This window comes from Streptomyces sp. NPDC028907 (genome assembly GCF_055564995.1).
The window spans coordinates 172,657-215,260 of record NZ_JBVHVE010000017.1 but is presented as its reverse complement, the minus strand read 5'-3'; the positions used below and the strand labels follow the sequence as shown (position 1 = coordinate 215,260).

Annotated in this window: 32 protein-coding genes and 4 pseudogenes (1 of these 36 cut by a window edge); 11 read left to right on the top strand and 25 right to left on the bottom strand. The window is 68.9% G+C overall.

The window, feature by feature from the left end; all coding sequences use genetic code 11:
* The 11 genes from ACZ4UU_RS38450 to ACZ4UU_RS38400 all read right to left on the bottom strand — a co-directional run.
* On the bottom strand, window positions 1-429 hold a 429-nt coding region (locus ACZ4UU_RS38450; RefSeq protein ID WP_471908064.1), incomplete at its 3' end, for a glycoside hydrolase family 1 protein.
* A 360-nt stretch (window positions 430-789) separates the two neighbouring features.
* Window positions 790-2,091 (bottom strand): alpha/beta hydrolase, encoded by a 1,302-nt coding sequence (locus tag ACZ4UU_RS38445; protein ID WP_471908063.1) that lies wholly within the window; start codon window positions 2,089-2,091, stop codon window positions 790-792.
* 147 nt (window positions 2,092-2,238) lie between these two features.
* Window positions 2,239-3,120, bottom strand: a complete 882-nt coding sequence (locus ACZ4UU_RS38440) for a LuxR C-terminal-related transcriptional regulator (protein ID WP_471908062.1) — start codon at window positions 3,118-3,120, stop codon at window positions 2,239-2,241.
* Between the two features lie 288 nt (window positions 3,121-3,408).
* Window positions 3,409-5,139: a CocE/NonD family hydrolase gene (locus tag ACZ4UU_RS38435; RefSeq protein WP_471908061.1), complete on the bottom strand. Its 1,731-nt coding sequence runs from the start codon at window positions 5,137-5,139 to the stop codon at window positions 3,409-3,411.
* Window positions 5,140-5,197: 58 nt separating this feature from the next.
* Window positions 5,198-6,343, bottom strand: a complete 1,146-nt coding sequence (locus ACZ4UU_RS38430) for a serine hydrolase domain-containing protein (RefSeq protein WP_471908060.1) — start codon at window positions 6,341-6,343, stop codon at window positions 5,198-5,200.
* Window positions 6,344-6,460: 117 nt separating this feature from the next.
* The gene (locus ACZ4UU_RS38425; RefSeq protein ID WP_471908059.1) at window positions 6,461-7,543 is read right to left on the bottom strand and encodes an alpha/beta hydrolase; all 1,083 of its coding nucleotides are present in this window, start codon (window positions 7,541-7,543) and stop codon (window positions 6,461-6,463) included.
* A 1-nt stretch (window position 7,544) separates the two neighbouring features.
* Entirely contained in the window at window positions 7,545-8,372 is an 828-nt protein-coding gene (locus ACZ4UU_RS38420; protein WP_471908058.1) for an alpha/beta fold hydrolase, read from the bottom strand.
* Between the two features lie 135 nt (window positions 8,373-8,507).
* The gene (locus ACZ4UU_RS38415; protein WP_471908057.1) at window positions 8,508-9,587 is read right to left on the bottom strand and encodes an ABC transporter ATP-binding protein; all 1,080 of its coding nucleotides are present in this window, start codon (window positions 9,585-9,587) and stop codon (window positions 8,508-8,510) included.
* Window positions 9,584-11,530: a dipeptide/oligopeptide/nickel ABC transporter permease/ATP-binding protein gene (locus tag ACZ4UU_RS38410; RefSeq protein WP_471908056.1), complete on the bottom strand. Its 1,947-nt coding sequence runs from the start codon at window positions 11,528-11,530 to the stop codon at window positions 9,584-9,586. Before ACZ4UU_RS38410 ends, ACZ4UU_RS38415 begins: the two co-directional genes overlap by 4 nt.
* Window positions 11,527-12,561 (bottom strand): ABC transporter permease, encoded by a 1,035-nt coding sequence (locus ACZ4UU_RS38405; protein WP_471908055.1) that lies wholly within the window; start codon window positions 12,559-12,561, stop codon window positions 11,527-11,529. The genes ACZ4UU_RS38410 and ACZ4UU_RS38405 overlap by 4 nt, the downstream gene beginning before the upstream one ends.
* 2 nt (window positions 12,562-12,563) lie before the next feature.
* The gene (locus tag ACZ4UU_RS38400; RefSeq protein ID WP_471908054.1) at window positions 12,564-14,099 is read right to left on the bottom strand and encodes an ABC transporter substrate-binding protein; all 1,536 of its coding nucleotides are present in this window, start codon (window positions 14,097-14,099) and stop codon (window positions 12,564-12,566) included.
* Window positions 14,100-14,608: 509 nt separating this feature from the next.
* Between ACZ4UU_RS38400 and ACZ4UU_RS38395 the strand changes: the two genes are divergently transcribed.
* Window positions 14,609-15,580, top strand: a complete 972-nt coding sequence (locus ACZ4UU_RS38395) for a LacI family DNA-binding transcriptional regulator (protein ID WP_471908053.1) — start codon at window positions 14,609-14,611, stop codon at window positions 15,578-15,580.
* A gap of 100 nt (window positions 15,581-15,680) precedes the next feature.
* Here the strand turns inward: ACZ4UU_RS38395 and ACZ4UU_RS38390 are convergent, their stop codons facing one another.
* The gene (locus ACZ4UU_RS38390) at window positions 15,681-16,847 is read right to left on the bottom strand and encodes a PucR family transcriptional regulator (RefSeq protein ID WP_471908052.1); all 1,167 of its coding nucleotides are present in this window, start codon (window positions 16,845-16,847) and stop codon (window positions 15,681-15,683) included.
* Window positions 16,848-17,006: 159 nt separating this feature from the next.
* Between ACZ4UU_RS38390 and ACZ4UU_RS38385 the strand changes: the two genes are divergently transcribed.
* The gene (locus tag ACZ4UU_RS38385) at window positions 17,007-18,500 is read left to right on the top strand and encodes a long-chain-fatty-acid--CoA ligase (RefSeq protein ID WP_471908051.1); all 1,494 of its coding nucleotides are present in this window, start codon (window positions 17,007-17,009) and stop codon (window positions 18,498-18,500) included.
* 1,139 nt (window positions 18,501-19,639) lie between these two features.
* Here the strand turns inward: ACZ4UU_RS38385 and ACZ4UU_RS38380 are convergent.
* From ACZ4UU_RS38380 to ACZ4UU_RS38365, 4 genes and pseudogenes are all read right to left on the bottom strand, one after another.
* Window positions 19,640-19,756 (bottom strand): annotated as a pseudogene (locus ACZ4UU_RS38380) (copper resistance protein CopC); the annotation flags it as partial.
* A gap of 470 nt (window positions 19,757-20,226) precedes the next feature.
* Window positions 20,227-21,453 (bottom strand): sensor histidine kinase, encoded by a 1,227-nt coding sequence (locus ACZ4UU_RS38375; RefSeq protein ID WP_471908050.1) that lies wholly within the window; start codon window positions 21,451-21,453, stop codon window positions 20,227-20,229.
* 205 nt (window positions 21,454-21,658) lie between these two features.
* A pseudogene (locus ACZ4UU_RS38370) lies at window positions 21,659-21,856 on the bottom strand (hypothetical protein); the annotation flags it as partial.
* Window positions 21,857-21,861: 5 nt separating this feature from the next.
* Window positions 21,862-22,074 carry a hypothetical protein gene (locus ACZ4UU_RS38365; RefSeq protein WP_471908049.1) on the bottom strand — a complete coding sequence of 71 codons (213 nt, stop codon included), beginning with the start codon at window positions 22,072-22,074 and terminating at the stop codon, window positions 21,862-21,864.
* A 334-nt stretch (window positions 22,075-22,408) separates the two neighbouring features.
* Between ACZ4UU_RS38365 and ACZ4UU_RS38360 the strand changes: the two genes are divergently transcribed.
* The 3 genes from ACZ4UU_RS38360 (at window position 22,409) to ACZ4UU_RS38350 (ending at window position 24,693) form a co-directional block, all read left to right on the top strand.
* Complete coding sequence (locus ACZ4UU_RS38360) at window positions 22,409-23,050, top strand: tyrosine-type recombinase/integrase (protein ID WP_471908048.1); 642 nt, start codon at window positions 22,409-22,411, stop codon at window positions 23,048-23,050.
* Window positions 23,051-23,337: 287 nt separating this feature from the next.
* Complete coding sequence (locus tag ACZ4UU_RS38355; protein ID WP_471908047.1) at window positions 23,338-23,544, top strand: helix-turn-helix domain-containing protein; 207 nt, start codon at window positions 23,338-23,340, stop codon at window positions 23,542-23,544.
* A gap of 60 nt (window positions 23,545-23,604) precedes the next feature.
* On the top strand, window positions 23,605-24,693 hold the full coding sequence (locus ACZ4UU_RS38350; RefSeq protein ID WP_471908046.1) for a tyrosine-type recombinase/integrase: 1,089 nt from the start codon (window positions 23,605-23,607) through the stop codon (window positions 24,691-24,693).
* Between the two features lie 63 nt (window positions 24,694-24,756).
* On the opposite strand, the gene ACZ4UU_RS38345 is transcribed toward ACZ4UU_RS38350, so the two are convergent.
* A complete protein-coding gene (locus tag ACZ4UU_RS38345; RefSeq protein WP_471908045.1) occupies window positions 24,757-26,175 on the bottom strand; it encodes a hypothetical protein in 1,419 nt (472 codons plus the stop codon).
* Window positions 26,176-26,399: 224 nt separating this feature from the next.
* A complete protein-coding gene (locus ACZ4UU_RS38340; RefSeq protein WP_471908044.1) occupies window positions 26,400-26,879 on the bottom strand; it encodes a hypothetical protein in 480 nt (159 codons plus the stop codon).
* Between the two features lie 208 nt (window positions 26,880-27,087).
* On the opposite strand from ACZ4UU_RS38340, the gene ACZ4UU_RS38335 reads away from it, so the two are divergent.
* Window positions 27,088-29,313 carry a hypothetical protein gene (locus tag ACZ4UU_RS38335; protein WP_471908043.1) on the top strand — a complete coding sequence of 742 codons (2,226 nt, stop codon included), beginning with the start codon at window positions 27,088-27,090 and terminating at the stop codon, window positions 29,311-29,313.
* A gap of 94 nt (window positions 29,314-29,407) precedes the next feature.
* On the opposite strand, the gene ACZ4UU_RS38330 is transcribed toward ACZ4UU_RS38335, so the two are convergent.
* The 4 genes and pseudogenes from ACZ4UU_RS38330 to ACZ4UU_RS38315 all read right to left on the bottom strand — a co-directional run.
* Window positions 29,408-30,145, bottom strand: coding sequence for a nucleotidyl transferase AbiEii/AbiGii toxin family protein (locus ACZ4UU_RS38330; protein ID WP_471908042.1), 738 nt, complete (start codon window positions 30,143-30,145; stop codon window positions 29,408-29,410).
* 11 nt (window positions 30,146-30,156) lie between these two features.
* Complete coding sequence (locus ACZ4UU_RS38325) at window positions 30,157-30,525, bottom strand: hypothetical protein (protein ID WP_471908041.1); 369 nt, start codon at window positions 30,523-30,525, stop codon at window positions 30,157-30,159.
* A 1,033-nt stretch (window positions 30,526-31,558) separates the two neighbouring features.
* A complete protein-coding gene (locus ACZ4UU_RS38320; RefSeq protein WP_471908068.1) occupies window positions 31,559-32,374 on the bottom strand; it encodes a substrate-binding domain-containing protein in 816 nt (271 codons plus the stop codon).
* 66 nt (window positions 32,375-32,440) lie between these two features.
* A pseudogene (locus ACZ4UU_RS38315) lies at window positions 32,441-32,557 on the bottom strand (LacI family DNA-binding transcriptional regulator); the annotation flags it as partial.
* A 529-nt stretch (window positions 32,558-33,086) separates the two neighbouring features.
* Between ACZ4UU_RS38315 and ACZ4UU_RS38310 the strand changes: the two are divergent.
* The 5 genes from ACZ4UU_RS38310 to ACZ4UU_RS38290 all read left to right on the top strand — a co-directional run bounded on the left by ACZ4UU_RS38310 (window position 33,087) and on the right by ACZ4UU_RS38290 (window position 41,265).
* On the top strand, window positions 33,087-34,424 hold the full coding sequence (locus ACZ4UU_RS38310; RefSeq protein ID WP_471908040.1) for an ABC transporter substrate-binding protein: 1,338 nt from the start codon (window positions 33,087-33,089) through the stop codon (window positions 34,422-34,424).
* Window positions 34,424-35,395, top strand: a complete 972-nt coding sequence (locus ACZ4UU_RS38305) for a carbohydrate ABC transporter permease (protein ID WP_471908039.1) — start codon at window positions 34,424-34,426, stop codon at window positions 35,393-35,395. The genes ACZ4UU_RS38310 and ACZ4UU_RS38305 overlap by 1 nt, the downstream gene beginning before the upstream one ends.
* Entirely contained in the window at window positions 35,392-36,279 is an 888-nt protein-coding gene (locus ACZ4UU_RS38300; protein ID WP_471908038.1) for a carbohydrate ABC transporter permease, read from the top strand. The genes ACZ4UU_RS38305 and ACZ4UU_RS38300 overlap by 4 nt, the downstream gene beginning before the upstream one ends.
* A gap of 106 nt (window positions 36,280-36,385) precedes the next feature.
* Window positions 36,386-38,686 (top strand): glycosyl hydrolase family 65 domain-containing protein, encoded by a 2,301-nt coding sequence (locus ACZ4UU_RS38295; RefSeq protein ID WP_471908037.1) that lies wholly within the window; start codon window positions 36,386-36,388, stop codon window positions 38,684-38,686.
* Between the two features lie 287 nt (window positions 38,687-38,973).
* A complete protein-coding gene (locus tag ACZ4UU_RS38290) occupies window positions 38,974-41,265 on the top strand; it encodes an exo-beta-d-1,3/1,6-glucosidase (RefSeq protein WP_471908036.1) in 2,292 nt (763 codons plus the stop codon).
* A 193-nt stretch (window positions 41,266-41,458) separates the two neighbouring features.
* Here the strand turns inward: ACZ4UU_RS38290 and ACZ4UU_RS38285 are convergent, their stop codons facing one another.
* The 3 genes and pseudogenes from ACZ4UU_RS38285 to ACZ4UU_RS38275 all read right to left on the bottom strand — a co-directional run.
* On the bottom strand, window positions 41,459-41,953 hold the full coding sequence (locus tag ACZ4UU_RS38285; RefSeq protein ID WP_471908035.1) for an NUDIX hydrolase: 495 nt from the start codon (window positions 41,951-41,953) through the stop codon (window positions 41,459-41,461).
* A 9-nt stretch (window positions 41,954-41,962) separates the two neighbouring features.
* Window positions 41,963-42,379: pseudogene (locus ACZ4UU_RS38280) on the bottom strand (zinc ribbon domain-containing protein); the annotation flags it as partial.
* A gap of 51 nt (window positions 42,380-42,430) precedes the next feature.
* Window positions 42,431-42,604, bottom strand: the end of a protein-coding gene (locus ACZ4UU_RS38275) for an aminoglycoside phosphotransferase family protein (RefSeq protein ID WP_471908034.1). Its footprint extends 759 nt past the window's final position; the window shows 174 of its 933 coding nt (coding positions 760-933); its start codon lies beyond the right edge, outside the window; its stop codon occupies window positions 42,431-42,433.

Below are 42,604 nucleotides of genomic sequence, written 5' to 3'. Positions count from 1 at the left end.
CCGCCAGCCGCCGTAGCGGTCCTCCAGTGCCTGGGGGAGATCCCAGTGGTTGAGCGTCACGATCGGTGTGATGCCGCGGGTGAGCAGGCCGTCGATGAGCCGCGAGTAGAACGCCAGGCCCTCTGGATTGACTTCGCCCTCGCCCGTGGGCATCACACGCGGCCAGGAGATGGAGAACCGGTAGGCGCCGAGGTTGAGCGAGGCCATGAGGTCGAGATCGGTCTCGACCTGGTGATAGTGGTTGGTGGCGACGTCACCGGTTGCGCCGTGGGCGGTCTTTCCCGGCGTGTGGCTGAAGGTGTCCCAGATGGACGGGCCCCGTCCGCCCTCGCTCGCGCCGCCCTCGATCTGATAGGCGGCAGTGGCGGCGCCGAGGACGAAGTCGGGCGGGAACGTCAGATGCCCGCGGGTGATCGAGTCGCTGTACATGAATCAGCCTCTCTGGCAATGGCGCCAAAACCTAACATCTGAACTGTAATCAGCACGGGGGCTGAACGAACTCTGGTGTCTCGTTCCCGGAGGGGTGCAGCTCGTGGGACAGACGTCGCGCGGCAGCGGGACCGCCACGGTGCTGACGGTCTCGAAGACCTCCAGGAACAGCTCGTCCGGACCTGGACGTCGTCGCCGAACCGCGCCCGGCTCTCTTCAGATCGTCACGTACGGATGTGTGAGTAGCCGAGGGGTGAGACTTCCCTCGGCGCTCGGCGCTCGGCGCTCGGCGCACCAGACGGACGGCGCCGGCCGCGGACCAGGTGGGGTGTCCGGCCTCCGGGCCGCCGCCTCCCGCAGTCAGTCGCCGAGGTGGTCCCGCAGCCAGGGCAGGGCCAGGGCACGGGTGGCCTGCGTGCCGATGTTGGCGGCGGAGCCGTCGTAGCCGTGCTCCATGAAGGGGAGCTGGATGTACCGGTGGGTGATGCCGGCGGCGGCGAGCTTGTCCGCGAACGCTTTCGTGTGCTCTGCGAAGACGAGGTGGTCGGCGCCGCCCTGGAGGATCAGCGTGGGCGGGGCCTTCTCGGTGATGTGGGTCGCGGAGTCGATGGCCTGGTAGCGGGCTGGATACTGGGCGGGAGTGCCGCCTGTGTACCACTGGATGAGCTGTTGCCCCAGCGCGCTGTCGGACTCGCTGGCCGTGAGGTCGACGGCAGGGAACGAGGCGATGACGGCTTTCACGCGGGGCAGTTCGGCGGCGGTGCCGCAGGAGGGCTTCATGGTGCCCGCGTTGATCTTGTAGGCGACGTTGATGGCCAGGTTGCCGCCGGCCGAGCCGCCGAGGGTGGCGACCCGGTTCAGGTCCCAGTGGTATTCGTCGGCGTGCGCGGTGGCCCAGGTCATGGCGCAGGCGGCGTCGGCGTCCTCGGTGTTCCATCGGTGTTCGGTCGCGCTGGACAGGCGGTAGTCGACGTCCAGTACCGCGTACCCGTGGTCGGCCAGCCAGCTCGTGTAGGGGGTGCGGCCGCGGCTGCCCAGTACGAAGCCGCCGCCGTGGATGCTGACGACCAGAGGGGCGGCCGAAGCGGCGGCAGCGTTGTCGGGCAGGTACAGGTCCGCCTTCATCTTCTCGCCGCCGAGCGTGGCGTAGGTGACGGTCTTGTCGGGGCCCCGCCCGAGCGCGGAGGCGAAAGTGGGCGGCGCGAAGGGGAACCACTTGCCGGTGGCTCCGTGTACGGAAAGGACCTGGACCGTGCTGGTGAGCAGGGCCAGCGCCAAGCCCACGCCGCCCACGGCCACGAAGGTGCGAGCCGTACGCCTGCGGGCGCCGCTCTTGCGTAGGGCGTACACGGCCGCAGCCAGGGCGAGGGCCGCGAGGACGAGGTTCCAGACGCCGGCCCCGTCGCGCATGCCGCCGATGACGAGCGCAACCGCCTGCAGCGGCGTGACATGCAGCACCGGGGAGAGCCAGCCGACGGGCAGTACGGCCAGCAGTTGGCCCAGCAGGACGAACAGGCCGAGGAGAAAGGCCACCGCCAGGAAGACGATGCGCACGAGGCGTGAGCCGGGGCCCGCGCCATCCGACGGGTCGGGTGGCGGGGCGGGGATGTCGGGGGATGCGGCGGGCATTCCGGAGCCTGGTTCTTCGAGGTCGTTGCGCATGGCCGGCGGGTCCTGTCAGACGTGCGGGGCGGGGGAAATGGCGCGCGCCATCGGATTGTCAGTATGGGTGAGGCGCGGTGCGACCTCTTCTCGGCAAGACATAAGCCCCCCGTTCGGGGGGTGCAGGAGCCCTGTGCCGTCATCTCCTCAGTGCAGGCAACCTTGCGCACGTGCCGCGGCCACGAGAGCGACACGGTTGCGCACGCCGAGCTTGCGCATACTGGAAGTGAGGCTCGACTTCACGGTCTCGGCACTGATACACAGCGCGGCAGCGACCTCGCGGTTCGTCGCACCGGTGGCGACCTCGGTCAGGATCTCCCGTTCACGCTCCGTGAGGGCTGTACGGGTCGCCTTTTCCGCCTCGGGGCGTTCTGCCGTCTGCCCGGCCAGACGGCGTACGAGAGCCGTTATCTGTCGGCGCTGCAAGCCGTCGGGCATATCTGATGCTATGTGCACGAGTTCGGAGCAGACGTCGACGAGCCTACGGCGCTCGGCCACGCTCATCTCCGTGCTCGCGGCCGAGACACTGCCCCCGGCTGTCACCCGCAGGCGTTCCAATCGGCGGTTCAGTTCCAGATCCTCGGCAAGCTCCCGCTCCAGGGCGCGCACCAGTACCACGACGTCACCGAAGACGCGGTCGCCGAAGACGTACTCGTGGCGCCGTGCTCCGTAGAGCACGCCCCGGGGACCGCCGGGGACCGGAACCCGGATCGGGACGGCGAACGCGGCACGGATCTGCTCCCGGCGCACAGCCGGATCGTACTCGTGGCTGATACCGCCCGCCCGGCAGTAGTCCGGTACCTGCATCGGCCTGTTCAGGGCCATCGCTTTGCCGCCCAGTCCCGTACCGACGGCGACGCGTAGGTTGTGCAGACCTTCGGTGGTGACGCCGACCAGCTGGTCGATGACGAAGTGGTCTGAATCGGCCGCCACCAGGGAGCCCATGACCGCGTCCACGCCTGTGACGCGCCGCATGTCGTGCAGGAGCGTGGTGAACCGTGCTGCTCGCGCCGCTGTCAGGACAGTCATGTGATGGGCCCAGGGTCCAGGAGTGAGAAGGCAATCAATGGATCTTGACTGCGAGTTAGGGGCGGTTCGGTCTGTCGAGAGCGAGGCTCGTCTCGGCGAGGAATCCGCTGAGAATGCTGTGCCGGTACTACAGCGCCCTTGAGCCGCCTGCGGAACAGGGTCTCCAGCTCGCTGAGTGCGCGGGCCGCCAGGTTGGCCAGGCTTCGCTTGGTGCGCATTGCTCGGCATGCGGCTGATGGTGGGCTTGGCAATGCCCGCACCCCGGCGCGCAGGTGTGCTGCTTGGCGTCTACGACCCCATCGAATCGGCGAGCCCGGACCGGACACGTCCATTGGGGGGCGTTGGCAGGAGCACGCGGGAGACCGCGCCGGTTTCGTGGTGGACGGTGTGTGTGCACGGCCGCAACTCGTTCCCGGTGCCGGGCACCGCACCTGTGCCCTCGTTACGTGCGTACTGCGGATGGGAGCCGCCGGCTATCAGCAGGCGTATCCGGTGTCCGGGCCTGACCTCGTGCGCGCAGGCGTCGAGGCGCACCCGCACGTGCTGCACCTGGTCGATGGGCGAGGTGGGATCGAGGCGCAGGAGTCCTTCGGCGAAGTTGCGGGACACGCCCTTCGGGTCGACGTCGCAGAGCCGCACGAACACGTCGGCGTGCGGGTTGCTCCTGGTGTGCGCCAGTTCGACGACGGGTGTTCCGATGATCTCCAGTGGGACGGTCAGCGGGGGCGTGGTGAAGGTGAGCACATCGGGGCGGTTCTGCAGGTCGGCGTTGTCCTTGACGCCGCTGTCGCGGGTGAGCAGTGGGCCACCGATGGTCGGTGTGGGGTTGGCCGGGTCGTAGACGTAGGTGGACGGCGCGCCGCCACTGGGCTCATCGGCCAGGAGCTTCCGGTCCGGCTGCAGGTAGCGCACGGTCTCGTCGGCCGCCGGGGGCCATTCCGCGAGCCGTCGCCATGCGCCCCGGCCGGTGACGTACACCTCGACGGGGAGTTTGGGCGGTGGGGGTGTCGGCGTCTCGCCGTCGGCGAGGTGGGTCTGGAGCCATTCGAGGTTGCTGAGGAGCAGGCGCCCCATACCTTTTTGGCCCTGTTCCTGGTGGGTCCAGGGGCCGACGGTGAGCGAGACGTCGACTCCACGGGTACGCAATGTCTGGTACTGGTGGAGGGTCTGTTCGAGGAAGAGGTCCTGCCAGCCGGCGGTGAGCCGCACCGGTACGTTCGCCCGCTGAAGGGCGTCGTCGAGTTTGAGACGATCCCACAGGGGATCGTCGGGGTCAGGTGTCGTCAGCCATTCCCGGAACCACGGCGTGCGGTGCTCTGTCGCCGCGTCGGCCGCGTCGGCCAGCGGGAGGGCGGCGTAGACCGGGGTCAGGCGCCGGTTCATCGTCAGCAGGCGGGCCATACCGCGTAGCCCGGTGAATCGCTCCGGGCCGGCCATCGTCGCCGCCCAGGACAGGAAGTCGCCGAGGCGGAATGCTCCGGCTCCGTACACCGTGTCGTGCATGTTGTGCGGGGCGACGGCGATCAGGCAGGTGCGCAGCTCGGGGGGCGGGTCCATCAGCAGCGCCCACTGGGTCCAGCCCACGTAGGAGCCCCCGGCGGTGGCGAGGCGCCCGTCGAACCACGGCTGGGTGCGCAGCCAGGCCACCGCGTCCTGGGCGTCGTCGGCCTCGTTCGCCATCGGGTAGAAGGTCCCGGTGGAGCCGAACGTGCCGCGGCAGCTCTGCACCGCGACGTGATACCCATGGCCCGCGTAGACCCGCGCCTCCAGATCACCCGGGAAGCCGCGCCCGTACGGTGTGCGCAGCAGGACGGTGCCCTTCGGCCGGTCGGTGACGGGGGCGTAGTGGTCCGTGACCAGAACGGCGCCGTCGCGCGCGGGTGTTGGGAGGTTCCGCTCGACTCGGTAGTCGTATCGCGTGCCCGGCAGCCGCATCAGGCGGGTCAGGATCCGGTCCGTGGTGCGGGCGGCCAGGCCCGGAGGGGCCGGGGCGGTGTGATGTGGAAGTGCGGTGGTCATGGCGTGCTTTCCGGTTGTTTCGGTGGACAGGGTCGGGACTTGACGTGCCGGAGTCGGTTCACAGGCAGGCGCGCAGAGCGCGGCAGAGGGCGTTGGATCGATCGTCGGGAAGACCACCGGGCTGTGCGGTCTGGTAGGCGAAGGCGATCTCCGATTCCGGGTGGGCGAAACCGAGGCTGCCGCCGAAGCCGTCGTGGCCGAAGCTGCCCGGTCCGGCCATCGGCCGGTGGGCCGAGCTGATCATGAATCCGGTGCCCCAGCGGTTGCCCTCGTCGGGCCCCACGAACGGCCGGCCCTCGGAGCGCACCACGCGGGCATCACGGACGGTGTCCGGGCCCAGCAGCCTGACCCCGTCGACCTCGCCCACCGTGGCCGCGTACAGCCGGGCCAGGCTGCGGGCGCTGGTCACGAGATTGCCCGCCGCGATCTCGACCGACAGCCACGCCTCCCCGTTGACGGTCTGGATGATGTCGGCGGTGTCGAAGACGCCACCGAGGCTCATCGAGCGTTCGACCATCGGTGAGGCGAAAGCGGTGGCCATCAATGCGGCGGCGTCGGGGTCGGTGTGGGGCAGCGGGTCTGCCAGGGGGTGGAAATCGGCGGCCGTGGGGTCGGCGCCGTACGTCATCGTCAGGTTCAGGGGAGCCGCCATGTGCTCGCGCAGCCACTGGCCGGGCCGCAGTCCCGTGGCCCGGCGCAGCACCTCGCCGGCCAGCCAGCCGAACGTGACCGCGTGATAGGCGTAGGCGGTTCCCGGGGGCCAGGCCGGTGCCTGCCGGGCCAGCGCGTCCGCCACGGACTCCCAGGCGCGCAGGTTCTCCAGCGTCACCTCCGCCTCGGGCGCCATCAAACCGGCCTGGTGCGTCAGGAGTTGCCGTACCGTCGTCGTCTCCTTGCCGTTCTCGGCGAACTCCGGCCAGTACTTCGCCACCGGGGCGTCGAGTTCGATCAGTCCGCGCTCGGCGGCCATCAGAAGGCAGACGGTGGTGACCCCCTTGCTCACCGAGAACACGACGGTGCGGGCGTTGGGCGTCCAGGTGCCCCGGATGGTCTGACCAGCCCAGATGTCGACGACCGGGGCTCCCTGGGCGTACACCACGCAGGAGGCGGCTGTCTCGCCGCGCTGGCGGAAGTTGTCGGCGAAGGCGTCCGCGATCGGTTCGAATCCGTTGTCGACGCGGCCTTTCACCTGTACTGCTGTCATTTTCACGCACTTTCTCGTGTGGTGTTGTCCCGCGTCGCATCCGGGATCAGCTCGTGCCTGGCCTCGGCCCGCCGGTCCCTGGTATTGCTCCGCGTCGGTCTCGCCTTCTCACACCGGCTACTTGCGGTTGAGGGCGCTCATCGCCTGGGGCAGAAAGCGGCGCAGATCGTCGTAGTCGTAGAACCGCGTCGTCCCGCCCGGATGAGTGCCGTTGCCGTAGAACCAGGCGGTGACGGGCACCTCGGCCCGGTCGAGTGCGGCGACGAAGTTCTCGGCCATCTGGCGCACGAGGATCTCCAAGGGCGCTCCCGTGACGGCGCTTACGGCGTCGTCATAGCGGCCGGGCAGCCCGTTGCCGCTGGCGACGAACAGCGACACTCCGCGCAGCTGGGCAGTCAGGTCGACCGGATTGTGCGCTTTCCAGTTGTCGGCCTGCAGGGTTCGGTCGCCGAAGATGCACGGGTCGTATCCCGCGGAGATCACGACGGGAGTGATCGGGTACAACGCGTCGAGGTCCACAGCGCCGGAGAAGGAGCCGGCGGCGACGAAGACTCCCGGGTTGCGGGCCGGGTACGCCATCGCCCCAAAGCCCCCCATGGAGCTGCCGATGACCGCGCGTCGGCCTGTCGTACGGAAGGTCTCGTCCAACCACGGGAGCAACTCGCGGACGTGGAACGTCTCCCACGCCGGGGGCGGGAACGGCACCGGACCGTTCAACAGATCGAGGCCGGTGACGGGTGTGCCGTACCAGTCCGCGTAGAAGCCGGCAGGGCCTCCGTCGGGCTGGACGAAGATCACGTCGTTGTCGCCCAGCACCTGCTGCACCTCGCCGGCGGGCCAGGTGGTGGGCGAGTTGTTGGTGCCGTGCAGGTGCATCATGACCGGGTAGCGCTTCCCGGGCGAGCGGTCGTAGTCGGCGGGCAGGATGACCCGCACCCGGACGAGCCCGTCAGGCATGGCGTCCCCGACCGCCTTCGAGCGGAACGCGTACATCCGTGTGCGGGCGTCGATGCGCTCGACCGAAACCAGGGTCAGCCCCACCGCGGGCTGGGTCGTCCGGACCACGCAGGCCGGACTGTCAACCGCGAAGGCCGGGCTCGGGGCTGCTACGCCGACGAGCAGGATGAGTGCTGAGGCGAGCATCAGCGCTACCCGCTCGGCTGCGGGCCGTGTCCGGGATATGACTGTTTCCCGGGCCATGTCACGCCCTCCCTCGTGCGGTGTTGTCCCGGATCTGGGTGACGATCTGCGGCCAGAGCGGGCGGGGAAGCTCGTGGCCCATCCCGTGGTGGATGGTCAGCGTCGAATCCGGGATCAGCTCGTGCATGGCCTGGGACGTGCCGGAATCGATCAGCTGGTCGCCGTCGCCGTGCATGATCGTGGTGGGGACCGTGATGCGGTGCAGGTGGGGCGCACGGTCGGGAGAGTTGTCGTGCGCCTCCACCTGCCGGACGACTCCATCGGGGTCGTAGTCCCGGCGGTACATCTGGCCGCCGAGTTCGCGCAGCCAGTCGATGTCCTGGGGGTATCCCGGTGAGGCGCACGCCGCTTCGTTGTCGAGGTACAGCGCGATCGCCTCGTCTTCATCGCGGGCCCGGGGGCGCTGGGTGCACTCGTCGACCAGGTCGCGGCCGGCGAGGAAGCCCGCGTTGGGCGCCGTGTAGATCAGGGCGAGGCTCAGCACCCGCGTGGGATGGTCGAGGGCGAGTTGCTGGGCGACCATGCCGCCCATCGACTGGCCCACGATGTGCGCTGCGGGGATGTCGAGCGCGGTGAGGAGACCCGCGGCATCGTTCGCCATGTCGGCCAGGGTGTAGCCGCCCTGCGGGAACTTCTGCGAGAGGCCGACGTCCCGGTTGTCGAAGCGCAGGACGTGGAAGCCCGCGTCGGCGAGTTGCCGGCACAGATCGGCGCGCCAGCCGAGCATGTGGGCCCCGAGGCCCTGGATCAGCAGCAGCGGGGGGTGGCCGGGATCGCCGAAGGTGTCGTAGCAGAGCGACACCCGGGTGGGCGTGGTGATCATGGTCATGGACGGTTCCGTTCGGTTATGGGATCGAGCGGATGCACACGGCCATCGCGCCGGCGACCAGGGCGCACGCGGGACGATGAACAGTGAGCCATAGCCGCCGAGGCTGATGAGTGAGCAGGCGATGTGAGGAGTGGCTCAATTGGCACGACTTGGTCTCTTCCGGGAATCGTGCTGGAGCGCTCCAGATCGCGTGGTCGCAGACGCGACGGACACGGGAAGACCGGCCGCCACCTCCGTCGGCGCAGTGCTGAGTTCCTGCCACCGGTGACAGGCGACGGTCGTGCCTGCCGGGGTCTGTTCGAGCGGTGGCCGTTCGGCGTGGCACAGCGGGGCCGCGTGTGGACAGCGGGTGGCGAAGGGACATCCCTCGGCGGAGACGGGGCCGGAGTTGTCACCCGTGCGCACGCGGCGCAGGCGGCGTTCTGCTTGGCGCACCGGGTCCGGGACGGGCGCTGCTTCGAGCAGGGTCCTGGTGTAGGGGTGCGCCGGGGTGGCGTAGACCGTGTCGGCGGGGCCCTGCTCCATGATCTGTCCGCGGTACAGGACCATGATGCGGTGCGAGAGGTGCCTGACGACGTCCAGGTCATGGGCCACGAACAGGTAGCCGAGTGCGAACTCGTCCTGTAGCTCCCGGAGCAGGTTGAGCACCTGGGCCTGGACCGAGAGGTCCAGCGCGCTGACCGGCTCGTCGCAGATCACCAGCCGTGGGCGTGCGACGAGGGCCCGGGCGATGGCGATGCGTTGCCGCTGGCCGCCGGAGAAACTCGACGGGTGACGGTCCGCGGCGGTCGCGGGAAGTCCGACGCGCTCGAGCATGGCGACGACCCGGTTACGGACCTCGTCGGCGGCCAGTTTCTCCGCCCGCAGCGACTCGCCCAGCGTCTGGGCGACGGTTCGGGTTGGGTTCAGCGAGCTGTACGGATCCTGGAAGATCACTTGCAGGTCGCGGCTGAGCGCACGGCGCCGTTTGTGGCCGGCTCGGGTGATGTCCTCGCCCGCGAATTCGATCCGGCCGTCGGTCGGCGACGCCAGGCCGAGCACGGCCCGGCCGATGGTGGTCTTGCCGGAGCCTGATTCACCCACGACGCCCAGCGTCTCGCGTTCGGCCACAGAGAAGTTCACCCGGTCGACAGCCCGCATGGGGGGCGAGCCGTGACCGCGTCGGAAGTGCACCGACAGATCGCGGACTTCGAGGAGGTTTGTCTCGTCGTTCACGACACACCTTCGATCTGGTGGGCGTAGAGGCAGCGGGCCTCGTGGGAGACACCGATCTCGAGGAGGGGGATTTCGCCGCTGCCGCATTGGTCGGTGGCGCGCGCACATCTCGGCCGGAAGTGGCAGCCCTGCGGCCACGAGCCCGGCATCGGGACCGCACCCGGGATGGTGGGCAGCACCGCCGAGCCGTGCTGGTTGTGCGGATTCGAGGCGAGCAGTGCCCGGGTGTAGGGGTGGTGCGGGTTACCGAACAGCTCCTTCACGCCCGCGCGTTCGGCGATCTGGCCGGCGTACATCACCACGACCCGGTCGCACATGTCGGCGACCACGCCCAGGTCATGGGTGACGAGCATGATCGCCATGCCCCGGTCGCGCTGCAGCGTGCGCAGCAGATCGAGGATCTCCACCTGGATGGTGACGTCGAGGGCGGTGGTCGGCTCGTCGGCGATCAGGAGCTTCGGTTCGCCGGCCAGGGCACGCGCGACGACGACGCGCTGGGCCATGCCGCCCGACAGCTCGTGCGGGTAGCGGCGAGCCACGAGATGGGGCTCGGGGAGCTGCACCTGTTCCAGCAGCTCGACGGCGCGTCTCCTGGCCTTGGCACGGCTCATTCCGGTGTTGATCCGGACGGCTTCGGCGAGTTGCCAGCCGATCCGGAAGGCGGGATCGAGCGCGACCATCGGTTCCTGGGAGACGTAGCCGATCTCGGTACCGCGGACAGCCTGGAGTTCGGACTCCGGCAGGGCCGCAAGGTCCCTGCCGTCGAAAAGGACGTGTCCGGACTCGATCCGTCCGCCGCCGCCGAGCAGCGCGATGATGGCGAGGGCTGTCGTCGTCTTACCGCAACCGGACTCTCCGACGACTCCGACGGTCTCGCCACGGGCGATGTCGAAGGTCACCCCGTCGACCGCACGGATGGGGCCGGTGGGCGTGGCGTAGGACACCGTGAGGTCACGGACCGAGAGCAGGCTGTCGTTCGTGCTCGCGGGCACGACAGCCGCTGCGGCAGCGGCTCGCGTGGGCGTGCGTCGGTGCTTGTCGCCCAGCGGGAGGGCGGACTTCGGGGACCAGCCCTCTGTGCTCGCGTCTCTGACCGCGTCGCCCAGAAGTCCGAACGCCAGAATCGTCAGCGCGATCGCCAGGCCGGGCGGCCAGATCAACCAGGGCTGCTGGAAGAGGGCGGCGACCCCGTCGGAGACCATGCCTCCCCAACTGGGCTCCGGAGGAGCGGCAATGAGGGCGAGGAAGGCCAGCCCGGTCTGCACCAGCAAGGCAGTTGCTGCCAGCAGGGACGTCTGCACGATGATGGGTCCCATGACCCGCGGCAGTATGTGCCGGGCGACGATGTAGGTCCGCGACATGCCGGACACCCGTGCGGCGGCGACGTAGAGCTGTTCGCGCACCGGCAGTGTCGCGGCTCGTACGACGCGCACGAGACCCGGGGCGGCCAGGACACCGAGAGTCGCCATCGCGGCCGGCACGCTCTGGGGGAAGACCGAGAGTACGACGATGACCAGGATGATCGCCGGCAGCGACAACACGAGATCCGCCAGCCAGATGATCGTCCGGTCGGTCTTGCCGCCGACGTAGCCGGCCACGAGCCCGATGGGGACGCCCAGCGCCAGGACGACCGCCATCGCCTCGACGACGCCCACCAAAGTGCCCCGGGTTCCCACCAGCAGTCGCTGCAGGACATCGCGGCCCAGGCTGTCGACGCCAAGGGGGTGGGCGGCGCTCGGGCCGTGCAGGGCGGTTGCGAGATCGCCGGCCCTTTCGGTCCCCACGTGTGGCATCAGCATCGGGGCGCCGATGGCGATCACGACGAGGATCGCCAGGTAGGCCAGGCACACGACGGCCAGCGGGCGTCGCAGCAGACGGCGCACGAAGCGGGGGGTCACGGAGGGTGATGCCGACGGTTCGGCACCGGCCACGGTCACAGTCATGCTGTGCTCACTCTCGGGTTGAGCAGCCCATAGGCGAGATCGACCGACAGGTTGACGACGATGACCACCACGGTGAAGATCACCGCGACCGCCTGGACCGTCGGGATGTCGTGGGCCAGGGCCGAACCGACGACGAGCGAACCAAGGCCCGGTACGGAGAAGACGTTCTCGATGAGAACGGCGCCGCCCAGCAGGCCGACGGTCTGGATACCCAGGACGGTGACGACCGGGATGGCGGCGTTCTTGAGGGCATGCCGATAGATCAGTGAAGTCCGGGAGACCCCGTTGGCGGCGGCCATCCTGATGTACTCGCTTCCGAGCACGTCGAGCATGGATTCCCGGGTCTGCTTCATGACGGCGGCAACGGAGCCGAGGGAGAGTGCGGTCACCGGCAGCACCAGCGATCGGGCCCAGTCCTGGGGCGATTCGGTGAACGGCACGTACCCGAGCGCGGGGAACCACTCGAGCTTGATGGCGAAGACGACGACCAGCACGGAGCCGACCCAGAAGACGGGCAGTGCCCAGCTGAGGAGAGCGAGCGCGTCGACCGCCCTGCCGATCGCTCCACCACGGACGGCACTGAACACGCCGAGGCTGACGCCGGCCACGACGCTCACGAGCAGTGAGCCGGCGATGAGGGACATGGTGACGGGCACTCGACTCGTGATCGATTCCACGACCGGGCTGCCGTTGATGATCGAATCGCCGAAGTCACCCGAGACCGCCTGGGTCAGCCAGTGCCAGTACTGCTCGTAGACCGGGAGGTCGAGCCCGAGTTGCCGGCGCAGCGCTTCGTACTGTTCCGGTGTGCCATTGACTCCGAGGATCTGGCGTGCGGCATCTCCCGGGGTGAGCGACAGCAACAGGAAGTTGAAGCTCGACACGACCAGCAGCAAGGGGACTGCCGTCAACATCCGGCGGGCCAGCAGCGAGGTCAGCCTGCCGCCTCCGGCGCCGCGTCTGCGGAGGGCGCGCCCGCGACGGGAGCGCGTGAGCGGCGCTCCCATCGCGTCAACCGACGGGTTGGCCATCGTCAGCCCTTCCAGCCGAGGTCGGCGCCAAAGACCATCCAGGGGCCCTTCTTGACTCCTGTGATGTGCTCGTTCATGCCCCACGGGATGTGGTACTCGTAGATCGGCACATGGATGGCCTGCTCGGTGACCATGCTGTTGAGCTTTCTGAACGTCTTCGCCGTCTGGTCGCCCTGCTCTGTCTGACCCTGGCGGTAGAGCGCGTCGATCTTGGCGTTCGAAGAGCCGAAGGGGTTGGTCGAGCCCTTGGGGGCATACAGCGTCGAGTACGCGCCCGCCGTCGGGGTGATGTCCGGAGTCCACTCGATCGCAGGGAACTTCTTCGAGAGCGCCTGCTGGACGAAGTCGGTGGTTGCCTGGGTGACCTTGACCTTGACGCCGACCTTTTCCCAGTCCTGCGCGACCGACTGCATCGTCGGGTCGCCCCAGTTGCCGACCATGCCCCCCGGGTCGAGGACGTCCATGCTGAACCCGTGCGGGTAGCCGGCCTGGGCGAGCAGCGCCTTCGCCTTCTTCGGGTCGTAGGGGTAGCGATCTTCCAGGGCCGGGTCGGAGTACTCGGTCTGGTACTGGGATGTCGGCCGTCCGTACTCGCCGACCAGCGCCTTGGTGATCGACTCACGGTCGACGGCGTAGTTCAGCGCCTGCCGGACCCGGACGTCGGCGAGCGGCTTGGCGATTGTCCCGTTGCGGTCGAAGAGGGTCACCAACACGGTGCCGCTGCGCCAGTGCATCACCTTCACGCCCGCCTTCTTCGCCGCGGGCGCGGTGGATGGGTCCAGGTTGCCGAAGTCGATCTGCCCGGACTGGAACGCGCGCAGCATCGAGGACTGGTTGGGGATGATCCGAACGGTCACCTTCTTGAAACGGACCTTTGTCGGACCGTGGTAGTACTTGCTGGGCACCAGGGTGTAGTGGTCGCCGGTCACGGATTGGGCGGCATCCAGGACGTAGGGGCCGACGCCGTACGTGCCCTTCGCCAGGCTGCCGGAGTCGGCGACGGACTTGGGGCTCGAGAGGGCGCCCCGGTTTGCGTACTGGGACAGGAGCAAGGGCACGATCGCGCTGGGCGAGGCGAGATTGAGCCGGACCGTGTACTCGCCCTTGGTCTCGATGGAGCCGATCGAGAGCGACGAGGTGAACGGCCCGGGCTGCTTCGCGAAATAGTCCAGCCAGGTCTTGACCGCCGCCGCGTTCAGCGGACTTCCGTCGGTGAAGCGGATCCCCTTCTTGAGGGTGAACTCGAAGACCTTGTTTCCGTCTCCGACGTACTTGTAGTCGCTCACCAGAACGGGGCTGGCGGTGTAGTCGGCGTTCATGTGGAACAGGGACTCATTGGTCAGCGAACGCATCACGTTCTGCAGTCCGGCGCCGTCCTTGGCCGGGTCGAGCGTGGCCGGCCCGGCCGAGAGGCCGATGCGCAACTCATTCGCGCTGGTGCGCCCCGATCCGTCCCCCTGGCTGCCGGCGCCGCATGCTGTTGTGCTGAGCGCCAGCGCCGATGCGGCGAGCAGCGCGATCAAGGGTTTGCGGTTCATGCGTGTTCTCCTGGAAGTCTCAACTGGGCCACAAGTCGCGTGTTGACACGCGTGGGTCACTTGTGTGGGGACTACGGGCAGGCGTCGGTAGGTCTGCTCGACCTAGTAGTCACGGCGAGTGCCTGGCAGCCGCATCAGGGCCGGTCCGTCGCGCGAGCAGGCAGGCTCGGGGCGTCGACGTGGCGTGACGCGGAAGTGTTGTGGTCACGAGACCGGATTGGCGGCTGACACGACGGGGCCGGGTGTCGTGTCGGTGCCGACGGGGATCGTGTCGTCCATGACAGATCTCTCTTTGTGTGATTCCACCAGGTCGGCGCGTATGGGGACGGTGTTCGACCGGGGTGGGCGGCTCGGGCAAAACGGATGCGGGGCGTCCCCCTACAGGCCATTGCGGCTACCGAAACAGCGATGTAATACGTATTAACTCGCTGATCGCCGTACCGTAGCCTGTGTCGGAAGGTGTGGCAAGAGTTCGGGGAGGGGCATTGCCGAGGATCACCAGCAAGGACGTGGCGCGCGAGGCCGGGGTCTCACAGACCACCGTGAGCTTCGTACTCAACGGGAAGACCGAGCACAGCCTCTCTGCGGAGACCCGCCGTCGCGTACTGGAGACGGCGGAGCGTCTCGGCTACGTACCGTCGGGAGCCGGCCGTGCGCTGCGCAAGGGCCGGAGCAACGTCGTGCTCTGCGTCGTGCCGGATCTCCCCGTCGCCGATGCCATGGAGCAGTTCAAACTGGCCCTCGGCCGGTCGCTGGGCGAGGCCGGCTACACCTGCGTGTACCTGCACCACGCTGGCACGACCACGCCGCTGGCCGAGCTGTGGCAGCACGTCCAGCCGGCGGTGGTCGTCGCGTTCGGTGGCCTGACGCCCGCCGATGCGCGGTCACTGCTTCGAGCTGAAATCCCTCTGATCGACGGCGTGATCACGCCGGGCGGTGCCAGCCTGACCGGACTGAGCCAGGAAGATGTCGGACGCATGCAGATCGAGCACCTCGCGGCACGCGGGCACCGGCACATCGGTTACGCCGCGCTGGACGATCCCCGAGAGCGCCCTTTCTGCCTACCCCGCGTGGAGGGGGCCACCCGGGCCTGCGCCGACCTGGGTCTGCCCTCGCCGCAGGTGGTCAGCATGCGCTATTCGCGGGCCAGTGCCCGGGCCGCCGTCACGGAGTGGACGCAGGGCGCCACGCCGGTCACGGCGGTCGCCGCCTTCAACGATCTGATCGCCCTCGCCGTCCTGGCGAGCTGCCGCACGCAGCACATCGCCGTCCCGGACGACCTGGCGCTCATCGGCGTCGACGACCTCCCGGTGAGCTCGCTCGCCGTACCGGCCCTGACCACCATCGGGATGGACCTCACCGTGGCAGCCAGAAATCTCACCGCACGCATCCTCTCGATGGCCGGCGCTGCGGCCCCGGCGGCGCCGAGTGCGCCCGGCGCGGGCGACATCCTCGCTGTCGTCCAGCGCGAAACGACGTAGCCGACTGATCAAGGCCAGGCGATGGCCGGGTGCTTGTGGTCGAGGTCGCCCCTCCCGTACGGGGACGTGCGGGAGCCTGACGGCGCGGTCGGTCGCCGACTCACCGTGGCAGGAGCCGCAGCGCGTGCAGAGCGGCCCCCAGGTCGGCGAGGGTCCTGGGTTCGGAGAGCGAGCGGCCCGTCAGCTTCTCGACGCGGCGCAGCCGGTAGCGCACGGTGTTGGGGTGGACGAAGAGCAGGTCGGCCGCCTCGGCGGCGACGCCCCCCGCGGCGAACCAGTGCCCAAGGGTCTCCAGTAGCCGCGCCCGCTCAGCTGCCGGCAGGTCCAGGACCGGCCTGAGAACGACCTCTACCAGGCGGGTCGCCTCCGCGGGCGCCGCGGCGACCAGCATGGCGAGGGGGCTGTCGTCGAAGCGGGCCACCCCGGGCCCGTCACCCGGCAGCCCGGCCAGCGCCAGCCGGGCGAACCGCAGTGCCTGCGGAGTGTCCCGCAGCGAGTCGAAGCGTGGACTGACCCCCACCCGGGCGCGGCTGCGGCGCAGCGTCGGCAGGCTCACCGTCTCCGCGTCCCGGTGCATGAGAGAGACCAGCCCGATCTGCTGGTCGGGCAGCAGCCGCCAGGCCGAGGGCACATGGGCCTGGCGCAGCGCCGCCTCGATGCCGGGCAGCGGCTCCTGGCCCGGGTCCGGCACGGACGCGGCAATGACCGCGTACGGGCCCCGCTCGGGCAGGCCGAGCTGCCGGGCCGCCTCCCGCAGCGTTGTACGGTCCGCGAGCGCGCCCGTGAACAGCGCCTCGACCAGCGCCGAACGGCGCGCCTCGCGGCGCAGCGCCAACTCCGCACTGGCCTCCCGGTAGGCGGCCGCGACCGCCTCGGCGTAGCGGCCGAACAGCGCCCAGATCCGCGACGACCCGGCCACCAGATCCGCGTCCGTGACCTCCGGATGCCTGCGAGCCTCCTCGACCATCTGCGACCAGAGGTACTCGAAGCCGACCCGGTAGGCGTGCAGCATGTCGGCCAGGGGCACGCCCTGCTCGGCGCGCAGGCGCCCGGTCTCCTGCGCGGGCCGCACATCGGGCTCCGCACCGGAGGCGAGCTGTCTGAGCAGCAGGTCGGCGTTGCTCGCGCAGGAATCCCGCAGCGAGGCAAACGGCGTGAGCGAGTCGTCCGTGTAGGACTCGACCTCCGCGCGGATGCGCTGAGCCATCCGCTCACCCAGTTCGGGAAGGCGCTCGCGCAGGGCGGCACCCACACCTGACAGATCCATCCTCGCAGCGTACGGCCTCCTGCTTGTGCTCCGGAACAATCCCGGCATGCGCCGGCTGTCCGCGCCGCCATGGACGGCCGACATCGCGGACGTCACCATTCCGTGAGCGTCGGAGGCGAACGTGGCCGACGCCACGGAGCATGTGTGCAAGGAGGCATTATGTCCAATCTGGCGGAATTCCTGGCGGAGACGGCACGTCGGCAGCCCGAGAGCCCGGCGTTGCGGCTGGGCACGGCGACCATCACCTACGCCGAACTGGACCGGCTGAGCGCACAGGCCGCCGCCCTGCTGTGTGCCGAGGGCCTGCGCGCCGGCGACCGTGTCGCGCTGATGCTGCCGAACGTGCCCGAGTTCGTCGTCCTGTACTACGGCATCCTGCGCGCCGGCGGGATCGTGGTGCCGATGAATCCGCTGCTCAAGGCCCGGGAGACCGACTACCATCTGCGAGACTCCGGTGCCGTGCTGCTCGTCGAGTGGCACGCGGCGCCGGGCGAGGGCGCCGAGGGAGCGGCCGCCGCCGGGGTGCGGTACAAGGCGGTCGAGCCGACGGCCTTCGCCGACCAGCTCGCGCGGCAGGAGCCGCGGTACGAGGTCGCCGCCGCGGCCGGCGACGACATCGCTGTGCTGCTCTACACCTCCGGCACCACCGGCCGCCCCAAGGGCGCCGCGCTCACTCACGGCGGGCTGCGCCACAACATCGAGGTCAGCGCCGTACACGTGCAGCAGCTCACCGCCGAGGACGTCATCGTCGGCTGCCTGCCGCTGTTCCACATCTTCGGGCAGACTTGCACGATGAACACCGCCGTGTTCAGCGGCGCCTCGCTCACCCTCGTTCCCCGCTTCGATCCGCAGACGGTGCTCGACGCCATCGCCCGCGACCGGGCCACCGTCTTCGAGGGCGTGCCCACCATGTACGCGGCGCTGCTTCATCACCCGGGTGTCGCAGAGGCCGACGTGTCCACCCTGCGCATGTGCATCTCGGGCGGCGCGTCCCTGCCGGTGGAGGTCCTGCACGGCATCGAACGGCGCTTCGGCTGCATGGTGCTGGAGGGCTTCGGCATGTCCGAGACCAGCCCGGTCGTCTCGTTCAACCACCCCGACCGCCCGCGCAAGGCCGGATCCATCGGCACTCCCGTCCGTGACGTCGAGGTGCGACTGCTCGACGACACCGGTCTGGACGTGGCGCCGGGCGAGGTCGGCGAACTGGCGGTGCGCGGACCGAATCTGATGAAGGGCTACTGGAACCGCCCGGAGGAGACCGCCGCCGCCATCCCCGACGGCTGGCTGCGCACCGGCGACCTGGCCCGGCAGGACGAGGACGGCTACCTCTACATCGTCGACCGCAAGAAGGACCTCATCATCCGCGGTGGCTACAACGTCTACCCGCGTGAGATCGAGGAAGTTTTGCACGAGCACCCTGCCGTCGCCCTCGCCGCCGTCGTCGGCCTGCCTGACGAGCGCCTCGGCGAGGAGGTGGCGGCAGCGGTCGTTTTGCGCCCGGGAACCGAGGCGACGGTCGAGGAACTCCAGGAGTTCGTCCGCGAGCGGGTGGCCGCCTACAAGTACCCGCGCCGCGTGTGGCTGGCGGATGCCCTGCCGATGGGCCCGAGCGGCAAGATCCTGAAGCGCGAGATCACGGCGCCGGTGTGCTGAGCTGAGAAGCCGTCGCGTCTGCCGCCGCCTCGCTCAGCGGGCGGATCCAGGCCGTCGTACTGGTCAATGCGATCCGCTCCTTCTCGGATACCGCGGCGCTCAGGCCGCGTGGGCCTGCTGCCCGGAGGGACTGACGGCAGCCACGCCAAGCTGGCTCTTCCAGGATTTTCGTGAAGTCGGTCCGTGCTTCCGTGCGTTGGTGACGCTCCGTCAATCACCGGTGGATGCTCGACACGTGCACGGAGTGTTGAAGATGCTCTTGCCGCACCTCAACGGGGTGTTGGTGGAACACGTGGAGTTGAGGGCGATGTGCTGAGTGTCGCGACGAAAGGCCGCGATGATCTCCCAGTCCCTTGCCCTGGGTGTCGGACGGTTAAGGAGGTTCGCCATATCCCGCGTACGACTCGCCCCGGCCTTGGGCATCGGTGGCGACGAAGTCCGCGACGACGGCGGGCGAGAGGACACCGCCCAACGGCTGGCCGAACAGGTCGGATAGGGTGAACACCAGCGTGGCCGCCGCCGCGACCGCCCAGACCGCCGCCGAGGCACCCGCCCAGGTGAGGTAGCGGCGCTGCGCCGCAGTGAGCTTTCGACCGCCCGACAGCAGAACGGCGACGAGTAGCAGGGCCCCAGGGCGGCCACGGCGAAGGCGTCGGCGAGAGCACTGGCCACCGGCAGGCCGCAGGCGGTCACCGCCCCCGCATCCTCGATCCCCGGGACGAGCACGGTCGTGCCACTGCCCGCCCATACGGCCCCGACGGCCACGGCGATCGCGGCGGCCACTCGCCGAGGAGGAGCAGGGGCAGCCGTGGGAGGCGAACGGCCCTGGTCGCTTCGGCCTTGGGCATCGCTTCGACCTCAGTCGTCATTTCGGCCCCCGCCGCCTTTTGGGCCTCAGCCGACATGGCGGGTCTTCCCCCGCCTGCGGGCGAAGACTCCGGTGACGATCCCGGTGAAGGGCCACCGCACCCGCCACGGTGAGGAGGGGCGCCGGGGAATCGGCTGGTTCGGCACCGGTCTTCTCCTTCTGGGGCACCAGCGACTGAGTGGAAGCGGTGGCATTTCCCGCGCGGTGCGGCCGGAGAACCGGAAGCGTCCTGTGCCGCCTGGTCCGGCGCCTTCGCCTTCACCTTGAAGGTGTACGAGCCCGAGACGGGATGCCCGTCCTCGGCCGCGACCCGGTAGCCGACCGTGTAAAGGCCCGCCGGGGAGGCGGTGTCGAGCGGGAGGGTGACGGAGCAGCTGTGCGGTGGCACCCAGCAGTCGGGTCGTCAGCGGCAGGGCCAGCAGGACACCCGGCGGCGGTCCGGCGATCGCGTCGTGCTCGATCAGCCAGGACAGCCCGCCGGGACCGTCACCGGGAGCCGTCGTCCTGCCTAGGGACAAGAACGCGCCGCTCGTCCGCAGACTGAGGGGCCCGTGATGGCGTTCACCGCACTGGCAGGGCGTCGTACCGCGACGGCTGCGCGGAGGAGGACGCTTCCGGTGTGCACACGTACGCCAGCTCTGATGAACTGTGGGACACGCTCGGAGAGTCCGTCGAGTACAAGCGCATCATGTGCCTGCTCGGCCGATGGTCCCGTGCCCGCGTGGAACACCTGTTCTGTGCGGGCACGGGATGCTGTCGTCAGGACGGAGGCAGGGCCAGCCGTGGCCATCCGGCGTCTTGCCGATCGTGCGGCAATCCCGATCGACGCACCGGAGGGATCGACCGCCCGCCCGCGGGTCAATCCGCTCGTGTCGCGGCGGGGAGGAGGGCCACGACCTCCCAGCCGTGGTCCTTGCGCGGGCCTGTGTGCAGTGTGCCGTCGAGGGCGGTGACGCGTTCGGTGAGCCCGACGAAGCCGAAGCCTCCGCCGCGGGCGGCGTACGGCAGCGGGGCGCCCCCGCGGCCGTTGTCGCGCACCGTCACGCGCAGGGTGTCGTCGGCGTGCGCGAGGGCGACGGTGACTTCGGTTGCATCGGCGGCGTGGCGGCGTACGTTCGTGAGGGCCTCCTGGACGACGCGGTAGGCGGCAGCCTGCACTTCGTGGGGCAGGTCTCGGGGCACTGAGGCGTCGCCGTGCAGTTCGGCCTTCAGGCCGGTCGGACCGCCGAACCCGTCGACCAGTTCCGCAAGGGTTGTCGGGTCGCCCGGGCGGTTCTCGCCCGGCTCGAGGCGGGCTGTCTCCTGTGGGCCACTGCGCAGGAGACCGACGGTCACGCGCATGGAGTCGAGCGCTTGGGTCGCTGCGTGCTCGATTCTCGCCAGGACCGGGTCCAGGCGGTCGAGTTCGGTGGCGGACATCATGCGGGCCATCTGCGTCTGGACCAGGATGCCGGTGACATGGTGGGCGACGAAGTCGTGCAGGTCGGCCGCCATGGCAAGGCGTTCGGAGCGGCGGGTCTCGGCGACCGCGACGCCTCGTCTGCGGTCCAGGGAGCGCAGGTAGCCGCCGAGGCCGGCGGAAACGCCGGTCAGCAGCGCCAACGGCAGTGCGAACAGCAGCGCGTCTTCCTTGGCGATGACGTCGTAGAAGCGCAGCGGCACCACAACGGTCGCCACGCCTGTGAGGACGGCACACAGCAACGCCCACCTCGGTGAGCAGACACGGACGGCGATCAACAACAGGCAGAGCAGGACCGCCACTTCACCGGGCCCGAGTGTCCGCACGCGCTCGGTCGTCGCGGCCACGGCGGTCAAGGCCAGGGAAACGCCTGCTGGTACGGCGGTGCGCAGTTGGGGCGTGACCCATGCGGGCTGCCGGGCGGAGGGCCAGAGGACAGCCGCGAGGCCGAGCGCAAGGAGCAGGCACACCGGCCAGGAGGTCTTGCCGTTGGCGACGGCGATGAGCACGTCCGCTGCGGCCAGCAGGACCAGCGTAGTGATGCCCATCGCACGCAGGCAGCCCTGTCTTCGGGTTCGCGGCGTGGTGAGGTCGTCCGTCGCAGGCAGGAGGTTCACATCGGTCACTGTAGAGAGGAGCTGTCAGCTACGCCTCGGCCGGTCGGCCGGCGCAGACGTCAGGCGCGGGAACCGCTGCCCCGGCGGTTCCCGCGCCTGGTCATGACACGGGCAGGAGCTGTCAGTTGATCCGGACGATCTTCCAGAGCTGGTCGTCGAGATTGGCGCTGCCTCACTGGACGACTGCTGCTCCGTTGGCGGTGGAGGACTGGGCGACGCCGGCGACGAGGGTGCTGTGGACGTTGCGGAGCTTGTAGTAGGGCGCCAGGTTCTCGGTGGCGACGTCGAGGTCCTGGCTGGGACGGTTCACGAGGCGGTGCGCTCGTACGGCATATCCGCCAGTGAGGATCAGGGGATACGGGGAGCCGAGTGCGATCACATCCGCCAAGAGCCCCGCGTGCAGCTCCGGCATGTCGGTCACGCGGCTGCCCGGGCGCGGGAGGCGAGCTGGGGGAAGGGGTCTTCCCATGCAGCGCGCGGTGCGACCGCGAGGGTGCGCAGCACCGGCCACAGCTGGAGGAGCAGGTCTTGGTTGAGGTAGCGGGGCAGGTCGTCGTGCAGGCCCTCGTGAAGGAGGGTGCGGTACAGGCCCATACGCTGGCGCGGCTTGCCCAGGTCGTATGAGGTCATCCCGGTGCAATAGTTCGGGCTGCTGTCGTGCATGGGTTGGGCGGACGTGAATAGGTCAGGTGCTTAGAAGGCGCCTGGTCGGCCCGTCAGCTCTGGAGCGCAATTTGCCCTGATTTGGCAGCTGTTGCGCAGCGAACTCTGCTGGCAGCGGTAGTTCGCCGACGGCAGACGTATTGGGTCGGCAATGGACTGGATTAGTTCGGCTGCTTCAAGTGAACCTAGGTGTAGGCGGGTTAGCCGCAGGTGCGTGAATGCGGCATAGCGCGACGGCAAATCACACACGGGCCCCTGTCTTTGTAGCACGGGATGCCCGGTTACCGAAACCGGGGATCGTGTGGACGATTGTCCTTGTCGAGCGGGTCTCGCGCGACGAATCCCCTATTTCCCTGAGGAGTTCACTGCTGTGCTGACCGATGCATTGGATGAGGAATGGATACCTTCCGAGGGGCAAGTTCGTTTGCTGCTGGATTGGATACGCCGGCAGGCGGGCGGGAGCCGCTCGGTGTACCCCTTCCTGGTCACCTTGGCCGAGGGAGCACTTCGTCCGAGTGAGGCCCGCTCCCTGCGTGTTCGCGATGTTGTCCTTCATCCGGGTGGTTCTGGCGAGCTGACGGCTCGCCATCGAGGACAGGCTCGAGTGGTTCCGCTGCGACCGCAGTTCGCCACGTTCCTGCGTGAGTGGATCGACGAGGCCGGTCTCCAGGAGGACGATCTGCTGTTCCCCGGCCCGCGCGGTGGGCGACTCTCGGCAGCCGCGTACAAGCGGTTGTGGGAGCAGGCGCAAGAGGCCGTGTTGCCGCACGACGAGCTGCTGAGCTGGCGGTTGGGGGAGCCTGTCGACGTCCTCCGGGACTCCTCCCTCGTGCGGTGGCTGAGGCTGGGCGTCGCAGTCGCCACGGTGGCCGAGCTCGCCGGCGTGGCCCCCGCCTGGCTGGCGCTCCGCTACCCGTACTGCTTCCGCCTCGAAGCCACCTAGATCGATTGGGAGCGCCTCGCCCAGGCGACTTGCCCGCCGGAGCCGACTGCCCGGTGAACCGGACCGGCGCTCCGGTAGATGACCGGCCGTCATCCGCGATCCATTTCCCGCACGCTCTCCGGTTCGCCGCCGACAGCGTTCCTGCCTGACGCCTGTGAGCAGGAGCCCTGCCGCCCCGTGACGTGCCGCGCCCCGTCCCCGACAGGGCTTGTCGGCCTGCACTACAGACGGGCCTCGCGGCCGCCTCCTTGCCACACCCCGTCACCCTCCCTGCCAAGGACTCACCCATGCCTGCACGCTTGTTGTCCATCCCCGCCGTCGCCGCCGCCTTGGACGTCGACCGCCGCACCGTCTACCGCTTCATCGCCGCGGGCGACCTCCCAGTCGTCGATCTGCGTACCGGACCGGGCCGTTCTCGCGTCCGTGTTCCTGCCGCCGGCCTCGACGCGTTCATCTCCAGCCGCGCGGTCATCGCACCGAGACCGCGCCGCTGACACCAGCCCGCCGAAGGGCCTTCCGTACCGACATGAGGAGTTGGGCTGTACCTACGCAAGTTGAAGACCGGAAACTGGCAGGCGACGGTACGCAACCGGCTCGGTGACCGGTTCAGCGAATCGTTCCCCCTCAAGACGCAGGCACGCGCCTGGGGACTCGAGATGGAAACCCAGTTCGCACGCGGGGGCCTGCGCGACCCGCGGGTCGGCGAAACGTCCTTCCGCGAGTGGCACGACCGGTGGTGGAACGCCCGCGTCGTCGAGCCCCACACCCTTCAGGGCGACGCGTCGAGCATCAAGAACCACGTCATGCCCTACTGGGCCGACTGGGAGATGCGGGCCATCACTCGCATGGATGTGCAGAGTTGGATCCGGTCCCTGATCGAGAAGGGGGTGGGGGCCGCGGCCATCAAGCGGTCCTACAACCTGACGTCCTCTATCATGCGCGCGGCCGTCGACGACGACGTGATCGCGGTGAGTTCCTGCCGCAGCATCGACCTGCCCCAGATCGCCGTCAAACCGCCGCAGTGGTTCACGCTCGACCAGGCGCAGAGCATCCTGGACGAACTCCCCACCGTGTGGCGGACGATGTGCCTGCTCGGCTTCTACACAGGGCTGCGGTGGGGCGAGCTCTCCGGCCTTCACCGCCACCGCATCGACCAGCGCCGCTCCCGCCTGTTCGTCGTGGAGGTCAACACCAAGAGCGGCATCAAGGAGTACCCGAAGAGCTCCAAGAGCCGCCGGGAGGTGCCGCTCCCGCCCCACGTCCTGGAGGCGGTCGAACGCCACATCCACCGGCTCGACCGGGACGCGGTGGTGTTCACCACCCTCACCAAGGGCCGGGCCGGCCGCCTCCTTAACGACGGCAACTGGCGACGGCAGACCTGGTGGCCGACCGTCGACGGCGCCTACTACTTCGACGATGACGGCGAGCAGCAGCTCGTCCCGCACTACCCGCCGCACTCCATGCGCCACACCTGCGCCTCGTGGCTGGTCCAGAAGGGCGTCTCGCTGTACGAGGTCCAGCACCTCCTCGGCCACGAGAGCTTCCAGACCACCCAGCGCTACGCCCACCTTCAGCCCGACGCGCACAAGGCCGTGCTCGGCGCCTGGGAGCGTATGGAAGCACCGCTCACCATCGCTGCATAAACGTTCCTTCGCCCTGTCCTGGATGGACAGGGCGAAGGCGTTTCTGTAAGGGGCGACCGCAGATCAGGGGAGCTCGTCGGCCGGCTCGTCCTCGACGAGCGTCCACCGGCCGTCGGCGTCGAAGGGCCACGGGTAGGCGTAGGTGTCGACCTTCGACAGCTCCCGCAGAACCTCCCGCCGGGCCGGGGGATCCGGCGGAGTCTGCAACTGGTGCTGCAACGGGTCGAGCTGTGCCGCATACGTTTCGGCCCACTCCAGCCACGCCGCCTCCTCGGCCGGAACCGGTGTCCCGTCGGCGCGGACGCGGGCGGCCTGGCAGAACGCGCGGATTCCCGCGGCCTGTTGCCATGCCCCGACCTGCTCGATCAGGGTCTTCGAGCGGTGCTGCTCGATCTGCTGCTTACGAGCCTGCGCGAGGGCCGCGTACCAGCGGCGCCGCCGTTCGGCCTCGAGGCGCTCCTGTTCCTGCTCCCGTCGTTCTGCTTCCGCGGCGAGCCGTTCGAGATCTTGTAGCAGAAGTCCCAGGCGGGACTCCAGCGTCCAGCGTGCTCCGTCGCTGTAGGAGTACGAGTGCTGGTACCAGCTCTTGGCGGGGGCGCCGATAGCGAGGCGACCGTTGAACTCCTCGTCGTACTTGGGTAGTCGGGTCCAAGGGTTGCGTTCTTGCTGGCGGAGTTCCTGTGGGGTCGGCTCGTGCGGGACTTTCGTCGTCCGCTCTGTGAGGACGAGGGGAAAGGCGTGGCCCCGGATGGTGATCGCCAGCGTGTGCACAGCCTCACCGTCCTGCAGGTTGGTCTGGGTCTCGACTGCGTGACCGCGACTCTCGGCCTCTGTCAGGAGCGCGTGCACGATCCGTAGGGCGCGGTCGGCGAGCGGACGCGACACGTGCAACGGGATGATCTCCGCCCGGCCTCGAGTGTCGACCGTGCCCTGCGAACGACCCAAGGCTTTCCGCGTCGCACGGACAAGAGAGTGAGGGCGATTCAGAACCTCCGGCACGTCAATGGTTGGCACCGGTGGAGGCTGGGCCGCCTTCTCGGCCTCCTCGTCGATCAGCGTGAAAACGCAGTCGCCGCGCTGGCGGCCGTTCCACCGCAGCTTGTGGCCGTCCGGTACGTGTCCGTTGTGGAGCGCGTTGTAATAGGCGGCCCGCCACCGCCCGCGAGTCTTTGGCGCGGGATCAGGGACAGTGATTTTTCTCCCTGAGGCCGACTTCAGACGGGAGACCAGTTCGGCACCGCCGGCGGGGGCGAGCGCGGCTTGAGCGCCATCGCCGTCCAATCGCTCCTTCTCCGCCCGTACCTGCTGGGGATGCCTGCCGTGCTTGAGGAAGTAGCGGCCGTCCGCCGTCACCACTGCGACTTGTCCGCTGCCACGCCACGTCCGCTTGACCAGCCCGCGCTGCTCCAGCGCCCAAGCCGTCTGTGAACGAGCCGGCGGGATCCGCATCACCTCGGAAGCCGCCGCGATCTCGCGGAGCAAGTCGGCCTGAGGCGCGGACACGGCGTACTTCATGGTGTTGGCTCCACTGGACGGTGCGGCAGGTGGCCACGGTAGAGCGAGTGGGCCGCGGCCCGAAGGTCCTGGGTCGCTCGTACGAGTGCCTCACGCCGATCCAGGCCACCGCCAACGGCAGCCGGTGTAAGGGGCATCAGATTCGGTGGCGTGCTCAGCCAAGGTCCGGATCATCGGCTTCTCCAGATCGCCTAGCTGACCGGGAGCGAGCCCTTAACAGCGACCCAGATCGAGCGTGTCGTTGCGGAGATGGCGGTGGTGCTCGGGGAGATCCGGTACCCCCCGGGGGTTCGCGCGTCAGCCTTGCCGGCGTCCGGACGCAACTCAGGAAACGCGTCTTCCCAAGTCGTACGGACACCGCGGCCGACCATTTTCCGGAGCTGGGGCCAGCGAGCGGCCAGGAGGCTGCCGTCCAAGAACTGGACGTAATCGTCGCGCAGGCCCGTGGTCAGGACGATGCGGTACATGCCGAGGAGCAGCTTGTCGTCGTCCAGATCGAAGGAGCGCAGTCCGGACCAGGCGAGATGCAAGGGGAGGTCCGCGGTGCCATGGGTGGGGCCGGCCAAGTCGCACAGACTCGTCGGCAGTTGGTCGGTGGTGGGGTCCCAACGGGAAGGCACGTGCGCTTCGCGTGCTTCGGTGTGCTGGCCCCCTTGGCCGTACGGATCCATGGGGCAACGATAGTGAGTCTTGGCTCCAGGAGCGGCGGCCTCCGGGGCATGCACATCCCTCACTCCCGCGTCAAGCACCGGCGTACGTACGGCGCAGGTGTCCTATCGTCGGTGCCTGGTCGCTCACCTGTCCGTGGCGGTGCAGTACGGGGGCAGCGGGGCCCGGACAGCCGGTCATGACGAGAAAGCGATGGGTCCAGGGGTGAGGTTGCTGTTCGATCCCGGCGCGGACGCCGCCGGTGCGGGTGTCGGGGGTGACGACGGTGAGGGCTTTGAGGCCACCTGCGAGATTCTGGTCCGTCTCACCTCCGAGTACGACGAGCGACGGCGCGGGCCCGAGGCCGGCGGCCTGGACGAGTTCACGGTCGAGCAGGCGCTGGAGTACCGGCATCGGGGCACGGCGGACGGGCGGCTCGCGCTGTGGCGCGAGGAGCATGTGCGGGCGCTGCTCCTGGAGTGGCTGCCGCGGAACGTGACCGTCCTGCCGGAGGAGATCGAGGAGCACGACGCGCCCGGTGCTGTCGCCACGTGGGTGGAGTTCCTTGCCGCTTCGGGCCTGCTCGACGGCCGCTCGGACGGCCCCGGCCGGCTGCGGGAAGTGGCGGAGTCGCTGCGCCAGGCCCATGCGGAGGCCATGGATGATCCCCGCTTCATGGGGCCCGCCAAGTTCTGGATGCTGACCGCGGCCCGCAGCGGTGTCGACGTGCGTGACGAGCGGGCCATGGACCGGTTCATCGCCGATGTCCGGGCGGGGCGGGTCGAGTACGAGGCGGCGCTGGCCGAGGTGATGGGCAATCAGTTCCTCGGTGGGCTCCTGGGTGCGGGGCCCGGTGGCCGCAGCCTGCCGGAGGAGCGGACGCTGCCGCTGCCGGTCGTTGATCTCGGCGACGAGCAGGTCCTGCTCGAGGCGGCCGCCGGCGTAGACATCCTCGGGCAGCTGGCCGAGGTGGCCGGGTGGCTCGGCAAAGAGGGCCGGCCGCTCACCAAGACCGGCCGGCTCAAGACCGCCGACGCCCTTGAGTTCGCCCGCCATCTGGGTACCGACCGCGGCTTGGGCGAGGCCGCGGGCCCGCTGAAACACCTCGCCGGTGACGGGTTCGACGGCATCCGACGCGCCGACCAACTCCCCTACCTGCGGCTCCTGGTGGACTGGGCGCGCGAAGCCCGCCTGGTGCGGGCGTACCGCGGCCGTCTGGTCGCGGTCGCTGGCGCCCGTACCGTACGCGAGGACCCGCTCGCACTCGCCGCCCGCGCGCTCACCGCCCTTCCCGCCCTGCGCGATCCGCTGCTCATCGGTCCGGTGTGGGACGTCCCCTCCCGGCTCTATCCGCGCTTCGACCTGCTGCTCACCGACCTGTTGGCCGCGCTGTACGGCATGCCGGCTGGCACGCCCTGGCCGATGCTGTGGCATACGGTACGGGCGGGGCACCTGGACGACGACCGGTGGCCGGGCGAGGGAGAGGACACATACTCCCCGGCGGAACTTCGCGTGGTCCTCGACCTGCTCGTACGCACCGGGGTGATCGCCTTCGAACGCGGGCCGGTCGCCCCCTCGGTCCTCGATGGCCTGCGATCCCTGGCCGCAGAGGACGGGAGCACCGGGCCTGCCGCGCTGCTCGGCGCCGACGACCCCGACGGCGCCGCACACCTCCGCGAACTCCTGCGCTCGTGCGAGGGCGACGACGTCGAGCTCCTCCGGCTCACTCCGCTCGGCACATACGCGGTCCGCGAGCTGCTCACCTCGCTGGGCCGCTCCGCCCCGGCCCTCGGAGACCTGCGCACGGCCGACGCCACCACCCTCCTCGCCACCCTCTTCGACGAGTACGACGACCAGCACACCCGTACCGAACTGGCCGGCTGGATCGAGGCGGCCGGCGGCTGGGACACCGCCCGCCCGGCCCTCGCGGACGCGCTGAAGCGGGTGCGCCTGCACGCCCGCCGCAACGGCCTGCTGCGTATGCTGGTGGCCGAACTGCCCGACGGATACGGCCCGGACCTGCTCCGCCACCTGCGTACCGACCCCGAACTCGCTCCCAGCGCCCTGTTCGTCGGCCAGGAACAGGCGGCCGAGGCGACGCTGCTCGCGGACAAGGCGACCGAGCACGGCCCGGACGGCATGGAAGACATAGACGACCGCGAGTACGCCCTGGCCGCCACCGAGAGCCTGCTGCTCATGCGCGAACTCGACGGCGAGACTGGGCTGTTGGATGCCGTCGGCCACACCAGAGCCGACGCCGAAACCCTCACCACGATGCTCCGCGTCGCCCAGACCTCAGGCCACCCGGATATCTCCGGCCTCGAACGCCTGGCGGCCATCGACGTGGCAGCCCTGCGCGCCCGCTCCTCCCACCTGGGCCGACTGTGCGCGGATGCCGCACGCAAGCGGAAGAGCGGCAGCGCCAGGAAGAAGGGGAAACGGAGGAAGCGCCGCTGATACGAACTGGTGCCGCCGCTGCTCTCTCGAGCGGCCTGGCCGATGGGATGTGCTGGACAGGCGCGTTCGGCGACGCTATGCACGGGTGGGGAACTCAGTTCTCGTACGCGTCCGGGTCGAAGCTGTCGTACGGATCTTCCTGTACGGATCCTGCTTCGCCGTACTCCTTCTCGTACGGGTTCTCGGCCGCGGCCCGGCGTCCCATGGCATCGGACCAGTCGCGGGCCCAGGTGCGCAGGTCGGCGATGGTCTGTTCGTCGAGTCCGTACGCGGCGAACTCGGTGTCGTCGATCCAGTCGGCGCCGACCAGGCGCGCCTGGAGTTCGGCGGCGCCGAAGAGGGTGTCGGGGCGGGCGTGGCGGCGGCCGAATTCTTCCAGGTCGGCGGTGGTCCAGCGTTGGGAGGCGGCGTAGACGTCGATGAGGTCGCGGGCGGCGCCGCGTTCGGCGATGGCGCGGACCTTGGTGCCGATGACGTCCTGCTCGGACAGGACGGGACCGTAGGAGGTCGGGACGGTGGGGTGCCAGAAGACCTCCTTGAGGATGTCGACCTCGCACTCCTGACCGCTGTCGGGATCGGTGACCAGGAAACGGGCGGAGAGCGGGGAGACCTCGATGGTCTGGGCCCGCCATCCGAGCCGGACCAGACCGCCGACCAGGTCGTGGGCGATGTCGGCCATGGGGGCGGGGTTCTGGGTGGCGACGTCCAGGTCCTGGCTGGGGCGGTCGACGAGCTGGTGAGCCTGGACGGCGTAGCCACCGGTCAGCACTAGTGGGTAGGGCGAACCGAGGGCGAGGACGTCTTCGAGGAGCCGGGCGTGCAATTCCGGCATCGGTGGTTTCTTCACGCGGCGGTGGTCCGGCCGGCTTCACGCAGCTCGGGGAAGGCGCCCTCCCAGGCGTCGCGGACGGCGGTGCCGATCAGGGTGCGCAGAGTCGGCCATAGTTCGATGAGCAGGTCGGCGTCGAGGAAGCGGCACAGGTCCTCGCGCATGCCCTCGGACAGCACCGTGCGGTACAGGCTCATCCGCAGCCGCGGCCGGTCCAGGTCGAAGGATCGCAGCCCGGACCAGGCCACCGTCAGCGGCAGCTCGACCACACCGTGCACCGGCCCGCGCAGTTCGTCCAGGGAGCCGGGCAGCCGCCGGACGAACTTGATCCGGTACGGGTTGGTGACGCCCGGGGCGAGTGCGGCGGCTTCGGAGAGCGACATGGGGTCGATTATCCCTGATGGAGGTCCGCTGGCGGGAACGCTCGGACGTTCCGGTCCAGCTTGCTCGGGAATCTGGTGCAGCGGGCACAGGCTTCCGTGGCCCTCTGCGCCAACGCGCGGTACGACTGGCAGTGCACCTCCATCATGGCTCCGGAGTGAGGCGGGGGAGGGCCGGAGTGGCGATCGGTCCGCCCGCCGTGACGCTCGTGGCCCCTGTGAGCCCGTCGGCGAGGCGGAAAAACCATGGTTGACCTGCTGTTTTCCCTGCTCCCGTCCAGGCCGACACCTTCCCGATGACGTCGCATGTGGAATGCGTGGCGATTTTGGAGCCGATCACGAAGGATGCCTGACCTGCGGTTTGCGGGGCGTTGTGGTCGCTCGACCTGTTTCTCTCCGTTCAGCGGGTCGAGCGGGCGGGACGTCCTGTGAGGGCTGCCTGACCAGCGACTCCGTGGGGGAAGCGTCCGCCTCGGCGACACGCCCACGACTTGGTTGGAAGCCTCTTGAGGCTCGGATGACGCCCGTCTCGGGGCTCTGGCCGGCCGCATGGCTGGGGAATTCCTGCCGCCCTGGTCGGTCACGATCTGGCCCAAGTGGGTGCCGGGGCCCAAGCGCACTTGGCCGAGGACGTTCTCGGCCAAGCCTGTGGGGTCGTCGTCCTCGCGTTGTATATCTGGCGAGGCGTCACGCTGCTCCACCTCCCACGGCCCGGTTCTCCTTGCACGTGCTCTCCACGAGGACCTCCTCCAGGAATACGCGTGATGCCCCATGCGATGGGGAGGCTGCCCAGTGCCGTGGCGCCAGAGTTACTCCTCATGCCCGGCGGGTCGTGTGCCGTGAGGAACTTGCCGCAGTGTCACGGTCGGCGCCCGCCCGTCGGGTGCCGGTCCTCGCGTTGCTCGCGCAGGGCCTCGTCGGCGGCCTGGAGGCGGGCCAGGGCGGCCGGTTCGCCGTCGACCACCGGCACCGTGGTGATCAGGTCCAGGCATTTCGAGACGGGAGCGCTCTACGGCCGCGAAGCCTGGCCGGGGACTCAATGGGGCACGGTGCTTTCCCGGACCACGAGGGTGGGCCGGAGCAGGACCTGTTCGGCCTTGGCGCCCGGGTCCCTGAGCCGGTCGAGGAGGAGGCGCATGGTGTGTCGTGCGACCAGTTCCAGGGGCTGGGCGAGGCTGGTCAATCCCGGGTCGACGAAGTGTGCGCCGACGCTGTCGTCGAATCCCACGACGCCGACGTCACGGCCGGCGGCCAGTCCCCGCTCGCGGCACGCTCGGAGCGCACCGATCGCGATCGTGTCGCTGACGCACACGAAGCCTGTCGGTGGTGTCTTCCTGTCGAGCAGTCGGCCGGCGAGTTCCCGGCCCGTGCTGATCTCGTCGGGTCCGCCGACCGCAAGACCACGGGTCGAGAAGCCGTGTGAGCGCATGGCGCGACGCCAGCCCGACTCCCGGTCGTCCCCGTACCCGCTGGGCCCGTCCCAGCCCAGGTAGGCAATGCGCCGGTGACCGCGTCCGGCGAGATGGTCCACGGCCTGCTCCGTACCGGCGGCGCCGTCGACGTCGACCCACCACGTGTCCGACATGGGATGACCCCAGGGGCGACCGAAGGAGACAAAGGGAATGCCGCGTTCACGCAGGAAGGTGATACGAGGGTCGTGGTCCTGGGTGGCAGTGATCACGAAGCAGTCGACGGTGTTCGTGCTGAAGATCTCCTGGATGACCTGGATCTCTTCCTCGTCGGTGGCGGCGGGGTGGCAGTAGACCGCGTGGTCGGCTCGGTGTGCCGCTACCGAGAGTTCGTAGAGAAAGCTCGCCCATACCCCGCCCGACTGACCTTGGGTGGTCGGCAACAGCCGAAAGCCGACGGCCTGCGGTGACTGCGTGCGCAGTGAACGCGCAGCCTGGTTGGGTCGGTAACCCAACTCGTCGACCGCTTTGAGGACCCGACGCAACGTTGTGGGGCTGAGACGGTCCGGAGAGTTCAAGGCGTAGTGAACGGTCTGCTTGGAAACTCCCACCCGCGCCGCCACCATGGCCATGGTCGGCCTTGACGACCCGGACGTTCCCTCAGCGACCGGTCTCCGACCGCGCCTCGAACCCGATGGTTGATCGGTAAAACCCATCCGCACATTCTGGTGGGCATGAAGCGCGACAGTCAAGGATGTTCGCCCGCCCGTCCGTTCGTCGCGCAGATCAGGCCGCAGGGACTGTTGGGGGCTGTCGTCGATCGTCCCCCGGGTGTGTCATGCGTATGCCTCGCGCCACAGAGAACGTCCGTGACCTGGTGGAATACCAGCGAAACGGTCCGGGGGCGAGCCAGGCCCCTCCGTTGGCGTCCCAGTGCGGGGGGCGCTGCGACGCTCGCCGTCTCGTGCGTGCAGACCTCTTGACTTGCTGCGGCAAACGCCCCTACGGTCCCCGTTTTATCGGTAACACAGCAGTTATATCGATGACATCCGAGGGCCCGCGAACCTGCGCCCACAAGCTCGACCAGGCGCCGTGACGCGGCGAAACGATCAAGGGTTGCTCTACGGCGACGTACCGTCAGCGGAAGGGACGACTGTGTTCAGACGCACGAATGTGATCAAGGAGGCGGCTGCCACCTCGGCCATGGACCGCCGCAACCTCCTCAAGGCGGGCATGTTCGCCGGTCTCGGTCTGGCCGCCGCGCCGGCGCTCGCGGCATGCGGCGGCGGCTCCACGGGGAGTGGACCCGCACTGAAGTGGGCGGGTTGGGACGGGCCGCCCCAGTCGGAGGTGTTCCGTCGGTTCTCCGAGAAGATGACCGAGGAACTGGGCGTAAAGGTCACCTACCAACAGGTCGTGGGTGACTACCTCACCAAGCTGCTGCCGCAACTGTCGGCCGGCGCTGCTCCGGACGCCTTCTACGTCGGTGACGTCTACATGGCCAAGCTGATCGAGACCAAGCAGGTGCTAGACCTCAACGACTACCTGGACAGTGGCAACGCCGCGGTCAAGCTCGATGACTTCCACGAGGGGCTGTACCGGTGGTGCAGGCCTGCGGACGGCAGCCCCGGGCTGTACGGGCTGCCGGTGGACTGCAATCCGATGGTGTTCTGGTTCAACAAGGACCTCCTGGCCGAGGCGGGCGTCAGCACCGACCCGGTTGCCCAGTTCGAGGCGGGCACCTGGACCCAGGACGCGCTGACCGACATGCTCGACAAGATCCGCGCCACCAAGAAGAGGGGTCTGGTGCTCAATGGCAGCAACTGGCTCGACTGGTTCGGCTGGATGTCCACCTTCGGCGGGACGCTCTTCGACGAGTCCGGTAAGGCGGTGTTCGACACCGACCCCAAGTCCCAGGATGCGCTGGCGTGGCTGTTCGAGCAGTTGAAGTCGGGAAACATTATCTACAACGGCGCCCTCCCGCAGGGACAGGGCGCTGACGTGCTGTTCTACGCCGGCCAGCTGGCCTGCCTCACCTACCAGCGCGTCATCCTGCCGAACATGAAGAAGGTCAAGTTCGGCTTCGATATCGCCCCCTTGCCCTCCCTGTCCGGTAAGGACGTCATGCCGGTACCGGTCAACACGGCGGCGCTGTCGGTCAACGCCAAGACCAAGAACCAGGCCAAGGCACTGGAGTTCCTCGGCAACTTCCTGAACGCCGAGGGGCAGAGGTTCCGCCTGGCCGGCGGCGGCAACGCGGTGCCGTCGATCAAGGGCCTGGACGACATCGTCACCGAGGGCAACGTGCCCGCGCACGGCAGCCTGTTCAACGACATCGCGGCCAAGGGCTACGCCGTCCCCAGCGCGATCGCCAGCAACGCGAAGGTCGCCCGAGAGCTCCCGGTGCTGGCGGACAAGATGCTCAAGGCGGGCAACGAGACGCCGCGTTCGTTCAGCGGCAAGGTGGTCAAGCTGATCAACGGGGGCGCCTGATGGCCGTCAGCAGCGCCGGATCCCGGGCCGGGGCGCGACTGAGGTCCGGGGACCAGGACGTCGCCCCGAACGCGAGTCCGGACCGGCGGAGCCGGCGTCGGCGAGGCCGGGACACGGCCGCGGGATACCTGTTCCTGGCGCCCCAGTTGCTGGGGCTGGTGGTGTTCATGGTCGGCCCGCTGCTGTTCGCCCTGGTGCTGGCGTTCTACCACTGGGACGGCTTCGGCACCCGGTCCTTCGCCGGCCTGTCCAACTTCACGGAGGTCCTGTCCTCCCCGCGCATCCAGCGCGCGGCGGTCAACACCCTCTGGTTCACGGTGTTGCAGGTGCCGGGACTGATGCTCACGGGATTGTTCTTCGCCCTGCTGATGCAGCGTGCCGGCAAGCTGACCCCGGTGTACCGGCTGGCGTTCTTCGCCCCGGTGATCACCTCTTCGGTTGCAGTCGCGGCGATCTGGCTGTGGCTCTTCAACCCCGACATCAGCCCGGTCAACAACGCGCTGCGCGAGTTCGGGCTGCCCGCGCCGAACTGGCTGCAGGATGCCCGGTTCGTCATCCCGGCCTTCGCGATCGTCGGGATCTGGCAGGGCCTGGGCTACCAGCTGATCATGTTCATGTCGGGTCTGCAGAGCATCGACCGCTCGTACCTGGAGGCCGCCTTGCTGGACGGCTGTTCGGAGTGGCAGAAGCTGCGGCACGTCACCATCCCGCTGCTGTCCCCGACCATCCTGTTCCTCTCCATCACCTCGATCATCGGCTCCTTCCAGGTGTTCGACTACATCTACATCTTCTTCGACGACAGGGCTCCGGACTCCGCCCGCACCATTGTCTACGAGGTGGTCCGGATCGCCTTCGGTGAGTTCGACTTCGGCAAGGCGTCGGCTCTCGCCTTCCTCCTGTTCCTGGCCCTGCTCCTAGTCACCGGCTGCCAGCTCGCAGCCCAGAAGAGATGGGTCCACTACACAGAATGAGTACTTTCTCCAACCCCATCAGCCGCGCGGGCACGACCGCCAAGGGCGCTTCCGGCTCCGGCCTGCCCGCCCGTCGCAAACTGCTGCTGCACGCGGTCCTCCTCGTCTGCGCCATCGCCATGGCGCTGCCGTTCGCCTGGATGCTGTTCTCCTCGTTCAAACCCTTGAGCGAGATCTTCGTGCAGCCGCCCAAGCTCTTGCCCCAGGACTGGAACGATCAGGGCTACCGCACCGCTCTGGGCGGCGCCGACTTCGTCCGCGGGTTCTGGAACAGCACCTACATCGCCCTGACGGTCACCGCGGTCTCCCTGCTCACCTCGGCGATGGCCGCCTACGCGTTCGCGCGGATCGACTTCTGGGGTCGCCGCCCGCTGTTCATGGTCTTCCTCGCGACCATGATGGTCCCCGGCCAGCTCACGATCATCCCGCTGTACATCATCATGGGCTGGCTCGGCTGGGTGGACACCCATACCGCGATCATCGTGCCGCCCGCACTGTTCAACGCCTTCGGCGTCTTCCTGCTGCGCCAGTACATCAAGGGCATCCCCGTGGAGTTGGAGGAAGCCGCCCAACTCGACGGCGCCGGCCGGGTCCGCAGGTTCGTGACGATCATCCTGCCGCTGCTGCGCACGCCTCTCACGGCGTTGGGGATCTTCACCTTCCTCGGGCAGTGGAACAACTTCTTCTTCCCGCTGATCTTCCTCAACAGCTCCGAGAACTTCACGCTGCCGCTGCTGGTCAACCAGTTCAAGGGCCAGTACGTCTCTGACTGGCCCGCGCTGATGGCCGCCACGACATTGCTGGCGGCGCCGATGCTGATCGTGTTCGCGTTCGCGCAACGCCAGATCGTCGAAGGCATCGCCCTGTCCGGCTCCAAGTCCTGAGCCACGCACATTCACAAGGCCGGTGGCCAACTCCGGGCCACACCCATGTCTTCCGGCGCTCGCCGCCCATGTACCCCACGACAACACCCATCCGAGAAGGGCACGCATGACCCCCCACGGAGACCTGTTCGACCAGGACAACCCCACCCACGATCCGGCACCAGCGCGGTCCCGGCACGCTCCTCCCGGTCACGACGACCACACCCCCACAGAAGAGTCCCGGCCCGACACCGAGTGGACGCTCAGCACGACCGAAACCGGCGACGACTACGCGCCGACCTTCCTCGGCAACGGCTATTTCGGCGGCCGGATCCCCGCAGCGGGGACGGGATACGCGACGACGCCGATCGAAACCCAAGCGCACCTGGCCGGTTTCTTCGCCCAGGACGGCCCAATCGAGAAGTACGCGAACATCCCGACCTGGTCCACGCTCGCGTTCTCCGACGAGTCGGGTACCTACGGCCGGCTGCCACAGGCGGCACATGCAGGTGACGAGGACGACCCGGAGCAGGGAGCGGTGAGCAACTACCTCCAGGCACTGGACCTGCGGGCCGGGTTGCTGACCACACGAGCGACGTGGACCTCACCGGCGGGCCGCCGCACCGATCTCACGTACCAGGTACTGGTCCACCGGGCCCGGCATCGGGTGGCCGCGGTCCAGCTCACCTTCACCCCGCACTGGAGTGGCAGCGCGTGCGTGTCCGGGGTCTTCGACGGGACCAGCGCAAGGCTGACCGAACGGTCGAGCAAGGGCTACGGCCGTGCGGCGGCCGAGTCGTACGAGACGGTGACGACGCTCGGCACGGGTATCACCGCGGCGCTCGCGTCGCGGCTGGAACTGCCCACCGGGGTGGCGGCACACGTCGCCGAGTTCGAGACCGACGAGATCCAGTCGGTCGGTGTGCAGGCGACCTTCGAAGTGAAGGCCGGCAGCACGTACACGGTCACCAAGTACGTCGGCGTGGCCAGTTCCCAGGACTCCGAAGATCCGTTGCCGGCTGCTCGCGCTGCTGCGGCGGCCGCGGCGGACACCGGGTACGGGGACCTGCTGGCCGAGCACGATGCGGCGTGGGCCGACCTGTGGCGGGCCGACATCGAGGTCCTGGGGGATCCGGTGCTGCAGCTACAGGTGCGCGCGAGCATGTTCTACCTGCTGGAGAGCACCCGCGCCGGGGTGAACTGGAGCCTGTCCCCGTGCGGTCTGTCCGGCGACGGCTACAACGGGCACGTCTTCTGGGACACCGAGACCTGGATGTATCCAGCGCTGCTGGCCCAGCATCCGGACATCGCGGTGGGTATGAACACCTATCGGCAGGAGCGTCTGGCCGCTGCCCAGGAGTACGCGACCCGGACCGGGTTCGCGGGTGCGAGGTTCCCCTGGGAGAGTGCGCTGCACGGAGACGAACAGACCCCACCCGGCTGGGAAATGGGGGACCTCGAGCACCACATCACCGCTGACGTCGCACTCGCCCACTGGCAGTACTACCTCGCCACCGGCGACCGCGGCTGGCTCGCCGAGAAGGCATGGCCGGTGCTGAAGGGTGCCGCCGAGTTCTGGGTGAGCTCCGCCGTTCCCCGTGACGATGGCGGCTACGACATCATGCAGGTGATGGGTCCGGACGAATACCACTTCCCGGTCGACAACAGCGTGTACACCAACGTCGCAGCCGCTGAGACCCTGCGGGTCGCCACCCGGGCGGCGAAGGTGGTGGGCGTGGCCTCGGACCCGGAGTGGGACCGGGTCGCCGACGGCCTGCGGGTCCCGTTCGACGAGGATCTGGGCATCCATCCGCAGTTCGACGGCTATGACGGCGAGACCATCAAGCAGGCCGACGTGGTGATGTTGCAGTACCCCTGGGAGCACCCCATGCCCGCCGAGGTCGCGCGGAACGATCTCGACTACTACGTGCCGCGCACCGACCCCGACGGACCGTCCATGACCGACTCCATCCACTCCATCGCCCACGCCGCACTGGGTACGCCCGGGTCCGCGGCCTACGACTTCATGCGGCGCAGCGTGGACCCGTTCATACGCGGACCGTTCAACCAGTTCGCCGAGCAGCGTCGCGGAGGCGCGTTCACGTTCACCACCGGACAGGGCGGTTTCCTGCAGGTGATCCTCTACGGCTTCAGCGGGATGCGCTGGCGTGAGGACCGACTCAGGCTCGACCCGACCTTGCCAACCCAGTTGGACGGCATCACCCTGCGCCGGATGCTGTGGCAGGGACGCGAGTTCGACGTCGCGATCGGCCCGGAGCACACCACGATCACGCTGACCGGAGGTCTCCCGACGCAGGTCGAGGTCGCGGGCGCGACACACCCACTGCGTCAGGACGCACCGCTGATCCTGCCGACCCGCCGGCCTGATCTGCTGCCCACCAGTGACCTCGCCGGCGCGTCGAGGTGAGCGTGACGGCAAGCTCGCGGTCCTTCTCCGCGTCAACCGGTGCCGCGACAGGCAATCCGGCCACTGCCTGACTATCCATTTCGCGGTTGCTGCTCGCCGCAAGCCGGTCATCACCGAAGTCGTAATGGCGGCGCATCAGGCTGAGGGCGACGACACCCGGATGCGCCGTCCCGACAGCTTCCCAGGAGATCGAACTCATGAGTTCACAAGCACACCGGAACCCGGCAACTGCGTGCCAGGGGGCAGGAGCGCAGTCTTTCTCTCGCCCGGACCACCCGGTGGGCTCAGTGCCCACGACCTCGCCGACCTATCGCGACCCTTCGAGGCCGCTCGAGGAACGCCTCGAGGATCTGCTCGCCCGCATGACGCTGCCGGAAAAGGTCGGACAGATGCTGCAACTGGACGCCCGGGGCGACTTGAAGGACGCCGTGGCCACGAAGCTGGCCGGGTCGATCCTGCATGCCTCGCCCGAACGCATGCACGCTGCCGTCAAGTTGGCGGCAGCCACCAGGCTGGGCATCCCGCTGCTCGTCGCTGACGACTGCGTCCACGGCCACTCGTTCTGGCCGGGTGCCACGATCTTCCCCACGCAGTTGGGGATGGCCTGCACCTGGGACACCGCGCTCGTTGAGCGCATGGCCCGGGCCACCGCGGTGGAAGTCGCCGCGACGGGTATCCACTGGACCTTCTCGCCGGTGCTGTGCATCATCCGTGACCTGCGATGGGGCCGTGTGAACGAGACCTTCGGGGAGGACCCGTTGCTCATCGGGGAGCTGGGTGCGGCGATGGTCCGCGGGTATCAGGGAGCGGGACTGGACGACCCGACAGCGATTCTGGCCTGCGCCAAGCACTTCGCGGGCTACTCGGAGACGCAGGGAGGACGCGACGCCAGCGAGGCGGACCTGAGCCGGCGCAAGCTGCGCTCATGGTTCCTGCCACCGTTCGAGAGGGCTGCTCGCGAGGGCTGCCGCACGTTCATGCTCGGCTACCAGGCGATGGACGGGGTCCCGATCACGGCGAACAGGTGGCTCCTGAACGACGTCCTCAAGGGCGAATGGGAGTTCACCGGCACGCTCGTGACCGACTGGGACAACGTGGGCCGGATGGTGTGGGAGCAGAAGGTCTGCGCGGACGCCGTGGAGGCCGCGGCAGTCGCGGTGCGTGCCGGAAACGACCTGGTGATGACCACCCCCGACTTCTTCGAGGGCGCCCAGGAAGCAGTAGCGCAGGGGCGGCTGCGAGAGGAGGAGATCGACGAGGCGGTCCGGCGGATCCTGAGACTGAAACTGGAACTGGGCCTGTTCGAGGACCCCCGCGCGCCGGACCGGGCACGCCAGGCCGACGTGATCGGGTGCGCCGAGCACACCGCCCTCAACCTCGAACTCGCCCGAAGGTCCCTGGTGCTGCTGTGCAACGACGGCACCTTGCCCCTCGACGGCGGACTGGCCGTAGACGGCCAGGGCCACACCGTCACCGCCGGGGGCCCTCGCACGATCGCCGTGATCGGCCCCAACGGCGACGACCCGCAGGCCATGCTCGGCGACTGGGCCGGCGCATCCGGCCAGGTGGACTGGATGCCGGACGGACACCCGCGCGAGACCGTCACGACCGTGCTCGACGGGTTCCGCGCAGCCGTTCCCGACGGGTGGACGGTCACCCACGCCCGCGGCGCCGACATCGGGCACCTCGTGCCGGACCCGCAAGGACCGCTGTACCCCGACGGACAGCCACGCCCGCCCCTGTTCGCGCCCGCCCCAGTGGACGAGGCCCAGCTCGCGGAGGCGGTGAGCCTCGCGCGCGCGGCTGATTACGTCGTCGCCGTCGTCGGAGACACCGTCGCGTTGACGGGTGAAACCTGCTCGACCGCGACCCTGGAGCTGCAGGGCGGACAGGTCGCCCTCCTCGAGGCGCTCGTCGACACCGGCACACCCGTCGTCGTGGTGCTGGTCCACGGCAAGCCCTCGGTACTCCCCGACGCCGCGCTGGCGGCATCAGCGCTGATCGAGGCGTTCAACCCGGGCATGCGAGGCGGCCAGGCGGTCGCCGAGCTCGTGCTCGGTCTCATCGAGCCGTCGGGACGCCTGCCCCTGACCGTGCCACGCCATGTCGGGCAGCAGCCCGTCTACTACAACCAGGTGCGCGGCCAGCATGGTGACCGCTACGCGGACCTGACCCAGGAACCACTCTTCGTCTTCGGGGAGGGGCTGTCCTACAGCACCATCGAGTACAGCGACCTGGCCGTCCTCGATGAAGTCGTCGCCTTGGACGGAGTGGTGCGCGCCGAAGTCACCGTCTCCAACACCGGCACTCGGCCGGTACTGGAGACCGTGCAGGCCTACATCAGCGACTTGGTCACGAGCGTCACGTGGGCGGAGCGGGAACTCAAGGCCTGGCGGCAGGTCACGGTTCCAGCCAGCGCCAGCGTGCGGGTCCGGCTGGCGATCCCCGCTGCGGCATGCTCCCTGGTCGACGCCGAAGGGCGCCGGATCGTCGAGCCCGGGGCGTTCGACCTGCTCGTCGGCCCCAGCTCACGCGCCGCCGACCTGCTTCGCGCCCGTTTCACCCTCAGCCGGCCATGACGTCCGCCACGCTGCCACCGTCCCGTGAGGCTCAGCGTCCGAGATACCGGACTCCTTGTGCTGGACTGCGCCGAGTGCCGCAGGTCGTAGGGGCGTTTCGCGAGCGGGACGCTCAAGCGGCAGCCGCTCGGCCGCGCCGGCTTCGCCCTCCTGCGAAAGCGGGTCCTGCTCGCACCGTGACCGGCCTGCCTGTTCACAGGCCGAGCCGCACCGGTCCGGTTGGAACACCAGAGGTGATCAATGCCGTCAAAGGCGTTGCGAGGTCTCGCGGGGAGAACAGGTCGGGACCGGCATAAGCATCGACCTCATTCGGGTGCCACCACCTCATCCCGCTGATGTGCTCCGCGGCAAGCTGGTCGTCGGTCAGAGTCCCGCGCGGACTGTAATTGACAGTGCGTACAAGGAAGTAGTCGTTGATGACCCCGTCGTAGCCTTCGGCGTGACCAGGCGCCACGACCTCCTGGTGCCAGACATGCGGCGGATCGCTCCTGACGACAAGACCGACCTCTTCGAGCAGTTCACGGCGGAGGGCGGCAAGTGGCGTCTCGCCAGGGTCGATTCCTCCCCCGGGAGCTGCCCACACCACGGTTCCTGCCAGCTTTGGAATGGCGAACCGGCAGAGAAGGATGCAGTCGTCCTCATCGAGGATGATCGCGCGGACTGAACGTCGCAGGCTCACAGAGGGCATCCGGACACGCTAGTCAACTACCCGTCGCTGAAGCGACGGGCTTGCGCAACGGGCATCACTGGCGATGGTGCTGCGTTCGCGTCCAGTCCCACCCCGCTGTTCCGGGGTGGGAAAGGACGTTGACGGGGCCCCGCGTCGCCACAACTCCCCCGCACGGGCGCGGATGTTGCGGGAGCCGTTCCGATCCGCGTGATCAACGAATCCGCAGGACCGGCACGCGAACCGGGCCTGGGAGACCCGGTTCGCCCTGTCAAGGTGACCGCACTCGGCGCAGGTGCGCGAGGTGTACGCCGGATCGACGTACACCACCGGCACTCCCGCACGGCGGGCCCTGTACGCGATGAACGCCCCCAGCTGGTGAAAGGACCAGCTGGAGTGGGTGGCCCGTTGGGGCTTGCGGAGCCGTACCCTCTCACGAATGCCCGTCGGGATGGCCGCACTCGCCCACCCACCGGACCCGGCCAGCACCATCACGCTCTACGAGCGTTCGGTGAGCAACTCCGCCAGAAGGTCAGCGAATTCGGTGAGCCAGTCCAGCCGTGGGCCGCTGCGGGCGATACGAAAGCCGTGGCGGCGGCCCCAGAACGCAGCCTGGACGGCATGGAACTGGGCCCACCGCGCGACGCGTTCACGGTCGAGTTCCGCGGCCTC

What these genes read in the sequence shown, in the direction of transcription:
- ACZ4UU_RS38445 (WP_471908063.1), bottom strand. Translation starts at nt 2,091, where the DNA reads ATGCGCAACGACCTCGAAGAACCAGGCTCCGGAATGCCCGCCGCATCC.
- ACZ4UU_RS38440 (WP_471908062.1), bottom strand. Translation starts at nt 3,120, where the DNA reads ATGACTGTCCTGACAGCGGCGCGAGCAGCACGGTTCACCACGCTCCTG.
- ACZ4UU_RS38435 (WP_471908061.1), bottom strand. Translation starts at nt 5,139, where the DNA reads ATGACCACCGCACTTCCACATCACACCGCCCCGGCCCCTCCGGGCCTG.
- ACZ4UU_RS38430 (WP_471908060.1), bottom strand. Translation starts at nt 6,343, where the DNA reads ATGACAGCAGTACAGGTGAAAGGCCGCGTCGACAACGGATTCGAACCG.
- ACZ4UU_RS38425 (WP_471908059.1), bottom strand. Translation starts at nt 7,543, where the DNA reads ATGGCCCGGGAAACAGTCATATCCCGGACACGGCCCGCAGCCGAGCGG.
- ACZ4UU_RS38420 (WP_471908058.1), bottom strand. Translation starts at nt 8,372, where the DNA reads ATGACCATGATCACCACGCCCACCCGGGTGTCGCTCTGCTACGACACC.
- ACZ4UU_RS38410 (WP_471908056.1), bottom strand. Translation starts at nt 11,530, where the DNA reads ATGACTGTGACCGTGGCCGGTGCCGAACCGTCGGCATCACCCTCCGTG.
- ACZ4UU_RS38405 (WP_471908055.1), bottom strand. Translation starts at nt 12,561, where the DNA reads ATGGCCAACCCGTCGGTTGACGCGATGGGAGCGCCGCTCACGCGCTCC.
- ACZ4UU_RS38400 (WP_471908054.1), bottom strand. Translation starts at nt 14,099, where the DNA reads ATGAACCGCAAACCCTTGATCGCGCTGCTCGCCGCATCGGCGCTGGCG.
- ACZ4UU_RS38390 (WP_471908052.1), bottom strand. Translation starts at nt 16,847, where the DNA reads ATGGATCTGTCAGGTGTGGGTGCCGCCCTGCGCGAGCGCCTTCCCGAA.
- ACZ4UU_RS38385 (WP_471908051.1), top strand. Translation starts at nt 17,007, where the DNA reads ATGTCCAATCTGGCGGAATTCCTGGCGGAGACGGCACGTCGGCAGCCC.
- ACZ4UU_RS38365 (WP_471908049.1), bottom strand. Translation starts at nt 22,074, where the DNA reads ATGACCTCATACGACCTGGGCAAGCCGCGCCAGCGTATGGGCCTGTAC.
- ACZ4UU_RS38355 (WP_471908047.1), top strand. Translation starts at nt 23,338, where the DNA reads ATGCCTGCACGCTTGTTGTCCATCCCCGCCGTCGCCGCCGCCTTGGAC.
- ACZ4UU_RS38340 (WP_471908044.1), bottom strand. Translation starts at nt 26,879, where the DNA reads ATGGATCCGTACGGCCAAGGGGGCCAGCACACCGAAGCACGCGAAGCG.
- ACZ4UU_RS38330 (WP_471908042.1), bottom strand. Translation starts at nt 30,145, where the DNA reads ATGCCGGAATTGCACGCCCGGCTCCTCGAAGACGTCCTCGCCCTCGGT.
- ACZ4UU_RS38325 (WP_471908041.1), bottom strand. Translation starts at nt 30,525, where the DNA reads ATGTCGCTCTCCGAAGCCGCCGCACTCGCCCCGGGCGTCACCAACCCG.
- ACZ4UU_RS38305 (WP_471908039.1), top strand. Translation starts at nt 34,424, where the DNA reads ATGGCCGTCAGCAGCGCCGGATCCCGGGCCGGGGCGCGACTGAGGTCC.
- ACZ4UU_RS38300 (WP_471908038.1), top strand. Translation starts at nt 35,392, where the DNA reads ATGAGTACTTTCTCCAACCCCATCAGCCGCGCGGGCACGACCGCCAAG.
- ACZ4UU_RS38295 (WP_471908037.1), top strand. Translation starts at nt 36,386, where the DNA reads ATGACCCCCCACGGAGACCTGTTCGACCAGGACAACCCCACCCACGAT.
- ACZ4UU_RS38285 (WP_471908035.1), bottom strand. Translation starts at nt 41,953, where the DNA reads ATGCCCTCTGTGAGCCTGCGACGTTCAGTCCGCGCGATCATCCTCGAT.